Below are 47,308 nucleotides of genomic sequence, written 5' to 3'. Positions count from 1 at the left end.
TGTTGTTGTGAGTTGTGTTATTATGATATGCCAAGGTGCCGACGGTCGGGGAGCCCGGTCCCGGGGTGTTTAGGGCGAGGGTGGGGTCGATGCGGATCGTCGGTCGGAGCCCCGGGTGACTCTCGGTCACCCGGGGCTCCGCCGTTTCACGCGTCCTACGCCACGAACGTGCGGGGCGCCTCGCCCGTCCCGGTGCCCCCGCTCTCCACCAGCTTCGCCGCGGCGGCGAGCCGTGTCGCCGCTTCCTCCGCCACCGCGCCCCCCACGGTGAACGGCAGTCGCACATACCCCTCGAAGGCGCCGTCGACCCCGAACCGCGGCCCCGACGGCACCCGTACCCCGACCCGCTCCCCCGCCTCGGCGATCCGCGAGCCCGACAGCCCCCCGGTCCGCACCCACAGGGTGAGCCCGCCCCGGGGCACCTCGAACTCCCAGCCGGGCAGTTCCCGCCGTACCGCCGCGACCAGGGCGTCCCGGTTCTCCCGCGCCTGAGCGCGCCGCACCTGCACGGCCTGCTCCCAACCGCCGGTACCGAACAGCCAGTTGACGGCCAGCTGCTCCAGCACCGGCGTGCCCAGGTCGGCGTAGGCGCGGGCGGAGACCAGGCTGCGGATCACGTCCGGCGCGGCACGCACCCAGCCGATGCGCAGGCCCGCCCAGAAGGCCTTGCTGGCCGAGCCGACGGTGATCACCGCGGACCCGGCGGGGTCGAAGGCGCAGACGGGCCGCGGCATCTCGACGTCGTCGTCCAGCCACAGCTCGGTCATCGTCTCGTCGGCGATCAGCACCGTCCCCGCGGAGCGGGCCGCCTCCACGAGCTTGCGGCGCTGGTCGTCGTCGGCGAGCGCGCCGGTCGGGTTGTGGAAGTCGGCGACGATGTACGCGATGCGCGGCGCGGCCTCGCGCAGCACCTGCCGCCATCGGTCCAGGTCCCAGCCGGACAGCCCCTCGGCCATCGCGACCGGCACCAGACGCGCCCCCGCCTCCCGCATCAACTGAAGGATGTTGGCGTACGACGGCGACTCGACGGCGACGCGCTCGCCACGGCCCGCGAAGAGGTGGCAGATCGCGTCGATGGCGCCCATGGCACCAGTGGTGACCATGATCTGCTCGGGCATCGTCGGGATCCCGCGCGCGGTGTACCGGTCGGCGATCATCGCGCGCAGCGCGGGCAGCCCGGCGGGGTAGTCGCCGTGCGTGTGGGCGTACGGCGGCAGCTCCTCAAGGGCGCCCTGGACGGCCCGAGTCAGCCACGGCTCGGGGGCGGGCAGGGCCGCGCAGCCCAGGTCGATGAGGGAGCCGAGCGCCTCGGGCGGCAGCGGCTCAAGACCGCGCGCGGGGAGCGGGTTTCCGGCGGGCACGGCGGTCCAACTGCCCGCGCCGCGCCGGGACTCCAGGAACCCCTCGGCGCGCAACGCCTCGTAGGCCGCCGCGACCGTCGTACGACTGACGGACAGGGCCAGCGCCAGCTCGCGCTCGGCGGGCAGCCGGGCGGCCACCGGCACCCGGCCCTCAAGCACCAGCAGCCGTACGCCGTCGGCGAGCGACCGGTAGGCCGGCGGCCGGCGGGTGCCGGGGCCCGCGGGGCGGTCCTGCTGGGAGTTGAGCAGCCGGGCGAGCTGGGCCGCGCCCATCGCCGAGGTCCACTGCGCCATGGAAACCAGTCCACCTTCCTCGAATTGGCCATGGATGATGTCCCCACCCAAGCCACAGGGTGACACGAAGCAGGCCACTAGGACCACTGGAGGATCCCCTTGTCCACGAAGAGCCGTCTCCCGAGACGGTTGATCCAGCTGTACGTCGGGCTCGTCCTGTACGGAGTCAGCTCCGCGCTTCTCGTGGTGGCGGGCCTGGGGCTCGAACCCTGGAACGTGCTGCACCAGGGCCTCGCCGAGCTCACCGGGCTGACGATCGGCGTGGTGTCGATCATCATCGGCGCGGCCGTGCTGCTCCTGTGGATCCCGCTGCGCCAGCGACCGGGCCTCGGCACGGTCTCCAACGTCTTCGTGGTCGGCCTCGCCATGGATGGCACGCTCGCCCTCGTCCCCGAGGCGCACTCCCTGGCCGTACGGATCCCCCTGATGCTCACGGCCGTCCTGCTCAACGGCGCGGCCACCGGCCTCTACATCGCCGCCCGCCTCGGCCCGGGCCCGCGGGACGGCCTGATGACCGGACTGCACCGGCGTACCGGCCGCTCGATCCGGCTGCTGCGGACGGCGATCGAGATCGTGGTCGTGGCGACCGGCTTCGCCCTCGGCGGCACCGTCGGCGTCGGCACGCTCCTGTACGCGGTGTCGATCGGACCGCTGGCCCAGCTCTTCCTGCGGGTGTTCGACGTCCCCTCGGCATCGGGCGGCAGCACGGTCGTTGCCGGCGTGCAACCGCGGCGCGCGATACTGCGTCGGTGAGCACGCCGATACGCCACCCCTACCTCGACCACCCCGGCCCCATCCCCTTCGCCCACCGGGGCGGGGCGGCGGACGGTCTGGAGAACACCGCGCTGCAGTTCCGGCGGGCGGTGAAGGCGGGCTACCGCTATCTGGAGACCGACGTACACGCCACGGCGGACGGCAAGCTGGTCGCCTTCCACGACGCGACGCTGGACCGGGTGACCGACGGCGGCGGACGCATAGGCGACCTGATGTGGAAGGACGTCAGCCACGCGCGCGTGGCGGGCAAGGAACCCGTGCCGCTCTTCGAGGAGCTCCTGGAGGAGTTCCCGGAGGCGCGCTGGAACGTGGACCTCAAGGCCGAGGCCTCGCTGCACCCCTTCCTGGAGCTGATCGAGCGCACGAACACCTGGGACCGCGTCTGCGTCGGCTCCTTCTCCGAGGCGCGCGTGATCCGCGCCCAGCGGCTGGCCGGACCCCGCCTGGCGACGTCGTACGGCACGCGCGGGGTGCTCAATCTGCGGCTGCGCTCCTGGGGCGTCCCCGCCGCGCTGCGCCGCTCCGCGATCGCCGCCCAGGTGCCCGAGGCCCAGTCGGGCATCCAGGTCGTCGACCGGCGCTTCGTACGCGCCGCCCACGCGCGCGGGCTGCAGGTGCACGTGTGGACCATCAACGAACCCGATCGCATGCACCGGCTCCTGGACCTGGGGGTGGATGGCATCATGACCGATCACATCGACACGTTGCGCAAGGTCATGGAAGAGCGTGGCGTCTGGGCCTGAGGCCCCGGACCACCCCGCCGAGCCTTCGCACCTCAGCGGGGAAGCGAGGGCACGGGTGAGCGCCGACACCGTGCGGGCGGAAGCCTTCGACCGGCAGCGCGAGCAGCGCGGCTGGTACTTCTACGACTGGGCCTGCTCGGTCTACTCGACCAGCGTGCTCACCGTGTTCCTCGGCCCCTATCTGACGTCGGTCGCCAAGGACGCGGCGGACGCGGACGGGTTCGTGCATCCGCTGGGGATACCGGTGCGCGCCGGGTCCTTCTTCGCGTACTCGGTGTCCTTGTCGGTGATCGTGGCCGTGCTGGTGATGCCCCTGGTGGGCGCGGCGGCCGACCGCTCGGGCCGCAAGAAGCCGCTGCTCGGGGTGGCGGCCTACGTGGGCGCCGCGGCGACGACCGGCATGTTCTTCCTGGGCGGCGACCGCTATCTGCTCGGGGGCCTGCTGCTGATCGTCGCGAACGCCGCGCAGTCGGTGGCGATGATGCTCTACAACTCCTACCTGCCCCAGATCGCGCCGCCCGAGGAGCGCGACGCGGTCTCCTCCCGGGGCTGGGCCTTCGGCTACGCGGCCGGATCGTTGGTCCTGATCGCCAACCTGGTGCTCTATCTGGCGCACGACACCTTCGGCGTCTCCGAGACCACGGCCGTCCGCATCTGCCTGGCCTCGGCCGGCCTGTGGTGGGGCGCCTTCACGCTGATCCCGTTGAGCCGGCTGCGCGACCGCCGCACCGGACCGCGGACCGAACCGACCGCCCCGGGATTCCGCCAACTGGCCGCGACGATCCGCCACATGCGCCGCCACCCACTCACCCTCTCCTTCCTGCTCGCCTACCTCGTCTACAACGACGGCGTCCAGACGGTGATCTCCCAGGCCTCGGTCTACGGCTCCGAGGAACTCGGCCTCGGCCAGTCCACGCTCATCGCCGCGGTCCTGCTCGTCCAGGTGCTCGCGGTGGCGGGCGCGCTGGGCATGGGGCGACTCGCCCGGACGTACGGCGCCAAGCGCACGATCCTCGGCTCGCTGGTGGCGTGGACGGTGACGCTGGCAGCCGGGTACTTCCTGCCGGCCGGCGCGCCGGTGTGGTTCTTCGTCCTCGCGTCCGGCGTCGGCCTCGTCCTGGGCGGCAGCCAGGCCCTGTCCCGCTCCCTGTTCTCCCATCTCGTCCCGCCCGGCAAGGAGGCCGAGTACTTCTCGGCGTACGAGATGAGCGACAGGGGCATGAGCTGGTTGGGCCCACTTCTGTTCGGGATCACCTACCAGCTGACAGGAAGTTATCGCGACGCGATCATCTCCCTGGTGGCCTTCTTCGTCATCGGGTTCGTGCTGCTCGCACGGGTTCCGGTGCGGCAGGCGATCAGCGACGCGGGCAATCCTGTTCCCGAGAGGATTTAGCGTTCGACGCGAAAGGGCGGTAGTGTACGCGTTTGGCCTGCCAGGCGTACCGTTACTGCGCGTCAAAGATGCCGAAACGCTGGGTGACATCTGCTAGCAGATGTGACAAACAGGGCACTGGTGGGTACAACAAGGGGCGACTACGACGGTGACGCATGACCCGGAACGGGACCCGGAACGGGAATCTTTACCGCCGACCGGACGTTGACCGGATGACGACGACAGCGACACCTGTCCTGTGGGCGACAAGCCCGGGAGGCACGATTCATGAGTGAGCGAGCTCTTCGCGGCACGCGCCTCGTGGTGACCAGCTACGAGACGGACCGCGGCATCGACCTGGCCCCGCGCCAGGCCGTGGAGTACGCATGCGAGAAGGGGCACCGCTTCGAGATGCCCTTCTCGGTCGAGGCGGAGATCCCGCCGGAGTGGGAGTGCAAGGTCTGCGGGGCCCAAGCTCTCCTCGTTGACGGCGACGGCCCTGAAGAGAAGAAGGCCAAGCCCGCGCGTACGCACTGGGACATGCTGATGGAACGGCGCACCCGAGAGGAGCTCGAAGAGGTCCTCGAGGAGCGTCTGGCCGTTCTCCGCTCCGGCGCGATGAATATCGCGGTACACCCCAGGGACAGCCGCAAGTCGGCGTAGTCCCTACGGGGTTTGAGCGGGGAACACAACGCGCACGTAACCGCGGGCGCCGTACGTGAAGTCTGCGTACGGCGCCCGCGGTTTTGTGCTGAGTGCGGCTGGTGACTTTGGTGCGGCCGAGTGGGGGTTGCGGTCCCTGGGGGCTGCGCCCCCAGACCCCCGTCGGCCCCAGAGGGCCTCGTCCTCAAACGCCGGACGGGCTGAAAAAATACAAGTGCCCTCAGCCGGTCAGCGGGTGCCTCGGGCCCTGCTCCGGCGGGGTGTCGTCCCGGTCGTCGCGGATGACCTCTCCCTGGACCACCTTGCCGTCGGGGCGGTGGATGCGGGCCTGTGTGAAGGCGTCGCCCAGACCTCCCGCACCGGCCGCGCTCAGCTTGCGTTCGACCGTGCGCTCCGCCAGGCGGCTCAGGGCCTTCTGGACCGGGGGGATCAGCAGGAGCAGGCCCACCGCGTCCGAGATCAGGCCGGGGATCATCAGGAGCAGGCCGCCGAGCATCATCAGGCCGTTGCCGCCGCCGCTCGCCGGAGGCGTGCCGCGCTGGACGGCCTCGTTCAGGTTCTGGAAGGCCCGGCGGCCCGCCTTCTTGATCACCGCGGAGCCGACCACGAAGCCGGCGACCAGCAGCAGGAAGACGGTGAAGCCGCTGGAGGCGCCCGCTACCACGGTCAGCAGCCAGATCTCCAGCACCAGCCAGGCGGCGACGCCCAGCGGCAGGTAGGTCCGCAGCCGCGAGCGCCGGGGCCGGGCCGGATGGATGGGGGTCTGCGCACCAGTCGTCATGCATCCAGTGTGCCTGGACCCGGCTCAGTACGGGATAAGGGGATGATCAACAGAGCCTGTGAAGCCGTACGCCGTGCTTACCTGCCCGGTCGCAGGGCCGTCAGGGCTGCTTCTTGTCGCGTCCCAGCACCTTGCCGACCCGCTCCGTCGCGCCCCACGCGGTGACGCGCCACAGCGCCTCCACGAGGATGTCCCGGCTCATCTTGGAGTCGCCCAGCTCGCGCTCCACGAACGTGATGGGCACCTCGACGACGTGGTAGCCGGCCTTGACCGAGCGGCGGGCCAGGTCGACCTGGAAGCAGTAGCCCTGGGAGGAGACCTCGTCGAGGCCGAGGCCTTCGAGGGTCTCGCGGCGGAAGGCGCGGTAGCCGCCGGTGATGTCGCGCAGCGGCAGGTCGAGGGCGAGCCGGGAGTACAGGCTGCCGCCGCGGGAGATGGCCTCGCGGCTCTTGGGCCAGTTCACGACCCGGCCGCCCGGCACCCAGCGGGAGCCGAGCACGAGGTCGGCGCCCTTGAGGGCGGTGAGCAGCCGGGGCAGCTCCTCGGGCTGGTGGGAGCCGTCGGCGTCCATCTCGATCAGCACGCCGTAACCGTTGTCCAGACCCCAGCGGAAGCCCGCGAGGTAGGCGGCGCCGAGGCCTTCCTTGCCCTTGCGGTGCAGCACCTGGACCTGGTCGTCCTCGACGGCCAGTTCGTCGGCGAGCTTGCCGGTGCCGTCGGGGCTGTTGTCGTCGGCCACGAGGACGTGCGCCTCGGGGACGGCGGCACGCACCCGGCCGACGATCGACTTGATGTTCTCCGCCTCGTTGTAGGTCGGGATGATCACCAAGGCGGTGCCGAGCGGCCCGAACTGCCTCCCCCGGTCCGATGCCGCGAGGGTCCCGTCGCCGTCGTTCACTGCTGCCCCTTCGTGTCCGTACGCAGACATCCACCATAGTGGCCGCCGCCTGCGATGACGTGACAGAAGGTTCGTATGGTGGTGTCGTTTCCACAAGAGCGGGGTAAGCATGGGCCTTTAGGGTTTTTTGTCTCCTGTGGATTCGCTGCGTACTGCGGATGGGGGCCCGGCGCCCTTCGGGCCGACCTGGGACCCGCTGGCTGCGGGTCGACCGAAAGCCGTTGTCTACTGAGCGTCCGGGCCCCACCCGGGTCACACCTCCCCGACCGGCCGGAACGTTCCCTCGCTGCGGCGCGGGCACTGAGCCTGGCTCCCAGTGGCGGTGCCCCGGTGCGGCACACCGTCCCTGACCCAGCGGCGCCGCGACGAGTGCGCGGACGTTCCCCGGTCGGGCGTCCGGTGGTGGACTCGGCCGAACCTACCGGCCCGTTGCCGCCGCCTGTCAACAGCCGTCTGACCTGCTGTTACTTCGCTGATGGCCTGGTCAGGGCAGAGGATGCGCAGGTCGCGCGTCGAGGCGGCGGCCCAAGATCCGAGCCGCGCCACCCCGGGAGATCACTCGCCCGGCCCTACGAACACCGTCCGCCCGCCGACCACCGTGCGCAGGCATACGGGGAGGTCGTGCCCCGGGGTCAGGTCGGGCAGGCCGGGAGTGCCCGAGCGGGGGTCGGTGGACCAGCGGGCCACCCGGTCGTCCGGGGCCTGCACGACCAGCTCGTCGGTGCGCCACACGGCGTAGTCCGCGGGCGCGCCCGGCACCAGGACGCCCGCGTCGTCGCGCCCGACGGCCCGCCAGCCGCCCCGCGTGTGCGCCGTGAACGCGGCGCGCACCGAGACCCGGTGCTCCGGCGTGCGGTGGAAGGCGGCGGCGCGGACCGTGCCCCACGGGTCGAGAGGGGTGACCGGGCTGTCGGAGCCGAAGGCGAGCGGGACGCCAGCGCGCAGGAGGGCCGCGTAGGGGTTCAGGGCGCGCGCCCGTTCGGCGCCCAGGCGCTGGGCGTACATGCCGTCCGCGCCGCCCCACAGGGCGTCGAAGGCGGGCTGCACGGAGGCGGTGAGGCCGAGTTCGGCGAAGCCGGCGATCGTCTCGGGGGTGAGCAGTTCGGCGTGCTCGACGCGGTGGCGGGCGGCGCGGATGCGGGCGAGGCCGACCTTCTCGGCGGCCGCTCGGACACCCTCGACGACGGCGGTCAGGGCGCCGTCACCGATCGCGTGGAAGCCCGCCTGTAGGCCCGCCTCGGTGCAGGCGACGACATGGGCGGCGACGGCGTCCGCGTCCAGGTACCCGGTGCCCGTGTGGTCGGCGTCGGTGTACGGCTGGTGCAGACAGGCCGTGTGCGAGCCCAGGGAGCCGTCCACGAAGAGGTCGCCGGCCGCACCGGTCGCGCCGAGCGCACGCGCCTTCTCGACGTCCTGCTCGGCCCAGTAGCCGACGACCCGCGGTCCCGCCTCCTCGGCGGCGAGCCGGAGCAGGCCGGTGAAGTCGTCCTCGGAGGAGATGTCCGGCCCGGCGCACTCGTGGACCGAGCCGATGCCGAGGGAGGCCGCGTGGGCGAGGGCCGCGCGCTGGGCCTCGGCGCGCTGGGCCGGGGTGACGGCGGCGAGCGCGGCCGCGCGGACGGCGTGGTGGGCGTCGCCGGTGAGCGGGGCGTCGGGCGCGTCCAGACCGGGGGTGAGGGCGAGCAGGGCGGTGGTCACGACCGCCGAGTGGACGTCGATCCGGCTGAGGTAGAGCGGGCGGCCGCCGGTCGCCTCGTCGAGTTCGGCGCGGGTCGGGGGACGGCCGCCGGGCCAGCGGGCCGCGTCCCAGCCGTGGCCGCGCAGGACGCGGTCGTCGGGGCGGGCGGCGGCGAAGTCCCGTACGCGAACGAGGGCTGCCTCCAGCGAGGGCGCGTCGGACAGGTCGAGGCCGGTGAGGGCCAGGCCGGTCGCCGTGGTGTGCACGTGGGCGTCCGTGAAGGCCGAGGTGACCAGGGCGCCGTCCAGGTCCACGATCTCGTCGACGCCGTCCGCGAAGGCGTCGGCGGCTCCCTCCGAGCCGACCCAGGCCACCTGGCCGCGCTCCACGACCATCGCGGTCGCGAAGGGATCGGCGGGGCTGTGGACCTCGCCACGGCGGAGCAGGACGGTCCGGTGCGGGTCGGTGCGCTCACTCATGGGGAACAGTCTCGCGCCTCGGTGGGGCGCCGTTGCACGCAGGTCACCCGTTGCTCGGCGACCGGGAAGGCAGACCTGCGACGGGCGACTGTCAGATGCGCGGCGGACGTGCCTCGTACGGCGTCGACAGGACCACTGTCGTCCGGGTCGAGACGCCGGCCAGTGAGCGCAGGCGGGCGAGCAGTTCCTCGAGTTCGTGCGGGGTGGAGACGCGGACCTTGAGGATGTAGTTCTCGTCGCCGGCGACGCTGTGGCAGGCCTCGATCTCGGGGACGCCGGAGAGGCGGTCCGCGATGTCGTCGGGGGCGCTGGGGTCGAACGGTTTCACCGAGATGAAGGCGGTCATCGGCAGCCCGACGGCCTCGGGGTCGACGACCGCCGCGTACCCGCGGATGACGCCCCGCTGTTCCAGCCGCCGCACCCGCTGGTGCACGGCCGACGTGGACAGGCCCGTGGCCTTGCCCAGGTCGGTGTAGCTCATCCGCCCGTCCTTGACGAGCAGCTGCACGATTTGTCGGTCCAGCTCCTCCATGGCGCAAGAACCTACAGTGCCGTTGATCTCCTCGGATAGCCGAGCGGCGCAGGTCATACCCGGTTCGTGATGTGGCCGAGAGCGGCCTGTGAGCCGCCCGAGGGACAAAACGGCCGCGTCGGGCACCTGCGGACAGCATGTGACGAACACCACAGTCGTCGGGGATTCTCCGTGATGGTCTCGTGATTACCGCCGAGACGGCGCGGGAAGTGCTTGCTGTGGTCGAGGCCGCAGCGCCTTCACGGCCCAGCCCTAGGGGGAGAACCTATGCAGAGTCTTAAGCGCCCTGGTCGTACCGCGCCCAAGCGCCTCCAGTCGGTCGTCGAGGCCGATCCGGAGGGCGTCGAAGCCGACGACTACGACGTGGACGAGCTCGACGCGTACGAGACGTTCGAGACGTTCGAGATGTACCGGGTGGTCTGCCCGGACTGCGTGCAGCCCATCGCGCTGCTGGCGGACGAGGAGGTCCTGCCGGAGCACGCGCTGTGCGCCTCGCCGTGGAACCCCTTCGGTCTGACGGTCTGTACCGGTACCGGCCGCAGCGCGGCCGACGCGCCCTCCGCCGACGAGTCGGCCGAGCCCCAGGAGCAGGACACGGCCCTGCTGTTGACGCTCCCTCAGGGACTCGACTGGCGCACCCAGCCCTTCTCGCACGTCGGCGGCGCGGGCTCACGCCCGATGCGCGTGCCGGTGATGCGCCGCCAGGCCGCCTGACTCTCTCGCCGCCTCGCTCAATCCCAGTAACTGCCCTGCACCATGGCCCGCAGGCTGCCGTGGTGCAGGATCAGTGTGTCCGGGTCCGCCGGGACGGCCACCTCTCCGAAGTGCACCTGGCGGTAGGCGATGCGCAGCATGACGATCGCGTGCCGCAGTGCCGCGTACAGGGTGTAGAAGTCCATGTCGCGGGGTGTGTGAGCGGTGAGTTGCGCATAGCGGGCCTCGACGCGGTCTCGGCGCAGGAAGTCCGGCAGGCCGGGCTGTCCGAAGGCCGCGGTCAGGTCCTGGAAGAAGCGGTGCAGATAGACGGTCCAGCCGAGGTCGACCTCGCGCGGGGCCAGGGCCGCCATCTCCCAGTCCAGGACGGCCACGGGGTCGAATCCGTCGTAGATGACGTTCCCGATGCGTGCGTCGCCCCAGTTGAACACCGGCGGGCCGGGGTCCCGGGGCCACTGCTCCTCCAACCGGTCGAAGGCGGCCTCGATGAGGGGTGAGCGGGCGACTCCGGCCACCACCCAGTCGTAGTAGGCGCGTTGAGCCGTGACGTGGCGGCGCAGGGAGTCGCCTTCACCGGGGAGTGCGAGGAACTCGGCCTCCCCGACCGGGACTTGGTCGTGCAGGCGGGCCAACAGGCCTACCGACACCGCCTCCAGGTGCTCGCGCTCGGCGTCGGTGGCCGCGTGCAGCCAGTTGCCCTCGTACGTGTAGGGCATGACGTCCGGTGGGACGCGCCCTTCGACCCGCTCCATGACGAAGAACGGCGCCCCGAGCGGACCCGGGTCCTCCTCCAGCCAGCGCACTTTCGGCACCGGCAGATCGGAGTGCTCGGCCACCAGGCGCATCGTGCGGTACTGGCGGGGCAGGTCGTAGACCGGGAAGACGGTGTACGCCCCCGGGTCGGCGGCCAGCCTCAACGCGCAGGCGGTGAAGGGCGGTTCGGGGTGTTCGATGTCGAAGAGCAGGGTCTCGCTGGACATGCCGTTCGAGGCGGGGACGGTGACCCCGGTCGCCTTGGCGCCGGGCAGCCGGGTGTCGAGCCAGGCAGTGAGACGGCGGGCGATGTCCTGCGGGTCGCGAGTGCTGGTACGCGGACGCGGTGCCGTGGCCATGGGCAACCCCCTTATGGAGCGACCGAGTTGAAGTCCGTGAATCCGCTCGGGTCGTGCCGCCCGAACGAGCCGTGCTCGAAGATTCCGTGGCCGACCCGGCCGTCCAGCCGGAAACGGGCCGCGTGATCGGTGACTCCGTAGCCCGCGAGCGGGTGGGCCTCGGTGAGGTCGTAGGTGCGTCGGTCGGTCCAGCCGCGGCCCTGCCAGGTGCCGTGCTGCCAGTCGTCGGCGGGCGGGTAGCCGGCGCCTAGGGCGAGGGGCGAGGAGGTGAGGATCTCCACCTCCAGCTCCTGCGGTTTGCGCGGGTCGCCGAGGTGGACGAGGGCGCGTTCGGGGTGGCGGGTGCCGGAGCGGTAGGTGATCTCCGGTTGCGGCCAGCCGAGTTGGCGGTCGCGGTGGCCCGGGCGGACGAGGGTCGCGTCGTTCAGCGTGCGGTAGCCGTCCGCGTCCTCCTGGACGATCACCATCAGGAACCGGTCCTCCAAGCGGACCGGGCACCAGACCCAGTGGAAGCCCTCGGTCGGATACTCCTCGGCGAGCCGGCCGCCCTCCTCCCCGGGTATCGGCCGCACCCCCCAACTGCGGTCGCGGGTACCGGTCCACTCCCCCGCGGTGACCCGGAACTCCTCCCCTCCGGCCCGCACGAACCCCTCCACGCTCCCCGCCTGCACGAAGCGCCGCCCCTCCAACGTGAGCCGGTCGCCCCGGCGTTGGAGGTGATGGGGTTCCCAGAGCGCGGGGAAGTCGGCAGTCCAGGTGAGGTCGTACGACAGTGAGTCGTCCCGGGAGACGAGCCGCAGTCGGCCGAGCGGCTCCTGGACCTCGATGCGGAGCGGGCCCACTTCGAGCCGCATGCGGTCCTCGCCGAGGGCGTCGGAGGCGCGGACCGCGTGCAGGGTGTCGCCGGTGCGCAGGGTGGCGTAGGCGTCGATCACGCCGACGTTCGGGTACACCCCGAGGCCCAGGATCAGCAGGGCCCGGCCCTCGTGGTCGAGGACGTGGAAGATGCAGCGGTCGTAGGCGTTCCGGTCGCCCGTCGCCATGTGCTTCATGGAGAGGGGCACCTGGTGCACGGGGTACTCGTCGAGCGGTACGGGGCGGTCGTCGGCCACGCCAAACCTCCCTGGAGACGGCTGGGCTGACGGTACGTCAGATGAGCGTGGGTGGCCAGACTCGGTGCGGGCATCGGCGCCGGACCTGGCCATGGGCGGCCGGACGCGGTGCGGGGATCGACACCGGACAGGTCGCGAACTGCGGGGACCGAGGCCCGACGGGCCGCGAACTGCGGGGACCGACGCCCGACGGGTCGCGAACTCACGCTCGATTCCGCGCATCGGTGACCTGTCCGGTCGCCCCGCGTTGCCCTGGTATGACCCCTACGAGCCCCGCCTACCCGGCGACCGAGAGACGGCGTCGCAGCTACGTCCCGGCACCCGCAGGAACGGTTCAGCCCGCGCCGCCGCAGCCTCTGGATCCGCCGATCTACCGGGAGCTGCTGCGCACCTGGGCGGACCGCGGCCGCACGCTGCCGGGGCGGTACGACCCGGAGTGGGTCAGGCTGGCCGCCCCGACGGTCGCCCCGGGTCAGTTCAGCGGGTCTCCGGACCCGCTAGGTGGCGGGCGATGACCATCCGCTGGATCTGGTTGGTGCCCTCGACGATCTGCAGGACCTTGGCCTCGCGCATGTAGCGCTCGGCCGGGAAGTCGGCGGTGTAGCCGTACCCGCCGAGGACCTGGACGGCGTCGATGGTGACCTTCATCGCCGTGTCGGTGCAGTGCAGCTTGGCCATGGCCGCCTGCTTGGCGAACGGCCGTCCCGCGTCCCGCAGTCGCGCCGCCGCCAGGTACAGGGCGCGGCCCGCCTCGATCTGGGTCGCCATGTCGGCGAGCATGAACCGCAGCCCCTGGAAGTCGGCGATGGGCCGCCCGAACTGCTCGCGCCCGGTGGCGTATCCGACCGCCTCGTCGAGAGCCGCCTGGGCGAGGCCGATGGCGCAGGCCGCGATGCCGAGCCGGCCGGAGTCGAGCGAGGCCAGCGCGATCGCGAAGCCCTGCCCCTCCTCGCCGAGCCGCCGCTCGTCGCCGACCCGGACGCCGTCGAAGTGGACCTGCGCGGTGGGCGAGCCCTTCATGCCCATCTTCTTCTCGGGCGCCGCGCCGCTGACACCCTCGGCGTCGGCGGGGACCAGGAAGGCGGTGATGCCCCGGGGGCCCTCCTCGCCGGTGCGGGCCATCACGGTGTAGAAGTCGGCGATGCCGCCGTGCGTGATCCAGGCCTTGGTGCCGGTGATCACCCAGTCGTCGCCGTCCCGGACCGCCTTCGTGCGCAGGGACGCCGCGTCGGAGCCGGAGGAGGGCTCGGAGAGGCAGTAGGCGCCGAGCAGGCCGCCGCCGAGCATCGCGGGGAGGTGTTCGACCTGCTGCTGCTTGGTGCCGTAGGCCGCGAGGGCGTAGCTGGCGAGGGTGTGCACGCTGACGCCGAGGCCGACGGTGAGGCGGGCCGCGGCGAGCTCTTCGAGGACCTGGAGGTAGACCTCGTACGGCTGGTCGCCGCCGCCGTACTCCGCGTCGTAGGGAAGGCCGAGCAGTCCCGACCTCGACAGGAGGGTGAAGACCTCGCGCGGGAAGCGGCCGGAGTCCTCCTCCTGGGCCGCCTTCGGGGCGATCTCGTGCTGCGCGATGTCGCGGACGAGCGAGATCAGCTCCCGGGCCTCGTCCGTGGGCAGTTGCCGGTCCACCGGCTGCGGGGCGCGGTCGGGCATGTCGACGCTCTCCTCCCTGTTTCGGGCACATCGGCGGACGTGCGCCTTGGGTGGACGCGGCGTCGCCGGGTCGTACTCGGTGCCTGGCCGGTGCTCCGCTTCCGGGTCTCGGAAGCTGCTGACCAGCGGCTGTGCGCTGTGAGTATGCCCGATCGGAGGCACCCAGTCACCAGTTAACGACCGCTCACTTCAAGACTATCGCGAGCCGCCGACAAGCCCGGTGACGGACGGAGGCCGCTGCGCGAGATTGGTCCGAACCATTGACCCGACTGGTCTAGTCCTCCTAATGTTCATTGCCAACGCTTTACCGCGTTCATGCCAATCGCCGTGCGTTCCCCTCTCCCCCAGGAGGAGACACCGATGCACCTTCCGCACTTCTCCCGCGCCCCCTTCCGGGCGCTCGTCTCGGCCGCGTGTTGCGCGGTCCTCGGCGCCGGGCTGCTGGCCGGCGCGACCAACGCCACCGCGAAACCGGCCGCGCCCGCGGCGCAGGCCGCCGCCGGATCCAAGGTCGTCGGCTACTTCACGGAATGGGGTACCTACGACCGCAAGTACCTCGCCAAGAACGTCGAGACCTCCGGCTCGGCGGCCAAGCTCACGCACATCAACTACGCCTTCGGCAACGTCACCGGCGGCAAGTGCGCGATGGGCGACGCCTACGCGGCGACGGACCGGACCTACACCGCCGCCGAGTCGGTGGACGGCGTGGCCGACACCTGGGACCAGCCGCTGCGCGGCAACTTCAACCAGCTGCTGAAGCTGAAGAAGAAGCACCCGAACCTCAAGATCCTCTGGTCCTTCGGCGGTTGGACCTGGTCCGGCGGCTTCGGCGAGGCCTCCAAGAACCCGGCCGCGTTCGCCCAGTCCTGCTACGACCTGGTGAAGAACTCCAAGTGGGCCGGTGTCTTCGACGGCATCGACATCGACTGGGAGTACCCGAACTCCTGCGGCCTGTCCTGCGACACCAGCGGGCGTGAGTCCTTCAAGAACCTGATGTCCGCGCTGCGTTCGAAGTTCGGCTCCTCCAGCCTGGTCACCGCGGCCATCACCGCCGACGCCACCGCCGGCGGCAAGATCGACGCGGCGAACTACGCGGGCGCGGCCCAGTACGTCGACTGGTACAACCCGATGACGTACGACTACTTCGGCGCCTGGGACGCGGCGGGACCGACGGCCCCGCACTCCCCGCTGAACTCCTACACGGGCATCCCGAAGGCGAACTACTACACCTCGGCGACCATCAGCAAGCTCCGGGGCCTCGGCATCCCCGCCTCGAAGCTGCTGCTCGGCATCGGCTTCTACGGGCGCGGCTGGACCGGCGTCACGCAGGCGGCGCCCGGTGGCACCGCGACCGGCCCGGCGACGGGCACGTGGGAAGCCGGCATCGACGACTACAAGGTGCTCAAGACCAAGTGCCCGACGACCGGCACCGTGGCGGGCACCGCGTACGCCAAGTGCGGTAACAACTGGTGGAGTTACGACACCCCGGCGACCATCGGCACGAAGATGACGTACAAGAACCAGCAGGGCCTCGGCGGCACCTTCTTCTGGGAGCTGAGCGGGGACACCACGAACGGTGAGCTGATCAAGGCCATCAACTGACCTTCGTCAGAGGGTGACTCGGGGCGGTGGTCCGGCCACGGACCGCCGCCCCTCTGTCAGTTGGTCCGGTCAGGTGTCGCGGCGCGCGGGGGCCGGGGCCGGGTAGGAGGGGTCCAGTTCCTCGGTGGCGCGCATGGCGCCGCCGAGCGTCTTGACCAGGATCTCGCGCATGGTGTCGCGCGACAGCGAGGGGCGGTCGATCCAGTCGAGGGTGGCGCCTTCGACACCGCAGACCCAGGCGAACAGGCTCATGCGGGCCAGCGGCGCGATGTCGGTGCGGCCGTACGCCCCGTCGGCGATGGTCGCGACGATCGCCTCGCGCACCCCGTCCCGGATGGCGTGCACCTCGGCGTCGAAACCGACGCCGCCGCTGACGATCGTGCGGTAGGCGGCCTGGTTGTTCTCGGCCCAGCGCAGATAGCTGTCCATCGTGCGCTGCACCCGGTCCACCTGCGGCAGTTCGAGTCCGCTCGCGGCGAAGGTGATCAGGTCGGCGACCGAGTCGTGGATGATCGCCAGGTAGTAGCCGCGCTTGGACTGGAAGTAGTAGTAGATCAGCCCCTTGGCGACATGCGCCTGCCGGGCGATGTCGTCCATCGAGAGCGCGTCGTACGACGTGTCGGCGAACAACTTCCGCCCGATGGCGATCAGTTCGGCGCGGCGCGCCAGCGAGCGCTCCGTGCCGCGCGCCCGCGGGCGGACGGCGTCGCTCTGGTGGCTGATGTTCAAATTCGACCCTGTTTCCAAAGGGCGGTGGGACATCCGCAGTATGGCAGGTCGTATGTGTCAGGTCACAGCAGTCCGAGCTGGGCCACGAGCATCGCGACGACCACGACGAGGGTCCAGCCCATGACGTGCTCCAGGACCTTCGGGCCGTCGTCCTTGGGACCGCCGGTGCGGGCGCGGGCGGCGGTGGCTGAGTGTGTCGTCATGGCTTCTCGCTGAGGTCGGATGCATCGGGTGGATTCCCCCCACCGATCCGTCCACCTTGCCACTGATCAGCCCTTTTGCGGCCGAGAGCTTGGTCACACGGGGTTTGGTTCCGGAGCGGCACGGGGGCCCGGTCTCCCGGGCCCCCGCCTGTCCGTTCCTGTCCGTTCCTGTTCGCTCAGCGCACACCGACCGCCGCGAGCGCCTTGCGCTGGCGATGGGTGGGATCCGCCGGGAAGTAGAGGTAACAGACCCCGCCGGTGCCGGAGGCGACCTTGCCGGAGGCGTTGTACCGCTTGGTCCTGAGCCAGATGTTCTCCCACTCCCGCCGCTTGTAGACGCGCCGCACGGCCGCGTCGCTCGGCGAGAAGGGGTCGTTGGCGATCACATCACCGTCGGCCGTGAAGCCGATCACGGTCATCAGGTGCCCGGAGGTTCCGTAACCCGCCCCGGTCAGCTCCTCCTTGAGGAAGGACTGGGACGTTATGGCCGGGATACCGGCCGCGATCAGCGTCTCCAGGTCGGTCAGCGAGCCGAGCCGGGTGACCACGCCCTGCAGATCCTTGAAGGTGGCCGCGTAGGCCGCGTTGAACGGCCAGTTGCCGCACCCCGCGTACTGGTAGTCGTAGGTGTAGCGAGCCGCGTGGCACACCTGCGGGTCGGCGAACGCCGGGTCCACCCAGGCCAGTTGCTCGGGGGTGAGGCGGCCGCCCCAGTACTCGATGATCATCTGCGAGGAGGTGGGGCTGCACCAGGCCTCGCCGCCGTTGTCGTACTCGGGGTACTGGCCCGCGTGGATCTCCTGCGAGTAGCGCGGGACGATCAACTCCTGGGCCAGGCCCGGGGTCGAGGCCGGGACGGTGAAGCGGTCCGGGACGTCGGAGCCCATCGCGCCGAGCCGCCACACCGTGGGCGTGAGCCGGGTGCCGGGCTTGCGGTAGAGGGTCAGCCGCAGCCGGTACGACACCAGGCGCAGGCCTGTGGTGGCGTCGTCGATGGCGAAGGTGTCGGTCCAGACGGTGCTCTTGCCGTCGGTCTGGTCGTCGACCGAGGTCCGCTTGATGTCCCCGTCGCCGGCGGCCCAGCGGCCCATGACGTACCAGGGCGCGGCCGTGCCGTCGGAGTAGGTCCCGGTCAGCTCGACCTGGAGCCAGGTGCCGGCCGGGGTGCGCGCGTTCCACGAGGAGATCACCTCGGTGGCCGGGACGGCGAGCCTGTGGACGGGGGACGTCCAGGTCGCGTACTCCCAGGCGGCGGTCGTGCCGGTGTGCGGGTCGGTGTAGTCGGTCGTACCGGCCGGGGCCGCGATCTCCACGCCGGGACGGGCACCCGCGAGCGCCCGGGCCCCCTTGGCGGTGCCACCGCGCCAGTCGGAGTACGTCGTCCAGGCGCGGTAGTCGACCTGGCGGCCCTGCCGGGCCGGGATGTCGGCGGTGTCCACGGGCTCGGTCGCGTCGGCGGCGACGGCGGGTCCGGCGCTGCCCACCACGGCCGCGGCGACCGCGGCGGCCAGGACGGTTCTGCGGGACGGCTGTTCGGCTCTGCTCATAGGTGGAGAGACCCCCGTGTGTCCGATTCGATGCTGGTCCCGTGCACGGTGCGCTGCACGGTTGTGGGCCAACTATGACCGCAGGTGACAGCTCCTGACAGCACTTTCGTCCATGGCACGCCCACGAATATTGGTCTCGACCACTGACGTGATCAACTCAAGGACGCAGCGGCGAACGCCTCCCGTGATCCCTGCCCGAACACCCCCGTGAGACACTGCACTCCGGTCGGCCCATATCGGTCCATTTCGTCACCGCACAGTCAAGGAAGAGCCATTCACGACCTCGCCTCCCGGCTCCGCCGCCTCCCCGCCTCCTGCGGCCCGGTCCGCCTGGTCGGCGTCGACGGGCACGCCGGCTCCGGAAAGACCACGTTCGCCGGGGAGTTGAGCCGCGCCCTCGACGACGCCCCGGTGCTGCACCTCGACGACATCTCCAGCCACGACGAGCTGTTCGCGTGGACCGGGCGGCTGCTGGCACAGGTGATCGACCCCCTGCGCCGCGGCGAGCGCGCCGAATACACCCCCTACGACTGGCACGCCCGCCGCTTCGGACCGCCCCGCACGCTCCCGCCCGCCCCGGTCGTCCTGATCGAGGGCGTCGGCGCGGGCCGCCGCGCACTGCGCCCGCATCTGGCGTGTCTGCTGTGGATGGAGTTGCCCTCCGAGGAGTCCTGGACACGAGGACTCAGGAGGGACGGGGAGGAACAGCGGGATTTCTGGGGCGAGTGGGTCTCGGCGGAGCGCCTGCATTTCGCCGAGGATCCTTCACGACCGTTCGCCGACACCCTGGTACGGCAGTGCATGAAGGGGTACGAGGTGCTCCCGGGGCCGGTGAACACCGCTGGACCGGACCAGGAACTCACGCTGGGTGACGGACCATCCGCAATGTGCTGAACTTGTGAAGAGACCCCTTCGGCGACTTACCGGAGTGCCTCAACTCGGCTTGACCGGGGGGCCGTACAGGACTTACGTTCTGAATGTGCGGCCATGCGAAGCCGCCCAGAAACGCGAAGCCCCCGGTTGTTCCCCCGTGATCGGGGGCTTCGTTCTGCCCTCGTCCCGCCATCCGGACGCTGTACGGCGCAATTCGCTCACGCACGGTGACCGTTCCCGATGCGCCCCATCTGCTCCCACCTCGTCAAACGGCCTGTGCGGCACCCTACGGCGGGCGACACCTGCGCAGGTACGATGCCCTCGGTGCGACCTTCGGACGGCTGCGCGCACCGCAACTCCGGTCCGCGGCACGGCGGTTCGATCAAGGAGGCCGACGGGCAACGGCCCGCCGGTCAACCGACGGGGGCACGGTTTGTGGGGGACGTGATGGACTTCGGCACGCGGGGCCCCGAGGCCCCGGCCGACCTCGCCTGGCTGCGAGGTGTGGATGCCTACACGATGGGTGCCTATCCGCAGGCGGAGGAGGAGTTCCGGGCCGCGGTGCGGATGGATCCCGGGATGGCCGACGGATGGCTCGGTCTGCACGCGCTGCGCGTCGACACGACGACCGCGCTGCTGCGGATGTTCCGGCACCGGGACCGCTTCGGGGAACAGCGCGCGCGGCACCGGCGCTCCCTCAACTCCTGGTACTGGCTGGGCTGGTGGGTGCAGCCCGTGCTGGAGAGCCCGCGCGATCTGCTGCTCGCGCACGCCTCGCACTGGCTGGACGGACGCCATGTCCCCGAGCTGGACCGGGCTTTGGCGGGCCTGCCGCCGGTGGACGCCGACCATCAGGTCCGCTTCCTGCACGCCTGCCGGGCCTATCTGGTCAAGGACTGGGAGCAACTCGTCCGGCACACCGACCCGTTGATCGACGACGCGCTGCTCGGCATCGAGGCGGGCCTGTTCGGCGGCATGGCCCGGGTCCGCCTGGAGATGTACGGACAGGCCGAGCCCCTGCTCGCGTCCGCGCTGATGCGCTGTCGCAGCGAACAGCCGCAACGCAAGGAGCTGCGCTACTGGCTGGCGCGGGCCCACGAGGGCACCGGCCGCTCGGCCGCCGCACTCCCCCTCTACCGGGCCGTGCACCGCGTCGACCCCGCCTTCATGGACACCTCGGCCCGACTCGCGGCGATCTCCGAGGGCGACGGGTACGACGAGGCCACCGACCTCGCGGCGATCACCCTCTCCGGCGGCGCGGACGCGCTGGAGGGGCCGGACAGCCTGGACCCGCTCTTCGGTATCGAGGGCCGCGATCTGCGGCTGTCCGAGCCGGAGTTGCCGCCGACCGGACCGCTGCCGTCGGTGATCGATCCGACCGTGCGGGAGAAGAACGCCACGACGTCGTCGGCACTGCCCACCGGTCCGACCGACCCCGCATTACTCGAGGAGGCGCTCGCCGAGCTGGAGCGCATGGTGGGCCTGGAGCCCGTGAAACGCCAAGTCAAGGCGCTTTCAGCGCAGTTGAACATGGCCCGGCTGCGGGCGGGCCAGGGTCTGCCGGTCCAGCCGCCCAAGCGGCACTTCGTCTTCTCCGGGCCCTCCGGCACCGGCAAGACCACGGTCGCCCGCATTCTCGGTCGCGTCTTCTACGCGCTGGGTCTGCTCGGCGGCGACCATCTCGTGGAGGCGCAGCGCGCCGACCTGGTCGGCGAGTACCTCGGGCAGACCGCCGTGAAGGCCAACGAGCTGATCGACTCCGCGATCGGTGGGGTCCTCTTCGTCGACGAGGCGTACTCGCTCTCCAACTCCGGTTACGGCAAAGGGGACGCTTACGGCGACGAGGCGTTGCAGGTGCTGTTGAAGCGGGCGGAGGACAATCGCGATCACCTGGTGGTGATACTGGCCGGGTATCCCGAGGGGATGGACCGGCTACTCGCCGCGAACCCCGGTCTGTCGTCGCGCTTCACGACCCGGGTCGACTTCCCGTCGTACCGTCCCCTCGAACTCACCTCCATCGGCGAGGTGTTGGCCGCGGAGAACGGTGACGTGTGGGACGAGGAGGCTCTTGACGAGCTGCGGTCCATCGCGGGGCATGTGGTGGATCAGGGGTGGATCGATGAGCTGGGGAACGGGCGGTTCCTGCGCACCCTTTACGAGAAGAGCTGTGCGTATCGAGATCTTCGGCTGTCGACGTATCCCGGTGTGTTGACGCGTGATGATCTGTCTACGTTGAGGCTGCCGGATCTCATGCAGGCGTACGGCGAGGTGTTGTCGGGGCGGGGGCCCCAGGATCCTGCCGGGATGTGAAGCGAGGCGCGAAGTCCTGCCGGGAGGTGCAGCGGGGCGCGACAGCTCGGGTGGTTCTGTCTTGTTCGCGGCTGCGGGTTCGTCGTGGCTGGTCGCGCAGTTCCCCGCGCCCCTTGGATGGGTACGGGGAACCTGCGTCTGATCAGTGCCGTTCGCTTTAGCCGGCCATCGCCTGCTCCGGGTCGCCGCTGGTCGGAGTCTGGTCCGGGTCGTCGCTTGCTCGGGGCTCCGTCACCTTTACCTCGGGGGTCTCGCGGTGTGCCGGGTCCGTGACCTCGCCCACCAGGAGTTCCAGGACGTCCTCCAGGGCCACCAAGCCCAGTACCTTGCCGGAGTTGTCGGCGATCTGGGCGAGGTGGGTTGCCGCTCGGCGCATGACCGTCAGGGCGTCGTCCAGGGGGAGTTCGGCTCGTAGGGTCGTCATCGGGCGCCACAGTTGCTGCGGCACCGCGCGGTCCGAGTCCTCCAGGTCCAGGACGTCCTTGACGTGCAGGTAGCCCATGAACGCGCCGTTGTCGGCGGCCACCGGGAAGCGGGAGTAGCCGGTGCGGGCGGTGAGTTCGACGATCTTTCCCGGGGTGACCGACGGACTGACCGTGATCAGTGACTCGCGCTTGAGGAGTACGTCCGTCACCGGGCGGGAGCCCAGCTCCAGGGCGTCCTCCAGGCGCTCCTGCTCCTCGGGGTCGAGGAAGCCCGCCTGACCGGAGTCCTCCACCAGCCGGTTGAGCTGCTCGCTGGTGAAGACGGCCTCGACCTCGTCCTTGGGCTCGACACCGAAGAGCCGCAGGATGGCCCCGGCGCAGGCCCCGAGGGCCACGGTGATGGGCCGGCAGACACGGGCGAAGGCGACCAGGCCCGGGCTGAGCCAGAGCGCGACCTTCTCGGGGGCCGCCATCGCGAGGTTCTTCGGGACCATCTCGCCGATCACGAGGTGGAAGAAGACGACGGCGGCGAGCGCGATGACATAGCCGAGCGGGTGGATCATCCCGTCGGGCAGGTGGACCCACTCGAAGACCGGTTCCAGCAGGTGGGCGACCGTCGGTTCGGCGACCGCGCCCAGGGTCAACGAGCAGACGGTGATGCCGAACTGGGCTGCGGCCATCATCTGCGGCAGCCGCTCCAGGCCGTACAGCACCTGGCGGGAGCGGGCCGTGCCGAGGGGTTCGATCTGGCTGCGGCGCACGGAGACGAGGGCGAACTCGGCGCCGACGAAGAAGCCGTTGGTGAGCACGAGCAGTCCTGCGAACAGGAGTTGGAGCACGCTCATCGGGCGACCTCCACGACCGACCCGGTCCGCACCAGGCGGACCCGTTCGGCGCGGTAGTGGCCGACGCGGCGCACGGTGAGCCGCCAGCCCGGCAGTTCGGCCCGGTCACCGGCGGCCGGGATCCGGCCGAGCAGGTCGGCGACAAGACCGGCGACGGTCTCGTACGGCCCCTCGGGCACGTCCAGGCCTATGCGTTGCAGGATGTCGACCCGGCAGCTGCCGTCGGCGTCCCAGGCGGGCCTGCCGTCCTCGGGCGGTGCGGCGGCGAGTTCGGGCACGTCCTGCCCGTCGTGCTCGTCGCGGACCTCGCCGACGATCTCCTCGACGATGTCCTCCAGCGTGACCACGCCGGCCGTGCCGCCGTACTCGTCGACGACGACCGCGATGGGCTGCTCGCTGCGCAACTGGCTGAGCAGCGGCTGCACCGGCAGGGTTTCCGGGACCAGCAGCGCCGGGCGGGCGATGCGGCCGACGGGGGTGCGCAGCCGGTCGTGCGCGGGGACCGCGAGGGCGTCCTTGAGGTGGACCATTCCGACGACCTCGTCGATCTTCTCCCGGTAGACGGGGAAACGGGACAGGCCGGTGGCGCGGGTCAGGTTGACCACGTCCTCGGCGGTCGCCGACGACTGCAGGGCGCTCACCTTCACGCGCGGGGTCATGACGTGCTGCGCGGTCAGTTCGGCGAGCGAGAGGGTCCGTACGAAGAGGTCGGCCGTGTCCTGTTCCAGGGTGCCGGCCTGGGCCGAGTGGCGGGCGAGGGAGACGAGTTCGCCCGGGGTGCGGGCGGAGGCCAGCTCCTCGGCGGGCTCGACGCCCAGGGCCCGTACCAGCCGGTTGGCCACGGTGTTCAGCGCGGAGATGACCGGGCGGAACAGCCGGGCGAAGGCGTGCTGCGGGCCCGCGACGAAGCGCGCGACCTGCATGGGCTTGGACACCGCCCAGTTCTTGGGCACGAGTTCGCCGATCACCATCTGCACGGCCGAGGCCAGCAGCATGCCGACGATCACCGAGACGCTCGGGACCGCCCCTTCGGGCAGGCCGATCGCGGTGAACGGGCCGTGCAGCAGCTCCGCGAGCGCCGGTTCGGCGAGCATGCCGACGACGAGGGAGGTGATGGTGATGCCGAGCTGGGTGCCGGAGAGCTGGAAGGAGAGTTCTTTGAGGGATTCCGCGACTCTGCGGGCCCTTCGGTCGCCCTCGGCCGCGGCCTTCTCGGCGTCCGTCGACTCGACGGTGACCAGGCCGAACTCGGCCGCCACGAAGAAGCCGTTGGCGAGGATCAACAGGAATGCCGCTCCGAGAAGCAGCAAGGGGATGGTCATGATGCCGCCGCCTCGATATGTCGTGAGGGGGCGGCGCAGGTACTACAGGACGATCCGTCCATCGCTGGAGGGAGTCACTCCTCGGGTAGCAGGGGGCCTCTGAGGACCGGTGGGAACATCAGTGGCGGAGGCGCAACGAAAACGCCTCCGCCAACAGATTAATCAAGACAAGGGTCTCTAGGGCAGATCCCTTGTCGAGCGGGCTTCGGCGAGCGCCCTGAGGGCACGCGCGTCGGCGATGGCGTGCTGCTTGGCGATACCCGGCTGGATGCCGAGCGCGGGCAGGCTGGTGCCGTCGCTGAGGTTGAGGAACACCCACGGGTCGCCCGGCCGCAGGTTGACCTGCAAAATCTCCGCCCAGGCCAGCCGCCGCCGGCTGGCGATGTTGACCACGGTGACACCGGTCTCGTCGGCGACGACCTTCACCCGGGCGAGCATCGCGAGGACACCGAAGAGCAGGGCCGCCGTGACGATGAAACTCAGCCGTTCACCGGGGCCGAGCTGCTCCAGAAGCATCGCGACCGTCGTGATGACCACGAAGATCACGGCACCGGCGACCAGCAGCACGGCACGGGTACGGCCCGGCCGGAATGTGACGGGGAGAACAGGGAGATCGGACATGACTCGTACGTCCCTCAGAGCCGGCAGGCGTGGATCGCCGTGGTCAGGATGGCGCGCGCGCCGATGTCGTACAGGTCGTCCATGATCCGCTGGGCCTCCTTGGAGGGGACCATGGCGCGGACGGCGACCCAGCCCTCGTTGTGCAGCGGGGAGACGGTCGGCGACTCCAGACCCGGGGTCAGCGCGACGGCCTTCTCCAGCTGCTCGACGCGGCAGTCGTAGTCCATCATCACGTACGTCCGTGCCACCAGGACGCCCTGGAGGCGGCGCAGGAACTGCTGCACCTTCGGCTCGGCGGCCTCGTCGGCTTCCGCGCCGGTGCGGCGGATCACGATCGCCTCGGACTTCATGATCGGCTCGCCGAAGACCTCCAGGCCCGCGTTGCGCAGGCTGGTGCCGGTCTCGACGACGTCCGCGATGACCTCGGCGACACCCAGCTCGATGGCGGTCTCGACGGCGCCGTCGAGGTGCACGACGGAGGCGTCGATGCCGTTGTCGGCGAGGTGCTTGGCGACGATCCCCTCGTAGGAGGTGGCGACCGTCTTGCCCTTGAGGTCCGCGACCGTGTTCGCGGCGCCGGGCTTGGAGGCGAAGCGGAAGGTGGAGCGGGCGAAGCCGAGCGGCAGGATCGCCTCGGCGCTCGCGCCGGAGTCGATCAGCAGGTCGCGGCCGGTGATGCCGATGTCGAGGCGGCCGGAGGAGACGTAGATCGCGATGTCACGGGGGCGGAGGTAGAAGAACTCCACCTCGTTGACCGGGTCGACGATCCGCAGTTCCTTGGACTCGCGGCGCTGCTGGTAGCCGGCCTCATGGAGCATGTCCGCCGCAGGTCCTGAGAGGGAACCCTTGTTGGGGACGGCGATGCGCAGCATGAGGTCGGCTTCCTTCGCGTGATGGTTTTGTACGGGTTTACGTGGAACCAGGAGACTTGCAGGCCTGGAGACTTACAGGTGGGCGTAGACGTCGTCCAGCGAGATTCCGCGGGCGACCATCATCACCTGGACGTGGTACAGCAGCTGCGAGATCTCCTCGGCGGCCGCTTCCTTGCCCTCGTACTCGGCGGCCATCCAGACCTCGGCGGCCTCTTCGACGACCTTCTTGCCGATGGCATGGACGCCCTTGCCGACCAGCTCTGCGGTGCGGGAAGTGGCGGGGTCGCCGGTGGCGGCCTTGTGCTGGAGCTCGGTGAAGAGCTCCTCGAACGTCTTATTGGACATGATGGGGCCCAGCCTATGCGCAAGTGCCCGGCACTCACCGCCAGGGTTCAGATACTGAGCGGAGAGTGGCCGCCGTCGCCACCGCGGCCGTCACCGCCTCGTGTCCCTTGTCCTCGTTGGAGCCTTCCAGGCCCGCCCGGTCCAGGGCCTGCTCCTCGGTGTCGCAGGTCAGCACGCCCATGCCGACGGGGACGCCGGTCTCGACCGAGACCTGGGTGAGGCCCTGGACCACGCCCTGGCACACGTACTCGAAGTGGGGGGTGCCGCCGCGGATGACGACGCCGAGGGCGACGATCGCGTCGTAGCCCCGGCCCGCCAACACCTTTGCCACGACCGGGAGTTCCCAGCTGCCGGGGACCCGGAGCAGGGTCGGCTCGTCGATGCCCAGGTCGTGCAGGGCGCGCAGGGCGCCGTCCACCAGTCCGTCCATCACCTTCTCGTGCCACTGCGCCGCGATGACGGCGACCCGCAGGTCTCCGACGTTGCGTACGGACAGGTCCGGTGCGCCCTTGCCGCTCACGTTCTCTTCTCTCCTCTGTGCCGGTCCGTGCTCTGTGCCGGTCCGTGCCGGCTCGAAAAACGCTGCTGTTACTGGTTGTTGCAGGTGGACAGGGGTGCCGTGGGGGCCGCGTCCAGCCACGGCAGGTCGTGGCCCATCCGGTCCCGCTTGGTGCGCAGGTAGCGAAGGTTGTGCTCGCCCGCCTGTACGGGCATCGGCTCCCGGCCGGTGATCTTGAGGCCGTGCCGCAGCAACGCGTCCGTCTTGTCGGGGTTGTTGGTCATCAGCCGCACGCTGCGCACCCCGAGGTCCTCCAGGATCTGCGCGCCGGCGCCGTAGTCCCGGGCGTCGGCGGGCAGGCCGAGTTCGAGATTGGCGTCGAGGGTGTCGCGGCCGCGCTCCTGGAGTTCGTACGCCCGCAGCTTGGACAGCAGGCCGATGCCGCGGCCCTCGTGGCCGCGCAGGTAGACCACCACGCCCCGGCCCTCCTCCTGGATGCGCTGCAGGGAGGCCTCCAACTGGGGGCCGCAGTCGCAGCGCAGGGAGTGGAAGACGTCGCCGGTCAGGCACTCGGAGTGGACGCGGACCAGGACGTCCTCGCCCTCGCCGATCTCGCCGTGGACGAGCGCCACGTGCTCGACACCGTCGACGGTGGAGCGGTAGCCGTACGCCGTGAACTCGCCGTGCTTGGTGGGCAGTCGGACCTCGGCCTCGCGGCGGACGGTGGGCTCGGCGGCCTGGCGGTAGGCGATCAGGTCCTCGATGGAGATGATCGTCAGGCCGTGCTTGCGGGCGAACGGGATCAGCTCGGGGAGGCGGAGCATACGGCCGTCCTCCCCCGCGATCTCGACGATCGCGCCGGCCGGGCGCAGGCCCGCCAGGCGGGCGAGGTCGACGGCGGCCTCGGTGTGGCCGTTGCGGGTCAGCACACCGCCGTCCCGCGCGCGCAGCGGGAAGATGTGACCGGGGCGGACGAGTTCGTCGGCCTGAGCAGTGCCGCTCGCGAGCAGCTGAAGCGTGGTCGCCCGGTCGGCGGCCGAGATACCGGTGGTCACACCGTGAACGGCCGAGGCGTCGACCGACACTGTGAACGCGGTTTTCATCGACTCGGTGTTGTCCTCGACCATCTGCGGGAGCCGGAGCCGGTCCAGCTCGTCGCCCTCCATCGGGGCGCAGATCAGACCGCGGCACTCGCTCATCATGAACGCGACGATCTCGGGCGTGACCTTCTCGGCGGCGACGACGAGGTCGCCCTCGTTCTCGCGGTCCTCGTCGTCGACGACCACGATCGGGCGGCCGGCCGCGATGTCGGCGATCGCCTGCTCGACCGGGTCGAGGGACCAGTCCTCGATGCCGTCTGTGCTGTAGAGAATCGGTGCCGATGTCATGCCGGCGCTCCTTCCAGGACGGGCCGCGCGCCGTCGCGGGAGCGCAGCCACCAGTCGCGCATGCCCCACAGGACGAGTGCGCCGTAGATGACGTAGACGAAGCCGGAGAAGGCGTAGCCGTTGGCGAAGTTGAGGGGGACGCCGACGAGGTCGACGAGGAGCCAGGCGAACCAGAACTCGACCATGCCGCGTGCCTGGGCGTACATGGCGACGACCGTGCCCACGAATATGTAGGCGTCCGGCCAGGGGTCCCAGGACAGGGTCGGGTACGCCTTGAAGAGCAGGGCCACCGCGACCGTGCCGACGGCCGCGGCGCCGATCATCGCGCCGCGCTCGCGCCAGGTGGCGAACCGCGGGGTGATGTGACCGTCACCGCCGTTTTCGGCCGTGCCCTTGTTGCGGTTCCACTGCCACCAGCCGTACAGCGCGACGACCATGACGACGGCCTGCTTGCCGGCGCTGCCGGTCAGGTGGCCGTAGAAGGCGCCGAAGAGGATGAGGCCGGAGGCGAACTGCACCGGCCAGCTCCACAGGTTGCGCCGCCAGCCGAGGGCCAGGGCGATCAGGCCGAGGATGTTGCCGATCATGTCCGACCAGAGGATGTGCTGGCCGAACAGGACGAAGGCCTCGGAGTTGAGGGAGTTCACTTGCCCGCCCCTTGGCCGGACGCGAGCAGCCGCTCGACGTACTTGGCGACGATGTCCACCTCCAGGTTGACCGGGTCGCCGGGCTGCTTGAGGCCGAGCGTGGTCAGGGCGAGGGTGGTGGGGATCAGGCTGACGGTGAAGTAGTCCGGGCCCGCGTCGACGACGGTGAGGCTGATGCCGTCGACGGTGATGGAGCCCTTCTCCACGACGTACCTGGCCAGGTCCGCGGGGAGGGAGATCTTGATGATCTCCCAGTTCTCGGACGGTTTGCGCTCCAGCACCGCGCCGGTGCCGTCCACGTGCCCCTGCACGATGTGGCCGCCCAGGCGGGCGCCCACGGCGGTGGGGCGTTCGAGGTTGACGCGGGAGCCGGCGCTCAGGGCACCGAGGCTGGAGCGGTCCAGGGTCTCCGCCATGACGTCGGCGGTGAACTCGTCGCCCTCGTGCTCGACGACGGTGAGACAGACCCCGTTCACGGCGATGGAGTCGCCGTGCTTCGCTCCGTCGGTGACGACGGGGCCGCGCAGACGGAAGCGGGACGAGTCGCCGAGATTCTCGACGGCGGTGACCTCACCCAGCTCTTCGACGATTCCGGTGAACACTTCCCGGGTCCTCCTGCCACATCGGGCACGGACTCCGGGGCCTGTCGATGACGACAGAATGAAACGAACGACAACACCGCGGGCGACGCCGAAAAGGACCCGCCACAAGAGGGCGAGCCCAGAAACGGCGACGCGCACACAAATGGTGCTCGTCCGCCGCGCACTGCCTCCCATCCGGACTTTAACCGTCGGTCCAGGAATTTCACCTGGTCAACCGGTCACTGGAAGTGACCGGGTCGCGGACTGTAACCGCCGGTTCGGACTTTCACCGACCCCGGAGTGCGCTGCTTCTGGTACATGGCCAGTCTGCCACGCCTGATCCAGGTCCATACGGGCGAACGATGTGGGGTGGCTCACAGGCGACGTCGCTGGACTTCTCAACAGGGCATTCCTTGAGGAACCCTTTGGTCTAGTCCTTTCCGAGGTACCCTGAACCGGTCCGGCGACGGTGACGACGGCCCTTGCCCGTCGCCGGGCCACCCAACGCATGCCGCAGCGAGCGGCAAGCGGCCGATCGAGAGCGCGCGCAGCTCACCGCCTCGGCGCGAACAACTCCTCCTGCGCCCGGTCGCGCGCCGTCAGCAGCGCCCCGCGCAGCACCGCCCCGCCGCCCAGCGCACCGGCCCGCACCTCCGTCGGCAGCGGTGACATCCGGCGCAGCCGCGCCTCCACCCGCCCCGCCAGCTCCGCTCCCCCGGCCTGTCCGACCTCGCCGCCGAGCACCACGCAACCGGGGTCGAGGATCGCGACGACCGAGGCGACGCCGACGGCGACCCGGTCGGCGAGCGCGTCGAGGAAGCGGTCGGCGTCGGCACCGCGACCGGTCACAGCAGCCCGTACGAGCCCAGCCGCGACCGGCTCGTACGGGCCCGACTCCGCCACCACCCCGTACTCCTGGGCCAGTTCGGCGATCGCCGACGACCCCGCCAGTGTGTGGAAGCCGCCCTCGCAGTCCGTTGCGGACGGCAGTCCCGACGTCCCCGGCACCGGAAGGAAGCCGATCTCGCCCGTGCCACCGGAGGCGCCGCGACGCAGGGTGCCGTCCAGGACGACCGCCGCGCCCGTGCCGTGACCGAGCCAGAGCAGGACGAACGTGTCACGGTCCTGGGCCGCTCCGTCGCGCTGCTCGGCGAGGGCGGCGAGGTTGGTCTCGTTCTCGACGCTGACGCGGGCCTCGGGGAGCCGTTCCTGGAGGGCGGTGGCCAGGCGCCGGTGCCAGGCGGGCAGGCCCGAGGAGTCACGGAGTTCGCCGGTGACCGGGTCGATCAGGCCGGGGGCGCCGATGCCGACGGTGTGCAGCCGGTCGGCGCCGGCCTCCTTCACCACCCGCTCGACCAGGGCGACCGCCTGTTCCACAGCGGGGCCGGTCCCGGTGTCGTCGCCGATCGGTACGGACGCCTCGGCGAGGACCTGGCCGACCAGGTCCGATACGACCACCCAGACGCCCTCGGTACGGACGTCCAGGGCGGCCAACTGGGCCCGGTCGGCCACGATCCCGTACAGCTTCGCGTTCGGCCCGCGGCGCTGTTCGCCCGCCTCGCCGACCACGGTGATCAGTCCGGAGGCGGTGAGCCGCTCGACGAGGTCGGCGACCGTCGGGCGCGACAGCCCGGTCAGCTGCTTCAGCTGCCCGGCCGTCAATGGGCCCTCCTGCTGGAGCAGTTGCAGGGCGACCCGGTCGTTGATGGCCCGGGCGGTGCTCGGTGATGCGGGCATGCCGAGATCCTTCCAGATCGGCGGTGCCGTACGGCGCCAGGGACGGGTACTCGGCTTCGTGCCCGTGCTGCTCGGCCCTCGTACCCGTGCGGCCATTATTGCCCTATCTATCAGGCAGGGTTCCTGATAGTTTACGCGGCGCAGGTGGGGAGCCGTGGAGATCCTGGGAGGGGCCGGAGAATGAGCGACGTGGCATACGACTCGCACGAGGTGAGGCGGGCCCGGTACGCGGTGGCCGCCGTGTTCGCCGTGCACGGCGCCGTGACCGGCTCGTTCGCGACCCGTGTGCCGTGGATCCAGGAGCACGCCCACCTCAGCGCGGGCCAGCTGGGCTTCGCGCTCGCCTTCACGGCGTTCGGCGCCTCCTGCTCGATGCCGCTGGCGGGCCGCATCAGCCACCGCTTCGGCAGCCGTACGGCGCTGCGCGGGCTGCTCGCCCTGTGGACCCTGTCGCTGATCCTGCCCTCGCTCGCCCCGAACCTGTACACGCTGTGCCTGGCGATGTTCGTGTACGGCGCGAGCGCGGGCATGGCCGATGTCGCCATGAACGCGCTCGGCGTGGAGATCGAGGCGCTGCTCGGCAAGTCGATCCTGTCCGGGCTGCACGGCATGTGGAGCGCCGGCGCTCTGATCGGCTCGGCGGGCGGCACCCTCGCCGCGCACCTGGATGCGGACGCGCGCGTGCACTTCGCGCTGGCGGCGGCCACGCTCACCGCGCTCGGCATGCTGTTCTGCCGCTGGGTGCTCGACCTTCAGCCGGCCGAGGACGAGGAGCCGCCGCCGAGGTTCGCGCTGCCGCCGAAGTCGGCGCTGCTGATCGGTGCCGTCGGGTTCTGCGCGGTGTTCGCGGAGGGCGCGAGCCTGGACTGGTCGGCGGTGTATCTCCGTGACCAACTGGACTCCTCGGCGGGTCTGGCGGCGGCCTGCACGACCGGCTTCATGCTCACCATGGCCGTGGCCCGGCTGGTGGGCGACGCGGTGGTCAACCGCTTCGGCTCGGTCCGCACGGTCCGCACCGGCGGCTTCCTCGCGGCGGCGGGCGGCCTGCTCGTGGTGGTCGCGGGGCATCCGGCGGTGGCGATGACCGGCTTCGCGCTGATGGGCCTCGGCATCGCCGTGGTCGTACCGCTGTGCTTCGCGGCGGCCGGGCGCAGCGGCCCGAACCCCAGTCAGGCCATCGCGGGCGTCGCGACCATCACGTACACCTCGGGTCTGATCGCCCCCAGTCTGATCGGCGGGGTGGCGCAGGCGTCGAGCCTGGTGGTGTCGTTCGTGCTGGTGTCGGTGCTGGCGAGCGGGCTCGTCGTGTTCGCGGGGGTGCTGCGGGCCGGCGACCGGGACCGGCCGAAGGTCAGTCGGCCGAGCGCAGCAGTGCCCGACCCGCGGCCCTGAAGTCCTCGCTCCACGGCACCGGGCGCATGGTGACCGGGTCGAGACGGACGAGCACCCGGGTGCCGTGCGCGTAGGTCACCGAGCCGTCCGCCGAGCAGAGGCGGAAGCCGTAGGTCAGTCCTGTGGTGCCGAGCCGGTCCAGCCACAGATGGACGGCGTACGTGCCCGGCCGGGTGACCGGTGCCTCGTAGCTGATCCGGAACTCCTTCACCGCGTTGCAGGCGTCACCGGCCGCCACCCAGTCGCCCGCGAAGCGGAAGCCGTGCTCCTCCAGGAACTCGCCCCAGGCCCGCTCGACCAGCAGCGGATAGCGGGCGTTGTGCAGCAGACCGAGGGCGTCCAGGTCGTCGAAGTGGACGGTGACGGGGGTGAGCCGGCCGTGCGACAGGGCGGGGGCGGTCGAGGCTTCGGCGGTCACGGCGGGGCTCCTGGGCGTCACGGATGAAGCGGTGGGGACACTCCATCCTAAGCGGACGCTCAGGAGCCCCTGTCGGGAAGGGCCAGGTCAGCCCACTGAACCCGGCAGGCTCCGGTCAGCCGGCTATCGAGTCCAGCTGCTCGGCGGCCGGGCGCAGCGCCCAGAGGTCGCCGCCGGGCGGTGCCTCCAGCTTCGGCACGGCCTTCTGCGCGGCCTTGTCGCCCGCGTCCGCCGCCGCGTGGACCACGTCACTGGCCGCGAAGCGGTAGAACTCCAGCTCCGGATGCGGCCACGCAACGGCTCCGGTCGCGGCCGACAGCAGATAGTCGACCGCCTTGAACAGGCTCTGCCCGTCCGGCCCTTGATGCGCCCACAGGTTCACGCCGACATGCCGTCCGATGGCGGCGAGCCGGGTGTACGCGACCAGGTCGAAAGTCGAGTAGTGCCAACTGCGCGTCCGCGCCAGCTCCTGCGGCTGACTCCCGTCGCCCGCGATCTGCGGGTCGAGGCGCTTGGTGGCGGCATCGCGTACGGTCCGCCGGGCCAGGCCCGTGTCGCCGGTGGCGTAGGCGAGGGCGGCGACCTGCATGTCGTAGAAGGTGCCGTGGTTGTTGGCCGCGGCGCCCTCCTGCTTGCCGAAGTCGCTGTCGACCAGCCAGTCGAGGAAGTCGGAGTTCCAGCGGGTCATTCCGGTGCGGTCGGCCTTCGTCCAGCCGGGGGCGCCGGTGGCGAGCAGCGCGAGCGCGTCGACGACGCTGGTGTACGACTGCGAGAAGTCGATGATCCCGATCGCCCGGCCGTCGTACTTGCAGGGGATGAACTGGGCGTGGTTCAGATTGGGGTTCATCTTCGTGGCGGGGTTCAGGAACCAGGTGCGCAGCACCTGTCCGGCCTTCGTCGCATACTTCTTCTCGCCCGTGTAGTACCAGGCGAGCGCGAGGTCGTACGTCGAGTCGAAGACCTTCTCGACGTCCTGGCGGTCGGTGCCGGTGTCGACCTCGGGGTTGCGCTGTCCGTCGCGCTGGACGTAGGGGCAGCCCCAGGGGTTGTCGGCGGTGGGGGTCGTCGACGGCCACCAGTAGGGAGCCTGGCTCAGATAGTCGTGAACGTCCCCGCCGGGGGCGGGTTTCGGCTTGTCGACGACCGTCCAGGGGCCCTGGTTCAGCCAGTTGTCGGCGCGGGCCGTCAAGTTCCGCACGGAGCGGCGCAGTTGGGCGTCGCCGCGGTCCAGGCGGTGCTTGGTCTGCTGGAGGCGGGCGCCGTCGAGTACGGCGGTGTCGGGGGTCTTGGCAGTGGCGTGGGTGGCTTGTGCGGAGGGGACGAGCACGGCTGCGAGGGTCACCACAGCGGCCAGCACGACAGCCGCACGGGATCTTCCGCTCATCTAGCACTCCGATCCGTCGAACATGCGGTCAGACATGTGAACAGAGTTCATGAGTAGGACCGTGCGAGCGTAGGACTAGGCCATACCTGTGGCAATGGTCCGGACAGCATTCATGTACGGAGACGGAAGATGTCGACCTGAACCGTGATCCGCCGAGAGAGTGTCTGCTACGACGACGCCAAGTCGTACGCGTACGACGGACTGAACGTCCCGGGGCTGCCCTTGCAGCCGTCCGACTCCCCCGGCAGCTTCACCCAGAGATAGGCGTCGATCCGGGCCTCGCCGGTGCTGAGCGTCGGCGCGCGGCCGATCTTGCGGCCCGCCGGGTCGCACCACTCGCCTTCCTTCGGGGCGCCGTTGCCGTTGCGGCTGGTGTCGATGACGGCACCCAGACTCGCGGGGCCGCCCAGCGCGGCGAGGACCTGTCGGTCGTAGGCGATCTCGTTCGACGTGGTGTGGAAGTTGGAGACGTTGCTGAAGACGCCGTCGGAGGAGGCGGCCGAGGCGGCGCCCGCCTGGCGGAGCAGTTCGGCCTGCTTGCTCGCCGGGTTCCAGCCGGAGTGCCCTGCGTCGAAGTAGACCCGCGCCTGGGGGTCGGCCGCCTTGAGGACGCGGCCTGCCCGGGCCAACGAGGCGAAGCGGTCGGCCCGTTGACCGGCGCCGAGGCAGTCTGCCTGGGCTATGGAGTCCGGCTCCAGGACGACGATGACCTCGGCGGAGCCCAGCCCCCGCGCGAAGGCGTCGATCCAGGCGTCGTACGCGTCGAGGTCGGGCGCCCCGCCCTGGGAGGCGCCGCCGCAGTCGCGGTCCGGAATCGCGTACGACACGAGGACCGGCACCCGGTCCTGCCCGGCGGCGCCCGAGGTGACCGCGCGAACCCGGGCGGCGATGGTGTCCAGCGAGTAATCGGTGAACCAGACCGCGGCCGGCCGGTCGGCGATGCGCGACTCGATGACCGGTGTGCGCGGGTCCGAGGGGTTGGCGCGCACCCAGTCCAGGACCTGGGACTCGGGGTGGCGGTAGAGACCCTCGGTCACGGGGGCGGTCGGCTCCTTCTTCGCCTTCTTCGGGGAGGAACTCGCGGACGGGCCCGCTTTCTTGGACGAGGGCGAGGGTGAGGCCTTGGTGCCGGTCGCGGACGGGGACGGCACCACGGGCAGCCGCTCCACCCTCGGTGAGCCGCTCACCTCGGATCCGGCCCGGTCCGTGCCGCGTCCGCCGTCGAGGGCGGACAGCATGCCGGTCGCGGTGCCGACGGCGACCACGGCGGAGGCGACCGCGAGCATCGCGGAGCGCCGGGTGGCGCGGCGGCGCTCGGCCCTGCGCTCGGCCAGCCGCTGGGCACGCAAGCCTGACACGGTGGTGTGTCCCCTCCCCCACGGCGGGTGCGTTCCCCCGTTCTGGGGAAGCGTCGGTCCCGCCGGCACTTCGGTCAGCGTATGACTGGGACCCTTCCCCTATGCCGCAATTGGAACAGATCACCACACCTGTGGACGTCGTCGTCTCGCGTATGCGCGCCCTGGACGCGGCTCTGCCGGAGCGGGACGGGATCGCGGTCTTCAACCGCGTCTACCTCGCCGTGACGGAGGCGGTCGACCGGCGGATCGACGCCGGGGCCTTCACGGACGCGCGGGCCGCGATCACGCTGGACGTGCGGTTCGCGGAGCGGTACCTGGCGGCCGTGGAGGCGGCGACGGACGACCGGCGCCCGCCCGCCTGTTGGCGCCCGCTGTTCCAGCTCCGCCGGCATCCCGGCGTACGTCCGCTGCAGTTCGCCCTCGCGGGCATCAATGCGCACATCGGCCACGATCTGGCGCTCGCCGTGGTGGACACGTGTCGTAGCCTCGACTGCGAACCCGCCGAGGTGGAGGACGAGTTCGACCGCGTGGGTGACCTCCTCGTCTCGCTGGAGGAGCGCATCCGCGAAGATCTGATGCCGGGCCCCGACCTCTTCCAGATCGCCGACCCGCTCACCCACCTGCTCGGCTCCTGGAGTCTGGACCGCGCCCGGGACGCCACCTGGACGGCGGCGCGGGCCCTCTGGGCGCTGCGCGGACTGCCCGATGTGGCCGAGGAGTTCACCGAGCGGCTGGACGCGGCGGTGGGCTTCGCGGGCCGCATGATGCTCACGCCACTGCCCGACTGAGGCCCGACAGCCGCCGGGCCCTCAGCGCCGAACTCCCCGTTCAGTCCTCCGGCAGCTCCACCGGCGCGATCTCGTCGTACACGTCACCCGGACCCGGGTTCGTCCCGTCCGTCTCGCCGCCGAAGTGGTGCATGACGCCCCACACCGCGTTGAGCGCGGTCTGGATCGCGCCCTCGGCCCAGCCGGCCGTCCAGGAGATGTCGTCGCCGGCCAGGAAGATGCCCCGCTTGTCCGCGGGCAGCCGGTCCTGCATGAAGTGCGTGAACAGGCGCCTCTGATAGCGGTAGTGGCCGGGCAGGTTGGCCTTGAACGCGCCCATGAAATAAGGCTCGTTCTCCCAGGAGACGGTCACCGGGTTGCCGATGACGTGCTTCCTGATGTCGACCTTCGGATAGATCTCGCCGAGCGACTTCAGCATGACCTCCATCCGCTCGTTGGCCGACAGCGGCAGCCACTTGAGGCTGTCGTCGCACCAGGTGTACGAGAGGCAGATGACGGCGGGCTTGTCCGGACCGTCGTCCAGGAGGTAAGTCCCGCGTGTCATACGGTCGGTGAGGGTCATCGACATGACGTCCCGCCCCGTCTCCTCGTCCTTGTCCAGCCAGAACGGCCGGTCCACGGGGACGAACAGCTTCGAGCTCTCCATGTAGTGGGTGCGCTCGATCGCCGTCCAGTGGTCGATCGGGAAGAGGGAGTCGTCGCAGGCGATCTTCGAGAGCAGCATCCAGGACTGGGCGGTGAAGATCGCCGCCTGGTAGGTGCGGATGTCGCCGTTCGCGTCCGTCACCGTGATCCGGTTGCCGGCGCTGCGGTGCAGCCGGGTCACGGCGGGGCGGGGTTCGCCGTTCACGTGCAGGGACGCCAGCGAGGTGCCGTAGGGCCAGTGAACGATCTTCTGCGGCTCGCGTTCCCAGAGCCGGACCGGCAGTTGCTGGGAGCCGCCGACGATGCCGCGGTGGTGGTCGTCGGCCTCGGTGTAGACGACCCGCAGGATCTCCAGGATGGAGTTGGGGAAGTCGGTGTCCCAGCCGCCGGTGCCGAAGCCGACCTGGCCGAAGATCTCGCGGTGCCGGAAGGACTTGAAGGACTCGGAGTCGCAGAGGAAGCCGTAGAAGGTCTGGTTGTCGAGCCGTTCGACCAGCTTGGCCCAGATCTCGCGGATGCGCGGCACGTCCCGCTCGCGCAGGGCACGGTTCATGTCGGAGAAGTCGGCGCCCTCTTCGAGGCACTTGTTCCAGGCCTCGGCGACATCGCGGTAGACCTGGGGCAGATCGGCGACCGTCTCGGCGTAGTGCGACTCGCCCTTGAGGTCGACGACGGTCGAAGGGGTCGCCTCCGCAAGGGGGTTGGGGAACGGCCGGGTCTCCAGGCCCACCAGGTCGATGTAGTGCTGGAGGGCGGTGGAGGAGGGCGGGAAGCGCATCGCGCCCATCTCGGCGGTCAGTTCCTCGGTGCCGGGGCCGTCGAAGCCGACGGTGCGCAGCCGGCCGCCGATCTGATCGGCCTCGTAGACGACGGGCTTGAGGCCCATCTTCATCAGCTCGTACGCGGCCACGATGCCGGACAACCCGCCGCCGATGACGGCGACTTCGGTGCCGTGCTCGGTCGCCGGTATCTGGCCGAGGCCCGCCGGGTGGGCCAGGAAGTCGTCGTAGGCGTAGGGGAAGTCCGGCCCGAACATGGTGATCGGCGGCAGCTGCTGCTCGTCGGCGTGCTCGACGGCGTTGGGCACCGTGGACGTCATGGGGTGGGGACTCCTTGCGCGAAAAGACTGGAAAAGACTGAAGGTGAAGGGAGGTTGAGGGGGAGGCCCGAGCCTCAGGCCAGCGACCCGTAGAGACCGGGGCGGCGGTCCGTCAGGTACGGGTTCGCCTCGCGGGAGGCGTTGAGGAGGGCGGTGTCGACGTCGGCGAAGGTCAGCTCCTCGCCGCGGCCCGCCCGGGCGCGGGCGACTCCGTCGGGACCGGCCAGCGCGGAGAGGCCGAAGAAGTCGAACTCCCCTTCCTGACCGATCCGGTTGACGTACGCCACGTACATCTGGTTCTCCCAGGCCCGCACCGGGATCATCGACTCGGCGACGAACTGGAACGGGTGCATGTTCGCCGTCGGGACGAGCAGCAGGTCGGTGCCGGCGAGGGCGTGGGCGCGGACGGGCTCCGGGAACTCGACGTCGTAGCAGATCATCAGCCCGACGGTCAGCCCGCCCAAATCGGCCTGGACGACCGGCTGTTCGCCCGGTGTGAAGTGGTCGCGCTCGAAGCAGCCGAAGAGGTGGGTCTTGCGGTAGTTGGCGAGGCGGGTGCCGTCGGCGGAGATCAGCTGGGCGGAGTTGAAGACGGCCTCGCCGTCCCGCTCGGGGTAGCCGTAGGCGATCGCGAGGCCGTGCCGGCCGGTGATCTCGGCGATCGCGTCGGCCGAGTCCCCGTCGGCGGGCTCGGCGAGGCGGCCGATGTCGTCGCCGATCGCGTACCCGGTGAGGAACATCTCCGGCGCGGTGAGCAGCTCCGCACCCGCGGCGGCGGCCCGGCCCGCGGCCTCGTCGAGGACCTTGAGGTTCTCGACGATCGAGCCGGGGCGGCCGGAGCTCTGGAGCAGGGCGGTGCGCATGCGTGTTCCTCACCAGGACGAGAGGGGCGGAGTGCCGGAAAAGATGGAAGGGCCACCTATGGGACCCACTTAGACGGTACGGGCGCGGGTGGCGGCCCGACAAGAAGGAGCCGTTGCGCGCCGGTGAGCGGTTCGTTGCGCGGGCCACCCGTCCGGCGGTGATTCGTTGCGCGACCTCGGAGTGACCCCCGGTCCTCCTTGAGGCGCAGGTCACGGCCGGTTCCCCGCCGGACGGCGGAGGCGGGGTGCCTACTCGCGCGTGATGTGGCGGCGAGGCGGCGCCGGGAGAGTGGTGACCGTCCGCTTCACCTGCAGAAAGGTCCGTCATGCAGCGTCGTACGAAGGTCGCCGTGCTCGGGGTCGCGCTCCTGCTCACCGCCGGTCTGACGGGTTCCGCCGTGGCGGCGGGATCCGCCGTCGCGTCGGGCGCCGAGGGCAGGCCGCAGCGCGAGGCCGCCGCCCTCACCGGTACCGCGAAGCTCTACCGCTCGCTCGGCGACGACATCACCTTCTCCTTCGACGCCCACCTCGCGGCGAAGGACAACGCCGACCCGATGAAGGCCACCGGCACCTTCGAGTGGAGCCACTATCTGAACGGCGACGGCGCCTGGGCGAAGGCCAAGGTCGACTGCCTGGTCACCGGCGGCAAGGTGGCCGTCGTCTCCGGCATCGTCACCGACTCCGACCTCCCCGGCGCCAAGGGCACCCGGGTCGGCGTCACGGTCCACGACCTCGGCCGGCGCGACCGGCTCGGCTACAGCTGGGCCACCACCGAGGACCTGGGCCCCAAGGACCTGCCCAAGTGCATCAGTTCGGCCCCCTTCGAGAAGGTGAAGCAGGGCACGGGCGACTTCACGGTGGTGCCGTGGGAGCCGAACTTCTAGCCCCGGGGTCCTGAGGCAGACGCAGGGCCCTGAAGCTCTCGGAAGCCCCGCGTTCGGACCGCTAGATCTCCCGCAACCGCTCCACGATCTCCCGCAGCAGCTCGGGGTCGGCGGCCGGCAGCACCGTAGACGCCGGCCGCGGCGGGTCGATCCGTACGAGACCGGCCTCGGCCAGATCGCCGAGCAGGACGCGTACGACGGTCAGCGGCAGGTCGGCGTCCGCGGCGAGTTCCACGACGGGCCGCGGGCCGCGCTGGAGCAGGGCCAGCAGGCAGGCGCCGGCGTGGTCGAGGCCAGGGGCCGTGCCGACCGGGGGCAGCCCGGTGACCTGCGACATCAGGTCGATGTGATGCCGGTCGGAGGGGCGGGTGCGGCCCCCGGTGACGGTGTAGGGGCGTACCAGCGCCCCTGTCTCGCCCTCGTACCAGTGCTCGTCTCTCACCGTCGGGTCACGGGCCTGCCGGGGCCTCGGCCGACCGTACGGCGGCGGCCAGGTGCCGGCCCACGCGGCGGACCAGGAGGCCCAGCTCGTGGGCGAGTTGACCGACGTCCGTCTGCGCCTCGCTCAGCACGGCAAGCCGGCTGCCGTCGCCGGCCGGGGTGATGAAGAGGTACGCGTCGTCGAGCATCACCATGGTCTGCCGGATCTGCCCCGCCCCGAACCGCTCCCCCGCCGAACCGGCCAGGCCGTGGAAGCCGGCGCAGATGGCGGCGAGGTGCTCGATGTCCCGGGCGCGCATGCCGTCAGAGGCGCTGAGGGGCAGGCCGTCGGCGGTGAGCAGCACGGCCTGGCGGACCTGTCCGGTCCGGGCGACGAGATCGTCGAGCAGCCAGCCGAGGCCGGTGCCCGGGGTGTCGGCGGGCGTGGCGAGGCTGAGGGAAGATTCGGGGCTCCGGTCACGGGGCATCGGCGGGGTCCTTGCCTTTCTCGTTGTCGGTTCGCCACGTGGGGTCGGAGTCCAGGGCAAGCCTCGGCGGCCTCGGGCGAGACCCCGTCGGAAGGCCCCGAGGACGGCGCGTGTCTCCTCGGGGTTCTCCTCGCGCGGGGCCGCTGGGGCCACGCGGGGAGGCCGAGACGTGCCGTCCTCGCCCTCAGCCAACACCCCTTCGGGCGGCAGCACCAGCGCCGGTGGCCGCCCGTGAGGTACGGAAATCGTTGCCCGTGAGGTGCGGAATTCTTTGCGGACGACGTTACCGACTGTTCCTACTCGCCGGTAGTGAAACGTGGCACAAGCTACGGGTCACTCCGCCTGGACCGCGACGACCGCGCCGATCGACCGACCGCCAGCACCGACGCCGTCACGAGATACGGCACCGCGAACACCGCGAAAGCGGTGCCGTTGGAGGCGCCGGTGGCGATCGTCGCGTACCCGGCGTAGACGGCCACCGTGCCCAGTTCGGTGCCCAGGCTCGCGACCGAGGTCAGCGTGGCCCGTCCGGTGTCGTCGTCGATGCGCTGCTGGAGCCGGACGTCGGCCAGCACGGTCGCCAGCTGGAAGCCGCCGAAGGCCACCGCCACCAGGCCGAGACCGACCGTCGTCCGCGTCAGCGCCCCCGCGGCCAGGGCGATTCCGGCGCCCGCGAGCAGCGCCGCGAGCCCCGTCGTACCCAGCCGCTCGAAGGGTCCGGCGAGCAGACTCCCGGCCGTGGCGCCGGTCCAGATCAGCAGCAGCAGATACGGCACCGTCGTCTCCGCGACGCCGGTGTCGCGCACCAGCAGGGGCGTGTACTCGTCGAGGGCGCCCCAGACGGCACCCACCGCGGGGATGAGCAGCAACGCCCCGCGCAGCGAGCGGTCCTTGCGGACCTCGGCGAGCCCGGAGCGCAAGGTCGCCGCCCAACTCCCGCCTCCGGAAGGGGAGATGACCCGGTGCTCCGGGAACCGCGTCGCCGTCGCCGCGGTCGCCACGCAGGCCAGCACGCTCGCCGCGCCCACCGCCGGGTAGCCGCCCCACGCGAAGACCGGACCGGCGAGCCCCATCGACGCCATCACGGCGACCAGGCCCGCCGCCCGGGCGCGGCCCATGATCCGGGCGTACCGGTCGGCCGCGCCGAGCCGCTCCAGTTCCTCGTAGACAAGCGCCTCCAGCGCGCCGGAACCCAGCGCTCCGCGCGCGCCCCACAGCACGAAGCCGAGGGCGAAGGCCCAGTACGAGGGGGTGAGCACCCACAGGGCGAAGCCGGCCGCGGTGAGCAGCGGGCCGAGCCACAGCAGCAGTTTCCGGGACACGGCGTCGGCCCAGGCGCCCGAGGGCACCTCCAGGAACACGCCGGTGAGCGACCAGAGGGCGAAGAGGGACGAGATCTGCCAGACGGACAGTCCGGTGTCGCTGAACAGCAGCGCGTACACCGGGTAGAGCAGGACGAAGTCGTCCAGGAACGCGTAGCCGTACAGCGTGGCCGTGAGCCGGCGAACGCCGACGGTGACGGGCACACGCGCAGGTGAGAGTGTCATGAGGCCTTCCCGCAGGGACGGATCGGATGCCGGAGGTACGGCGTCCGAGGCGGCCCTCGGGAGGCACGGCTGGTGGATCAATGTCGCCAGGTCATGTCACCGATGGTAGACACGGTCGGCGGATCCGTCCGGGGAATACTCCCGGGACTACGTGGGCGAGCCCGACGAGAAGCGGCGCAGCAGCGGTGACAGCACCAGCACCGACTTGGTGCGCTCGACGAACGGCTCCCCGGCGATCCGCTCCAGGACCCGCTCGAAGTGCCGCATGTCGGAGGCGAAGACCTGCACGACGGCGTCCGCGTCACCGGTGACGGTCGACGCGGCCACGACCTCCTGGTAGCGCTCCAGGCCTCGCTGGATGGTCTCCGGCGAGGTGTTGGACCGGCAGTAGATCTCGACGAACCCCTCGGTCTCCCAGCCGAGCGCCGCCGGGTCCACCCGCACGGTGAAGCCGGTGATGGCGCCGCTGGCCCGCAGCCGGTCCACCCGTCGCTTCACGGCGGGCGCCGACAGGCCGATCAACTGCCCGATGTCCGCGTAGGAGCGACGGGCGTCCTCGGCGAGGGCGTGCACGATGCGTTCGTCGAGATCGTTCAGCACAGTGGGTCGTTCACTTCTCGGGTGGCGCGAATACGGGAGCGGCGGCGGCCGCAGGTGATGCGGCGCTGGCCGTATACGAAGTAGAACACGAGGCCGCTGCCCTCCGGACTCCGAAGTCCGCCCCGGCACCACCTCCCCGGGCAGCCACTGCTCAGCGCTCGTCCGGTTCCCCCGCGAGGGCCCGCGCCTCGGCGGCGTCGGCCGCGTCGAACCCCAACTGCCCGGGCCGCCCGTGGGCCGCCTCCTGCGTGTCGATCCACCGGGTGTGCGCCTCCCACGCGGCCTGCTTGCTGGTGCCGAGCGCGGCCCCGATCTGCGACCAGGAGGCGCCGGCCTCCCGGGCCGCGCGCACCGTCAACTGCCGTCCGTACGCGGCCTTCTGGGCCACGACCTCGCTCAGCGCGAGCAGTTCGAGCAGCTCGGCCCGTTCGAGGTCCTCGGGTCCCAGGGACTCGCGGACGCGCAGGTCGTCGAGGCGGGCGACGGCGGTGAGCAGGGTGTGCTGCGGCTCGATGCTCTGCGGTGTCGTCATGGTTCCACGATTGCGTCAGGCAGGCTTGACGTCAAGAGGGCTTGACGTACCTGATGTCCGGACACACCGATGGCCCCCGCCATTCGAGGAACGGGGGCCATCGGTAAGGGACTTGGGTCACCAGCTGGCGTGCAGCGGCTTGCCCTCGGCGTACCCGGCCGCGCTCTGGATGCCGACGACCGCCTTCTCGGCGAACTCCTCCAGGGAGCCCGCGCCGGCGTAGGTGCAGGAGGAGCGGACGCCCGCGATGATCGAGTCGATCAGGTCCTCGACGCCCGGGCGGGCCGGGTCGAGGAACATGCGAGAGGTGGAGATGCCCTCCTCGAACAGCGCCTTGCGGGCCCGGTCGTACGCCGACTCGTCCGAGGTGCGGTTGCGCACGGCCCGCGCGGACGCCATGCCGAACGACTCCTTGTAGAGCCGCCCGTTCGCGTCCTGCTGGAGGTCGCCCGGCGACTCGTACGTGCCCGCGAACCAGGAGCCGATCATCACGTTCGACGCCCCGGCGGCCAGCGCCATCGCCACGTCACGCGGGTGCCGGACACCGCCGTCGGCCCACACGTGCTTGCCGTACTTCTTCGCCTCGGCCGCACACTCCAGCACAGCGGAGAACTGCGGCCGGCCGACGCCGGTCATCATCCGGGTGGTGCACATCGCGCCCGGTCCGACCCCGACCTTGATGATGTCGGCGCCCGCCTCGATCAGGTCCCGGACCCCTTCCGCGGCGACGATGTTGCCGGCCGCGATCGGGACCTGCGGGTCGAGGGCGCGTACCTGCTTGATCGCGCTGATCATCGACTCCTGGTGGCCGTGGGCCGTGTCGATGACGAGCGTGTCGACGCCGGCGTCCAGCAGCTGCTTGGCCTTCTGCACGAAGTCGCCGTTGATGCCGACGGCGGCGGCGATGCGCAGCCTGCCGTTCGCGTCGGTGGCCGGTGTGTAGAGCGTGGCGCGCAGGGCGCCCTTGCGGGTGAGGATGCCGGCGAGCCGGCCCTCCTTGTCGACCGCCGGCGCGTACCGCCGGTTCGCCGCGTCGAGCCGGTTGAAGGCCTCGCCCGGGTCGATGTCCGCGTCGAGCAGCAGCAGGTCACGGGACATGACCAGGCCGATCTGGGTGAAGCGGTCGACGCCGGTGAGGTCCTGGTCGGTGACGACACCGACGGGCCGCCCGCTGTCGTCGACGACGACACCGGCGTTGTGCGCCCGCTTGGGCAGCAGGGCGAGCGCGTCGGCGACGGTCTGGTGCGGGGTCAGCCGGATCGGGGTGTCCAGGACCAGATGGCGGCTCTTCACCCAGGAGACGACGTCGGTGACGACCTCGATCGGGATGTCCTGCGGAATCACCACGAGCCCGCCCCGCCGGGCCACGGTCTCGGCCATGCGCCGGCCGGCGATCGCGGTCATGTTGGCGACGACCAGCGGGATCGTGGTGCCCGTCCCGTCCGGGGAGCTGAGATCCACGCCCTGCCGCGAGCCGACGGCGCTGCGGCTCGGGACCATGAAGACGTCGTCGTAGGTCAGGTCGTACGGGGGCCGGATGTCGTTGAGGAAACGCACGTGCTGCACATCCCAGTCGATCAGAGGTGGTCCCCGGACAGGTCAGCCAGGGGGAAGAGCACGTACTTCATTGTCCCACGACAACCGGAATGCGCTGCCCGGGAGCATCGTCCAGGCAGGTCAGGGGCGCATTCAGAGGAACCTCCAAGCGCTACGCCGGCGTGAGCCGACTAAGCCCCGCCGAGCGCGAGAACGATCGAAAGCGCCGCCGTCCGATCCACCGCATCACCGAAGACGTCCACCGCCGTCCGCCACTCTCCGGGCCGCGCCTCGGCATACGGTCGCCAGTTCCGTACGACGATCAGGAGCCCCTGTTCGACGGCGCCGTCGGGCCACACCGTGTGGTCGGAGAGGCTGTCGGCGAGGGCGTCCCAGTTGCGGCCGAACCAGTCGGGCAGCGCCAGGGCGCGGGCGCACCGGTCCATCAGGCCCGCCTTGTCGGTGACCCCTTCGAGGTCGAGCGTGACCGTCAGTTCCGTCATCTCAAGTACCGCCCTGAACGAGTTGTGGTGATCGTCGGAGTAGTTGTATCCCGGCCCGCGACCCTGTACCCCTGCCGTCGCCCCTGCATCCCGGGAGTTCAGCACACCGCGGCGCAGCCCTACGCGCCGTGCTCGATCCTGTCCAGCGTCTGCTCCAGGCCGGCCAGGTCCGGATGGGACCGCAGACCCGCGAGTTCGGACTCCCGTCTCGCGCGCAGGAACTCGTGCATCTCGTCGGTGTAGGCGTCGGTCAACTCCTGCGGAGTGACGGCGAGTCCCGCCGCCATGCTCGCCGTGATCGCGGCGTCCAGGCCTCCGGACAAGGCCATCGACGTGACGATCAGGAGCGTCGCGCGCATACCGGCTGCCTCGACGTCGTACCCGGCCGACCGAGCGTGCCCCAGCAGCCATTGAGCGAAGTGGGTCTTCGCCGCGTCTTCCCCGTACATGAATTCTCCCTGCGTCGAGCCGGGTGGTCGCCCGGTGACTGTTCTTACGTACGCGAAGCCCCAGAACGCACCTCCGGGCCCGTCCGCCACCGTCATCGGCGACGACTCGAACCCGCGTACTGGGCAAAAATAGAGGCCTCGGCGGCGCCCTGAACGGGGTCGTACGGGGCCTCGGCGGGCTCCCGGACGGGCCACGGAGGCGGTGTCCGCGCCCTGCTCCGGCCTCCCCCTGACGGGCCCTCACCTGCTCGCACGCGGCTTCACCAAAAGGGCTCTGACCTGGTGTTTTCCTGGATTTCTCCTAGGGTGGGGACATCTGCCGGACGCCATGGGAGGGGTTTTCGTGAGTGGGGATGGCATGGGGTACGAGGCTGCCCGGATCGAGGTCTTGGAGGGGCCGGAGGCCGTGCGCAAACGGCCCGGGATGTATGTGGGGTCGACGACCGAACGCGGCCTGCAGCAGATGGTGCTCGATGCCGTCGGCCACGCGGTGAACGGAGCACTGGCCAAGGGAGGCGGCCGTATCGACGTCACGCTCACGGCCGACGGCGGGGTGCGGGTCGCCGATGACGGGCCCGGAGTTCCCTTCGAGGACCCGGGCGACGGAGTCACCGGTGAACTGGGCCTCGAAAGCCTGCTGACCAGCTTGCGCACCGGGCCCGAGTCCAGCGGCCGGCGCGTCGTGTTCCTGGCCCCTCTCGGTGTGGGGCTCTTCGTCGTCAACGCCCTGTCGAGCCGACTGACGGCCGAGGTGCGGCACGAGGGGACACATCGGGTCCAGGAGTACGCGCGCGGTGTCGCTCTCGCGCCACCCACGACCGTGGGACCGGCGACCGGAAGCGGGACGACCCTCGCCTTCTGGCCCGACACCGAGATCTTCGGAACGACGGAGTGTTCGTTCGCCGTACTGGCGGAGCGTCTGCGACAGGTGGCCTTCCTCAACCGGGGCCTGGACATCTCACTGACCGACGAACGTCCGGTGGGAGGGACCCGGGCGGTGCGGTTCCAATTCCCGGACGGTGCACGGGACTTCGTGGCCGCTCTCACCGCGGAGGGGTTGGGCGCACCTCCGGACGTCATCGGCTTCGAACGGGAGGACCCGCGGATGGCGGGGACGATGGAGGTCGCCCTGGCCTGGCGCAGCCGCCAGAAGCCGGTACACAGTTTCGCCAACAGCCTCGTCACTCACGAGGGCGGCACGCACGTGGAGGGCTTCTACGACGGTGTGACGGCCGCGGTCTCGGCCTACGCGCGAAAGCGGGAGCTGCTGACGGCAGTTGATCCCGGCCCCGGGGCCGACCGGGTGGGCGCGCACCTCGCTGCGGTGGTTTCGGTGAAGCTCGACCAAGTCGAACTCTGCGGCGCCACGCGGACATTGCTCAGCAACACGCCTGTGCGCACCTGCGTCGGGGAAGCCGTCCAAGAACATCTCGGCACCTGGTTCGAGGAGCACCCGGAACAGGCGGCGGGGATCGTCGAAGGGATCCTCCGGGACCGCCCCCAGGACCACCACCACGATTGCCGCCAGGACTGAACTCCCGGCCGACGACCACACACAGCGGCAGACAGGGGACGGGCGGAACGGCATCTCACCGATGCCGTCCCCCCCCCCCCCCCCCCGCCAGACTACAAAACGGAAAGCCGCGGGGGAGGGAACAAGGGTTGTGTGGGGGGGGAGGTGTAAGGGGGGGGC

General features: G+C 70.8%; 46 protein-coding genes and 1 riboswitch. Of the genes, 12 read left to right on the top strand and 34 right to left on the bottom strand.

All coding sequences use genetic code 11. From position 1 onward, the window contains the following. Positions 1-155 precede the first annotated feature (155 nt). On the bottom strand, positions 156-1,655 hold the full coding sequence (locus tag ACWDR3_RS29355) for an SCO1417 family MocR-like transcription factor (protein WP_450355586.1): 1,500 nt from the start codon (positions 1,653-1,655) through the stop codon (positions 156-158). A gap of 99 nt (positions 1,656-1,754) precedes the next feature. Between ACWDR3_RS29355 and yczE the strand changes: the two genes are divergently transcribed. The 4 genes from yczE to ACWDR3_RS29335 all read left to right on the top strand — a co-directional run bounded on the left by yczE (position 1,755) and on the right by ACWDR3_RS29335 (position 5,207). Further along, positions 1,755-2,408: a membrane protein YczE gene (gene yczE, locus ACWDR3_RS29350; RefSeq protein ID WP_450355585.1), complete on the top strand. Its 654-nt coding sequence runs from the start codon at positions 1,755-1,757 to the stop codon at positions 2,406-2,408. After that, the gene (locus ACWDR3_RS29345; protein WP_450355584.1) at positions 2,405-3,172 is read left to right on the top strand and encodes a glycerophosphodiester phosphodiesterase; all 768 of its coding nucleotides are present in this window, start codon (positions 2,405-2,407) and stop codon (positions 3,170-3,172) included. The genes yczE and ACWDR3_RS29345 overlap by 4 nt, the downstream gene beginning before the upstream one ends. A 55-nt stretch (positions 3,173-3,227) precedes the next feature. Further along, the gene (locus ACWDR3_RS29340; RefSeq protein WP_450355583.1) at positions 3,228-4,565 is read left to right on the top strand and encodes an MFS transporter; all 1,338 of its coding nucleotides are present in this window, start codon (positions 3,228-3,230) and stop codon (positions 4,563-4,565) included. 267 nt (positions 4,566-4,832) lie between these two features. Beyond that, on the top strand, positions 4,833-5,207 hold the full coding sequence (locus ACWDR3_RS29335; protein ID WP_003977404.1) for an RNA polymerase-binding protein RbpA: 375 nt from the start codon (positions 4,833-4,835) through the stop codon (positions 5,205-5,207). 220 nt (positions 5,208-5,427) lie between these two features. Here the strand turns inward: ACWDR3_RS29335 and fxsA are convergent, their stop codons facing one another. The 4 genes from fxsA to ACWDR3_RS29315 form a co-directional block, all read right to left on the bottom strand. Then, positions 5,428-5,988, bottom strand: coding sequence for an FxsA family membrane protein (gene fxsA, locus ACWDR3_RS29330; RefSeq protein ID WP_450355582.1), 561 nt, complete (start codon positions 5,986-5,988; stop codon positions 5,428-5,430). 100 nt (positions 5,989-6,088) lie between these two features. Then, the gene (locus tag ACWDR3_RS29325) at positions 6,089-6,886 is read right to left on the bottom strand and encodes a polyprenol monophosphomannose synthase (RefSeq protein WP_450355581.1); all 798 of its coding nucleotides are present in this window, start codon (positions 6,884-6,886) and stop codon (positions 6,089-6,091) included. 555 nt (positions 6,887-7,441) lie between these two features. Continuing rightward, positions 7,442-9,043, bottom strand: a complete 1,602-nt coding sequence (locus ACWDR3_RS29320) for an amidohydrolase (RefSeq protein ID WP_450355580.1) — start codon at positions 9,041-9,043, stop codon at positions 7,442-7,444. 91 nt (positions 9,044-9,134) lie between these two features. After that, positions 9,135-9,575 (bottom strand): Lrp/AsnC family transcriptional regulator, encoded by a 441-nt coding sequence (locus tag ACWDR3_RS29315; RefSeq protein WP_124002917.1) that lies wholly within the window; start codon positions 9,573-9,575, stop codon positions 9,135-9,137. Positions 9,576-9,842: 267 nt separating this feature from the next. Here ACWDR3_RS29315 and ACWDR3_RS29310 point away from each other — a divergent pair, with 267 nt between their 5' ends. After that, positions 9,843-10,289, top strand: a complete 447-nt coding sequence (locus ACWDR3_RS29310; protein ID WP_450355579.1) for a hypothetical protein — start codon at positions 9,843-9,845, stop codon at positions 10,287-10,289. Positions 10,290-10,306: 17 nt separating this feature from the next. On the opposite strand, the gene ACWDR3_RS29305 is transcribed toward ACWDR3_RS29310, so the two are convergent. From ACWDR3_RS29305 to ACWDR3_RS29295, 3 genes are all read right to left on the bottom strand, one after another. Then, positions 10,307-11,401 (bottom strand): phosphotransferase family protein, encoded by a 1,095-nt coding sequence (locus tag ACWDR3_RS29305; RefSeq protein ID WP_450355578.1) that lies wholly within the window; start codon positions 11,399-11,401, stop codon positions 10,307-10,309. A gap of 11 nt (positions 11,402-11,412) precedes the next feature. Next, positions 11,413-12,513, bottom strand: a complete 1,101-nt coding sequence (locus ACWDR3_RS29300; RefSeq protein ID WP_450355577.1) for a hypothetical protein — start codon at positions 12,511-12,513, stop codon at positions 11,413-11,415. A 477-nt stretch (positions 12,514-12,990) separates the two neighbouring features. Next, positions 12,991-14,163 (bottom strand): acyl-CoA dehydrogenase family protein, encoded by a 1,173-nt coding sequence (locus ACWDR3_RS29295; protein ID WP_450355576.1) that lies wholly within the window; start codon positions 14,161-14,163, stop codon positions 12,991-12,993. A gap of 360 nt (positions 14,164-14,523) precedes the next feature. Between ACWDR3_RS29295 and ACWDR3_RS29290 the strand changes: the two genes are divergently transcribed. Continuing rightward, a complete protein-coding gene (locus ACWDR3_RS29290; RefSeq protein WP_450355575.1) occupies positions 14,524-15,765 on the top strand; it encodes a glycoside hydrolase family 18 protein in 1,242 nt (413 codons plus the stop codon). A 69-nt stretch (positions 15,766-15,834) separates the two neighbouring features. Here the strand turns inward: ACWDR3_RS29290 and ACWDR3_RS29285 are convergent, their stop codons facing one another. The 3 genes from ACWDR3_RS29285 to ACWDR3_RS29275 all read right to left on the bottom strand — a co-directional run bounded on the left by ACWDR3_RS29285 (position 15,835) and on the right by ACWDR3_RS29275 (position 18,244). Further along, positions 15,835-16,494, bottom strand: a complete 660-nt coding sequence (locus tag ACWDR3_RS29285; RefSeq protein WP_450355574.1) for a TetR/AcrR family transcriptional regulator — start codon at positions 16,492-16,494, stop codon at positions 15,835-15,837. A gap of 62 nt (positions 16,495-16,556) precedes the next feature. Continuing rightward, positions 16,557-16,697, bottom strand: a complete 141-nt coding sequence (locus ACWDR3_RS29280) for an SCO1431 family membrane protein (RefSeq protein WP_124002909.1) — start codon at positions 16,695-16,697, stop codon at positions 16,557-16,559. Between the two features lie 176 nt (positions 16,698-16,873). Beyond that, a complete protein-coding gene (locus ACWDR3_RS29275) occupies positions 16,874-18,244 on the bottom strand; it encodes a peptidase C39 family protein (protein WP_450355573.1) in 1,371 nt (456 codons plus the stop codon). 273 nt (positions 18,245-18,517) lie between these two features. Here ACWDR3_RS29275 and ACWDR3_RS29270 point away from each other — a divergent pair, with 273 nt between their 5' ends. Together ACWDR3_RS29270 and ACWDR3_RS29265 are read left to right on the top strand one after the other, a co-directional pair. Further along, entirely contained in the window at positions 18,518-19,138 is a 621-nt protein-coding gene (locus ACWDR3_RS29270) for a uridine kinase family protein (RefSeq protein ID WP_450355590.1), read from the top strand. A gap of 426 nt (positions 19,139-19,564) precedes the next feature. Next, entirely contained in the window at positions 19,565-21,427 is a 1,863-nt protein-coding gene (locus ACWDR3_RS29265; RefSeq protein ID WP_450355589.1) for an AAA family ATPase, read from the top strand. 157 nt (positions 21,428-21,584) lie between these two features. On the opposite strand, the gene ACWDR3_RS29260 is transcribed toward ACWDR3_RS29265, so the two are convergent. The 10 genes from ACWDR3_RS29260 to ACWDR3_RS29215 form a co-directional block, all read right to left on the bottom strand. Next, positions 21,585-22,697 (bottom strand): hemolysin family protein, encoded by a 1,113-nt coding sequence (locus ACWDR3_RS29260; protein WP_450355572.1) that lies wholly within the window; start codon positions 22,695-22,697, stop codon positions 21,585-21,587. After that, on the bottom strand, positions 22,694-24,019 hold the full coding sequence (locus tag ACWDR3_RS29255) for a hemolysin family protein (RefSeq protein ID WP_450355571.1): 1,326 nt from the start codon (positions 24,017-24,019) through the stop codon (positions 22,694-22,696). Before ACWDR3_RS29255 ends, ACWDR3_RS29260 begins: the two co-directional genes overlap by 4 nt. Positions 24,020-24,196: 177 nt before the next feature. After that, positions 24,197-24,640: a PH domain-containing protein gene (locus tag ACWDR3_RS29250; RefSeq protein WP_450355570.1), complete on the bottom strand. Its 444-nt coding sequence runs from the start codon at positions 24,638-24,640 to the stop codon at positions 24,197-24,199. Between the two features lie 14 nt (positions 24,641-24,654). Continuing rightward, complete coding sequence (hisG, locus tag ACWDR3_RS29245) at positions 24,655-25,512, bottom strand: ATP phosphoribosyltransferase (RefSeq protein WP_450355569.1); 858 nt, start codon at positions 25,510-25,512, stop codon at positions 24,655-24,657. Positions 25,513-25,584: 72 nt separating this feature from the next. After that, the gene (locus ACWDR3_RS29240) at positions 25,585-25,857 is read right to left on the bottom strand and encodes a phosphoribosyl-ATP diphosphatase (RefSeq protein WP_006378313.1); all 273 of its coding nucleotides are present in this window, start codon (positions 25,855-25,857) and stop codon (positions 25,585-25,587) included. Positions 25,858-25,891: 34 nt separating this feature from the next. After that, on the bottom strand, positions 25,892-26,377 hold the full coding sequence (ribH, locus tag ACWDR3_RS29235; protein WP_450355568.1) for a 6,7-dimethyl-8-ribityllumazine synthase: 486 nt from the start codon (positions 26,375-26,377) through the stop codon (positions 25,892-25,894). Between the two features lie 68 nt (positions 26,378-26,445). Beyond that, positions 26,446-27,744: a bifunctional 3,4-dihydroxy-2-butanone-4-phosphate synthase/GTP cyclohydrolase II gene (locus tag ACWDR3_RS29230; RefSeq protein WP_450355567.1), complete on the bottom strand. Its 1,299-nt coding sequence runs from the start codon at positions 27,742-27,744 to the stop codon at positions 26,446-26,448. Continuing rightward, positions 27,741-28,391 (bottom strand): nicotinamide mononucleotide transporter family protein, encoded by a 651-nt coding sequence (locus ACWDR3_RS29225; RefSeq protein WP_450355566.1) that lies wholly within the window; start codon positions 28,389-28,391, stop codon positions 27,741-27,743. Before ACWDR3_RS29225 ends, ACWDR3_RS29230 begins: the two co-directional genes overlap by 4 nt. Then, complete coding sequence (locus ACWDR3_RS29220; RefSeq protein ID WP_450355565.1) at positions 28,388-28,993, bottom strand: riboflavin synthase; 606 nt, start codon at positions 28,991-28,993, stop codon at positions 28,388-28,390. The genes ACWDR3_RS29225 and ACWDR3_RS29220 overlap by 4 nt, the downstream gene beginning before the upstream one ends. A 156-nt stretch (positions 28,994-29,149) precedes the next feature. Further along, positions 29,150-29,280: riboswitch (FMN riboswitch) on the bottom strand. 244 nt (positions 29,281-29,524) lie between these two features. Next, entirely contained in the window at positions 29,525-30,709 is a 1,185-nt protein-coding gene (locus ACWDR3_RS29215; RefSeq protein WP_450355564.1) for an ROK family transcriptional regulator, read from the bottom strand. Positions 30,710-30,889: 180 nt separating this feature from the next. Between ACWDR3_RS29215 and ACWDR3_RS29210 the strand changes: the two genes are divergently transcribed. Continuing rightward, positions 30,890-32,101 (top strand): MFS transporter, encoded by a 1,212-nt coding sequence (locus tag ACWDR3_RS29210; RefSeq protein ID WP_450355563.1) that lies wholly within the window; start codon positions 30,890-30,892, stop codon positions 32,099-32,101. On the opposite strand, the gene ACWDR3_RS29205 is transcribed toward ACWDR3_RS29210, so the two are convergent. The 3 genes from ACWDR3_RS29205 to ACWDR3_RS29195 all read right to left on the bottom strand — a co-directional run bounded on the left by ACWDR3_RS29205 (position 32,061) and on the right by ACWDR3_RS29195 (position 35,189). Then, positions 32,061-32,519: an acyl-CoA thioesterase gene (locus ACWDR3_RS29205; RefSeq protein WP_450355562.1), complete on the bottom strand. Its 459-nt coding sequence runs from the start codon at positions 32,517-32,519 to the stop codon at positions 32,061-32,063. The two genes, ACWDR3_RS29210 and ACWDR3_RS29205, sit on opposite strands and share 41 nt — an antisense overlap. A gap of 115 nt (positions 32,520-32,634) precedes the next feature. Then, a complete protein-coding gene (locus ACWDR3_RS29200; RefSeq protein ID WP_450355561.1) occupies positions 32,635-33,903 on the bottom strand; it encodes an alginate lyase family protein in 1,269 nt (422 codons plus the stop codon). 167 nt (positions 33,904-34,070) lie between these two features. Beyond that, entirely contained in the window at positions 34,071-35,189 is a 1,119-nt protein-coding gene (locus tag ACWDR3_RS29195) for a glycoside hydrolase family 6 protein (RefSeq protein WP_450355588.1), read from the bottom strand. A 173-nt stretch (positions 35,190-35,362) separates the two neighbouring features. Between ACWDR3_RS29195 and ACWDR3_RS29190 the strand changes: the two genes are divergently transcribed. After that, positions 35,363-36,049, top strand: a complete 687-nt coding sequence (locus ACWDR3_RS29190; RefSeq protein WP_450355560.1) for a DUF5995 family protein — start codon at positions 35,363-35,365, stop codon at positions 36,047-36,049. Between the two features lie 40 nt (positions 36,050-36,089). Here the strand turns inward: ACWDR3_RS29190 and ACWDR3_RS29185 are convergent, their stop codons facing one another. Both ACWDR3_RS29185 and ACWDR3_RS29180 read right to left on the bottom strand, forming a co-directional pair. Beyond that, on the bottom strand, positions 36,090-37,793 hold the full coding sequence (locus ACWDR3_RS29185) for a flavin monoamine oxidase family protein (protein ID WP_450355559.1): 1,704 nt from the start codon (positions 37,791-37,793) through the stop codon (positions 36,090-36,092). 74 nt (positions 37,794-37,867) lie between these two features. Next, complete coding sequence (locus ACWDR3_RS29180; RefSeq protein WP_450355558.1) at positions 37,868-38,656, bottom strand: carbon-nitrogen hydrolase family protein; 789 nt, start codon at positions 38,654-38,656, stop codon at positions 37,868-37,870. Between the two features lie 326 nt (positions 38,657-38,982). Between ACWDR3_RS29180 and ACWDR3_RS29175 the strand changes: the two genes are divergently transcribed. After that, on the top strand, positions 38,983-39,540 hold the full coding sequence (locus tag ACWDR3_RS29175) for a Repetin (protein ID WP_450355557.1): 558 nt from the start codon (positions 38,983-38,985) through the stop codon (positions 39,538-39,540). Positions 39,541-39,601: 61 nt separating this feature from the next. On the opposite strand, the gene ACWDR3_RS29170 is transcribed toward ACWDR3_RS29175, so the two are convergent. The 8 genes from ACWDR3_RS29170 to ACWDR3_RS29135 all read right to left on the bottom strand — a co-directional run bounded on the left by ACWDR3_RS29170 (position 39,602) and on the right by ACWDR3_RS29135 (position 45,615). Further along, on the bottom strand, positions 39,602-39,982 hold the full coding sequence (locus tag ACWDR3_RS29170; RefSeq protein WP_450355556.1) for a DUF742 domain-containing protein: 381 nt from the start codon (positions 39,980-39,982) through the stop codon (positions 39,602-39,604). A gap of 7 nt (positions 39,983-39,989) precedes the next feature. After that, on the bottom strand, positions 39,990-40,448 hold the full coding sequence (locus ACWDR3_RS29165) for a roadblock/LC7 domain-containing protein (protein ID WP_450355555.1): 459 nt from the start codon (positions 40,446-40,448) through the stop codon (positions 39,990-39,992). 326 nt (positions 40,449-40,774) lie between these two features. Beyond that, the gene (locus ACWDR3_RS29160; RefSeq protein ID WP_450355554.1) at positions 40,775-41,995 is read right to left on the bottom strand and encodes an MFS transporter; all 1,221 of its coding nucleotides are present in this window, start codon (positions 41,993-41,995) and stop codon (positions 40,775-40,777) included. 147 nt (positions 41,996-42,142) lie between these two features. After that, a complete protein-coding gene (locus ACWDR3_RS29155; protein WP_401725368.1) occupies positions 42,143-42,595 on the bottom strand; it encodes an Lrp/AsnC family transcriptional regulator in 453 nt (150 codons plus the stop codon). Positions 42,596-42,746: 151 nt separating this feature from the next. After that, positions 42,747-43,127, bottom strand: coding sequence for a hypothetical protein (locus tag ACWDR3_RS29150; RefSeq protein ID WP_450355553.1), 381 nt, complete (start codon positions 43,125-43,127; stop codon positions 42,747-42,749). 117 nt (positions 43,128-43,244) lie between these two features. Further along, a complete protein-coding gene (locus ACWDR3_RS29145) occupies positions 43,245-44,684 on the bottom strand; it encodes a GuaB1 family IMP dehydrogenase-related protein (RefSeq protein WP_450355587.1) in 1,440 nt (479 codons plus the stop codon). A gap of 170 nt (positions 44,685-44,854) precedes the next feature. Further along, the gene (locus ACWDR3_RS29140; RefSeq protein WP_450355552.1) at positions 44,855-45,166 is read right to left on the bottom strand and encodes a barstar family protein; all 312 of its coding nucleotides are present in this window, start codon (positions 45,164-45,166) and stop codon (positions 44,855-44,857) included. A 119-nt stretch (positions 45,167-45,285) separates the two neighbouring features. Then, entirely contained in the window at positions 45,286-45,615 is a 330-nt protein-coding gene (locus tag ACWDR3_RS29135) for a hypothetical protein (RefSeq protein WP_450355551.1), read from the bottom strand. A gap of 358 nt (positions 45,616-45,973) precedes the next feature. Between ACWDR3_RS29135 and ACWDR3_RS29130 the strand changes: the two genes are divergently transcribed. Continuing rightward, complete coding sequence (locus ACWDR3_RS29130) at positions 45,974-47,149, top strand: ATP-binding protein (RefSeq protein ID WP_450355550.1); 1,176 nt, start codon at positions 45,974-45,976, stop codon at positions 47,147-47,149. The last annotated feature ends 159 nt before the right edge of the window (positions 47,150-47,308 follow it).

The organism is Streptomyces sp. NPDC001002 (assembly GCF_053599215.1).
This window is presented reverse-complemented; position numbering and strand designations above follow the sequence as displayed.

What these genes read in the sequence shown, in the direction of transcription:
- ACWDR3_RS29295 (WP_450355576.1), bottom strand. Translation starts at nt 14,163, where the DNA reads ATGCCCGACCGCGCCCCGCAGCCGGTGGACCGGCAACTGCCCACGGAC.
- ACWDR3_RS29210 (WP_450355563.1), top strand. Translation starts at nt 30,890, where the DNA reads ATGAGCGACGTGGCATACGACTCGCACGAGGTGAGGCGGGCCCGGTAC.
- ACWDR3_RS29290 (WP_450355575.1), top strand. Translation starts at nt 14,524, where the DNA reads ATGCACCTTCCGCACTTCTCCCGCGCCCCCTTCCGGGCGCTCGTCTCG.
- ACWDR3_RS29240 (WP_006378313.1), bottom strand. Translation starts at nt 25,857, where the DNA reads ATGTCCAATAAGACGTTCGAGGAGCTCTTCACCGAGCTCCAGCACAAG.
- ACWDR3_RS29250 (WP_450355570.1), bottom strand. Translation starts at nt 24,640, where the DNA reads ATGTCCGATCTCCCTGTTCTCCCCGTCACATTCCGGCCGGGCCGTACC.
- ACWDR3_RS29140 (WP_450355552.1), bottom strand. Translation starts at nt 45,166, where the DNA reads ATGACGGAACTGACGGTCACGCTCGACCTCGAAGGGGTCACCGACAAG.
- fxsA (WP_450355582.1), bottom strand. Translation starts at nt 5,988, where the DNA reads ATGACGACTGGTGCGCAGACCCCCATCCATCCGGCCCGGCCCCGGCGC.
- ACWDR3_RS29130 (WP_450355550.1), top strand. Translation starts at nt 45,974, where the DNA reads ATGGGGTACGAGGCTGCCCGGATCGAGGTCTTGGAGGGGCCGGAGGCC.
- ACWDR3_RS29310 (WP_450355579.1), top strand. Translation starts at nt 9,843, where the DNA reads ATGCAGAGTCTTAAGCGCCCTGGTCGTACCGCGCCCAAGCGCCTCCAG.
- ACWDR3_RS29165 (WP_450355555.1), bottom strand. Translation starts at nt 40,448, where the DNA reads ATGCCCCGTGACCGGAGCCCCGAATCTTCCCTCAGCCTCGCCACGCCC.
- ACWDR3_RS29175 (WP_450355557.1), top strand. Translation starts at nt 38,983, where the DNA reads ATGCAGCGTCGTACGAAGGTCGCCGTGCTCGGGGTCGCGCTCCTGCTC.
- ACWDR3_RS29255 (WP_450355571.1), bottom strand. Translation starts at nt 24,019, where the DNA reads ATGACCATCCCCTTGCTGCTTCTCGGAGCGGCATTCCTGTTGATCCTC.
- ACWDR3_RS29260 (WP_450355572.1), bottom strand. Translation starts at nt 22,697, where the DNA reads ATGAGCGTGCTCCAACTCCTGTTCGCAGGACTGCTCGTGCTCACCAAC.
- hisG (WP_450355569.1), bottom strand. Translation starts at nt 25,512, where the DNA reads ATGCTGCGCATCGCCGTCCCCAACAAGGGTTCCCTCTCAGGACCTGCG.
- ACWDR3_RS29230 (WP_450355567.1), bottom strand. Translation starts at nt 27,744, where the DNA reads ATGACATCGGCACCGATTCTCTACAGCACAGACGGCATCGAGGACTGG.
- ACWDR3_RS29180 (WP_450355558.1), bottom strand. Translation starts at nt 38,656, where the DNA reads ATGCGCACCGCCCTGCTCCAGAGCTCCGGCCGCCCCGGCTCGATCGTC.
- ACWDR3_RS29315 (WP_124002917.1), bottom strand. Translation starts at nt 9,575, where the DNA reads ATGGAGGAGCTGGACCGACAAATCGTGCAGCTGCTCGTCAAGGACGGG.
- ACWDR3_RS29135 (WP_450355551.1), bottom strand. Translation starts at nt 45,615, where the DNA reads ATGTACGGGGAAGACGCGGCGAAGACCCACTTCGCTCAATGGCTGCTG.
- ACWDR3_RS29355 (WP_450355586.1), bottom strand. Translation starts at nt 1,655, where the DNA reads ATGGCGCAGTGGACCTCGGCGATGGGCGCGGCCCAGCTCGCCCGGCTG.
- ACWDR3_RS29150 (WP_450355553.1), bottom strand. Translation starts at nt 43,127, where the DNA reads ATGACGACACCGCAGAGCATCGAGCCGCAGCACACCCTGCTCACCGCC.
- ACWDR3_RS29195 (WP_450355588.1), bottom strand. Translation starts at nt 35,189, where the DNA reads ATGCTCGCGGTCGCCTCCGCCGTGGTCGCCGTCGGCACCGCGACCGGC.
- ACWDR3_RS29280 (WP_124002909.1), bottom strand. Translation starts at nt 16,697, where the DNA reads ATGACGACACACTCAGCCACCGCCGCCCGCGCCCGCACCGGCGGTCCC.
- ACWDR3_RS29160 (WP_450355554.1), bottom strand. Translation starts at nt 41,995, where the DNA reads ATGACACTCTCACCTGCGCGTGTGCCCGTCACCGTCGGCGTTCGCCGG.
- ACWDR3_RS29200 (WP_450355561.1), bottom strand. Translation starts at nt 33,903, where the DNA reads ATGAGCGGAAGATCCCGTGCGGCTGTCGTGCTGGCCGCTGTGGTGACC.
- ACWDR3_RS29190 (WP_450355560.1), top strand. Translation starts at nt 35,363, where the DNA reads ATGCCGCAATTGGAACAGATCACCACACCTGTGGACGTCGTCGTCTCG.
- ACWDR3_RS29275 (WP_450355573.1), bottom strand. Translation starts at nt 18,244, where the DNA reads ATGAGCAGAGCCGAACAGCCGTCCCGCAGAACCGTCCTGGCCGCCGCG.
- ACWDR3_RS29185 (WP_450355559.1), bottom strand. Translation starts at nt 37,793, where the DNA reads ATGACGTCCACGGTGCCCAACGCCGTCGAGCACGCCGACGAGCAGCAG.
- ACWDR3_RS29305 (WP_450355578.1), bottom strand. Translation starts at nt 11,401, where the DNA reads ATGGCCACGGCACCGCGTCCGCGTACCAGCACTCGCGACCCGCAGGAC.
- ACWDR3_RS29335 (WP_003977404.1), top strand. Translation starts at nt 4,833, where the DNA reads ATGAGTGAGCGAGCTCTTCGCGGCACGCGCCTCGTGGTGACCAGCTAC.
- ACWDR3_RS29265 (WP_450355589.1), top strand. Translation starts at nt 19,565, where the DNA reads ATGGACTTCGGCACGCGGGGCCCCGAGGCCCCGGCCGACCTCGCCTGG.
- ACWDR3_RS29215 (WP_450355564.1), bottom strand. Translation starts at nt 30,709, where the DNA reads ATGCCCGCATCACCGAGCACCGCCCGGGCCATCAACGACCGGGTCGCC.
- ACWDR3_RS29320 (WP_450355580.1), bottom strand. Translation starts at nt 9,043, where the DNA reads ATGAGTGAGCGCACCGACCCGCACCGGACCGTCCTGCTCCGCCGTGGC.